Raw genomic sequence first — 57270 nt, forward strand, 5'->3', positions numbered from 1 at the left:
GCGCACACCGACGCCCACTCCGACCCCGGCGCGGTCCTTCACCTCGGCGCCGCGGCCGACCGTCACGGGGACTCTGCGGGTGGGCAGCACGGTGAGCGCCGCAGCCGGCACCTGGGCTCCGACGGCGACGCTCCGGCACCAGTGGCGACTCGACGGCGGCGCCGTGGCCGGTGCTACCTCCCGCACGTTCGCGCTCCCGTCCGCTTCGCTCGGCAAGCGTGTCACCGTCACGGTGACCGCGACGCGGAGCGGCTACCGGACGACGAGCACGACATCGGCCGCATCGGCGACCGTGGTACGAGGAACGCTCAAGCGGGGAAGCCTCACGGTCTCAGGCGCTCCCACGGTCGGCTCGACCCTGACGGCGTCGGCACCGGGTTTCGGGCCCGCGCCCGTGTCGTTCGCGTGGCAGTGGCTGCGGGACGGGAAAGCGATCGCGGGAGCGACGCGCCACACCTACGCCCCGACGACCGCGGATCTCGACAGGAAACTCACCGTCCGTGTCTCGCTCACGAAGGCGGGATACACCGGTGTCGCTCTCACCTCCGCGGGTGTCACGGTCGGTCGGGCCTTCACTTCGGCGCCGACCCCGTCGATCTCGGGGACCGTCTCCGTAGGATCGACCGTCAAGGTCGCCTCCGCGGCCTGGAAGCCGACTCCCGCGACCATCACTTACCAGTGGCTCCGCGCCGGCAAGGCGATCCCGGGAGCCACCGGCTCCTCGTACAAGATCGTCGCCGCGGACGCCGGGGGCGCACTGTCGGTCCGTGTCAGCGCTGCGAAGGGCGGGTACACCACCGTCTCTCGCACGAGTGCAGGCGTTGCGGTGCCTCGGGTGCTCACCGTGCCCAGCGCAGTGACGATCTCCGGTACCGGCACTGTGGGTGAGACGCTCACCGCCGTCCCCGGCACCTGGGGGCCGGGATCCGTGGCCTTCTCGTATCAGTGGCTCCGCGGCGGCACTCCTCTTGCCGGGGCGACGGCTCGGACCTACCGTCCCGTAGCCGCCGACGCCGGGAAGGTCGTCTCGGTTCGCATCACGGGCGCGCGATCCGGCTACACAACGGTGCAACGGACGTCGGCGGGGACGCCCGTCTTCGCGGCGTTCACCGCTGCCCCGACTCCGACGGTCAGCGGATCGCTGAAGGCCGGGAGTGTCCTGACCGTGCAGACGGGGCAATGGCAGCCGTCCTCTGCGACGCTTCGCGTGCAGTGGCGCGTCGACGGCGGTGCGGTCACCGGAGCGACGGGCGTCAGCTGGCGGGTGCCGACCTGGGCGGCGGGCCGCTCGGTCACCGTGTCGGTCACGGCGAGCAAGAAGGACTACCGGACCGTGACGAAGACCTCGGCCGCGAAGAAGATCTCCTGGTCGCTCGGAGACACCATCACGCCGGGAACGACGCTCCGTACCGGCGTGCAGGTCACCTCACCCGACGGGCGATACGCCTTCAAGATGCTGGGCGACGGCAACGTGGCCGTGACTCGCGGCTACGCCCTCGTCCGAACGGCCAAGACGACGGGCACCCTCGACGGGACGCTGGTGTTCACCGGCGACGGCGAGCTCATGCTCGTGGATGAGGACGACGTCGCGCTGTGGTCCTCGAAGTCCGCAGGCCTCGGAGCGACCGCTCTGCGGCTCGGGAACGACGGCATCGTCCGCTTGGTGGACGGCGAGGGCAAGGATGTCTGGACCAGTTTGCGGATGCCGGTGGTCTCCGATGCCACCGTCGCCGGATCGTCCGTGCCGGGACGCTACGGCTGGGCGTACCCGTTGCGCCCGAATGGCTCGTTCACGACGTACTCGGGTCACAGCGGCGACGACATCGCCGCCCCGACGGGGACGCCGGTCTACGCGATGCGCGGCGGGACCGTGTCTGTTCGCGAAGTCTGGATCACGTCGGGATGCCCGTCGTGGGCGCCGAACAAGTCGAAGCAGAAAGAGGTCGTCGTCACCTCGACGGTCGACGGCACCAAGATCGTCCAGGTGTACGCCCACCTCAGCGCGTTCTCGGTGAGAACCGGTCAGACCGTCTCCGCCGGTCAGCGCATCGGGTCGGTCGGTTCGACGGGCTGCTCCACGGGGCCCCACCTGCACACCGCCTTCACGGTGGACGGGGTGAGGTACGCGCTCTATCCGCGCGACGTCCTCGGGACCGCATCGTACTGACGCCTACGACGAAGCCCCGGTCCTCGCGGACCGGGGCTTCGTCGTAGGAGGACGTTAGACGCCGAGCGACTTGCCGGCCGATCCGAGCTGCTGCGTGGCAGCGACGACCCGCTGAGCCATCGCGGACTCCGCGACCTTGCCCCAGGCGCGCGGGTCGTACTGCTTCTTGTTGCCCACTTCGCCGTCGAGCTTCAGGACGCCCTCGTAGTTGGCGAGCATGAAGCCGGCCACGGAGCGAGTGAACGCGTACTGCGTGTCGGTGTCGATGTTCATCTTCACGACGCCGTTCGCGACTGCGGTGGCGATTTCCTCGTCGGACGAGCCGCTGCCGCCGTGGAAGACCAGGTCGAGGGGCTTGGGACCGGTGCCGAAGTGTGCGGCGATGCCCTCCTGGATCTCACCCAGGAGCTCGGGGCGGAGCTTGACGCCGCCCGGCTTGTAGACGCCGTGGACGTTGCCGAAGGTAAGGGCGGAGATGTACCGGCCGTTCTCGCCGAGGCCGAGAGCCTCAACGGCCTTCGTGACATCGGCCACGGTCGTGTAGAGGGCGTCGTTCGAGCCCTCGTGCTGGACGCCGTCCTCTTCGCCGCCGACCACGCCGACCTCGATCTCGAGGATGGCGTTGATGTTCTTCATGCGGGGGAGGAGATCCCGTGCGATCTCGATGTTCTCGTCCAGGGGAACGGCCGAGCCGTCCCACATGTGGGACTGGAAGATCGGGTTGCGGCCGGCCTTGACCTCGGCCTCGGAGGCCTCGATGAGCGGCAGCACGAAGCCGGGGAGCGCGTCCTTGGGGCAGTGATCGGTGTGGAGGGCGACCGTAATCGGGTAGTTCTTGGCGACCTCGGTGACGTACTTCGCGAACGCCAGGGCGCCGGTGGCGCGGCCCTTGACCGTGTGCCCTGCGAAGTAGTCGGCGCCGCCGGTGGTCACCTGCAGGATGCCGTCGGAGCCGGCCTCGGTCAGGCCCTGGAGGACGGCGTTGATGGTCTGCGAGCTCGAGACGTTGATCGCGGGGTAGGCGAAGCCGCCTGCCTTCGCGCGGTCCAGCATGTCGGCGTACTGGTCGGGTGTGGCGACGGGCATGTCAGCTCCTCGGAGAAGTCGGTGATTCGCTGCAACTCTATCGAAGGGATGCCGCGCTCTCCCGAGCGGGCTTCCGCCAGGAGAAGGTGCCCTCCCTTCCGGATTCGAAAGATTCCGCATTCCTTCGCCCGGACGAGGCGAGAAACACGTGGTCTACGGCGACGACGGTCCTAGGCTGAGCCCATGGTGAGCCTGACTGCCGACATGAGTCCTCTGCACCCCGACCGGAACCTCGCGCTGGAGCTCGTCCGCGCGACCGAGGCGGCGGCGATCCGCTCGGTGCCCTTCATCGGCCGGGGGAAGAAGGAGCTCGCCGACGGGGCAGCTGTCGACGCGATGCGCGCCTTCCTCACGACGGTGAACTTCGACGGCGTCATCGTCATCGGCGAGGGGGAGAAGGACAACGCGCCGATGCTGTTCAACGGCGAACGCGTCGGCACCGGCCGAGGACCGCAGTGCGACATCGCCGTCGACCCCATCGACGGCACGACGCTGACGGCTGAGGGGCGCAACAACGCGCTCTCGGTCATCGCCGTCGCCGACCGCGGCGCGATGCTGGACGCCTCGACCGTGTTCTACATGGACAAGATCGTGACGGGACCCGCCGGCGTCGGAGTCGTCGACATCCGGCTTCCGATCGCCGAGAACATCCACCGTCTCGCCAAGGCGCTCGACAAGCCCGTCGATGAGCTCGTCGTATCGGTGCTGAATCGCCCTCGGCATGCGCAGCTCATCGACGAGATCCGGGATGCCGGGGCCGGGACCCGGCTCATGAGCGACGGCGACGTCGCCGGCGGCATCAACGCGGCACGCCACAACGCTCGTACCGACATGTGCGTGGGCATCGGCGGCAGTCCCGAGGGCATCGTGACCGCGTGCGCCATCAAGGCGCTGGGTGGGCACATCCAGGGGCGACTCTGGGCCCGCGATGACGACGAGAAGCAGCGTGGGATCGACGCGGGGCTGAAGCTCGACGATCACGTGTACGAGGCGGACGATCTCGTGCGCGGGAACAACACGCTCTTCGTGGCGACGGGCGTCACCAACGGCGAACTCGTCGGGGGCGTGCGCCGGGTCGGCGACTTCGTCTACACCGAGAGCGTCGTTCTCCGCGGAGCCTCGGGAACGCTGCGCCGGATCTCGTCGGAACACCTCACTTCCAAGTGGCTCTGACGCCGGTGTGCAGCTGACGCGTCGCGCCGTCGGACACGCGCGCGGAGCGTCAACCCAGGATCACGGACGACCCCTCTGGCACAATGGGCCGTGGTGTCAGCGGTCCCCGGCACTTGTCACCGCCCCTCAGGAGTTCCCATGTCCACCGCATCCAGTGACCCGCGCACAGGTCAGCTCTCGCTCACCGGTCACCTGCCCGTCACGCCGACGGGGCAGATCCCGATCGTCGGCCAGGCGACGGGCGGCGTACGTCCGGTGACGGCTCAGGTTCCGGTCGTCGACGACCCCGCGCGGCGTCCCGACGTGCTGCTGCGCCGCCGGATGCCCCCCGGTCACGAGATCAACGCGTGGTGGATGATCGGCGCGTTCCTCGCCGTCTCGCTCGGCGTGATCGGGCTCATGACGTTCTTCCCCGCCTGACACCCGCGTCGGTCGCCAGCCTGTCGCGCAGCTCGCCCACGTCGGCCGTGTCGGCGAGGTCGTCGAGGAGCTCCGGCGCCGTCAGGCGACGCGTCGTGGATTCGATCGGCTGCGGAGAGGACAGCGCCTCGAGCTGAGTGTCGTCGATCCCCGGGAATCGCCTCGCGCTGACGAGGACGCGCGACTCGAGTGAGCCGGCGAATCGGTTGTAGCTGTCGACGGTGCGTTCGATGGCTCGACGCAGATCGTCCGCATGCCCGGCGAGCGATCCCAGCCGGTGGTACAGCTCGTTCCCCAGGTCGAAGAGCCTCCGCGCCTCGGAGGACACCTCCTGCTGCGTCCACGTATAGGCGACGGTCTTCAGGACGGCCCAGAGGTTCACCGGCGAAGCGAGCGCCACCCGCCGCCCGAAGGCGTACTCGAGCAGCGCAGGGTCCTCCTCCAACGCGGCCGCGAGCAGCGACTCGCTCGGGATGAAGCAGACGACGAATTCGGGGCTCGACGGCATCCCCGCCCAGTAACGCTTCTTCGCGAGCGCATCGATGTGAGCGCGCACGGCGGCGACGTGTTTCGCCAGCAGGCGCGATCGTCGAGCCGCTTCCTCGCCGACCGCGGTGACGGGGATCGCGCTCGCTTCCAGATAGGCGTGGAAGGGGGCCTTCGCGTCGACGGCGAGGGCCTTCTGCCCCGGGAGGCGGACGATCAGATCAGGTCGTCCGCTCCCGGCATCCGAGGAGACGGAGGCCTGCGTGTCGAAGTCGACGTACCGCGTGAGGCCTGCCGACTCGACGATCCGACGCAGTTGCGTCTCGCCCCAGACTCCCCGGGTGCCGTTGGATCTGAGCGCGCCGGCGAGGGACTCGGTCGTCGCGCGCAGCGCCTCGTCGGATTCCGCTGAGCGCCGCAGCTGCTCGGCAAGAGAGCCGAACTGCTCCTGTCGATCGCGCTCGAGGTGGTCCACCTTCTCCTGCATCGCGGAAAGGGTCTCTTGGACGGGCGCCAGGGCGCGGAGGATCGTCTGCTCGCGTCGTTCGCGCTCGTCGCGCGCAGCCTGCTCGGCGTGCACCCGGCTGGTCACGTCGCGGTGCAGCGCGCGCTGCTGGTCGAGCTGCGTCCGAAGGGCGTCTCTCGCCGCTTCTGCCGCCGATGCGCGCGCCTCCAGACTGACGCGGCGATTCGCCTCGCGCGCGGCGACGAGCGCCCCGGCCGCGAGTGCGCCCGCGATGAGGCAGACGAGGGCGAGGACGGTGACGAAGGCGGCATCCATGTCGTTCATCGTGCCGGAGGCCACAGACATCGCGGCTGTGCCGGGCGGTCCGGTTCCCCTCAGGCCGCCGACGCCGGCACCGGCTGCGGGATCTGCGGGATCCGGACGCCGAGGAGCATCGCCAGCTCCACGAGATCCTGTGCGCCGGCGCGCGCGGCGGCGTCGATGACGATGTGGGCGCAGGCGAGAGCGTCGGCGGTCGCATCGTGGTGCGCGAAGTCCAGGTGCCCGGCGGCCGCGGCGACGAACGGCAGCCGATACGACGGCAGATCGTACGTCTTCCGCGCGACGTGCAGGCTGCAGAGGTACCGCGCGGGCGGTGCGACATGGCCGGTGACCTCGCACGCGCTGCGAAGCACCCGCATGTCGAAGCCGGCGTTGTGAGCCACGAGGATGTCGTCGCCGACGAAGTCGAGCAGGCGGGGCATCTGATCGGCCCAGGTGTCCGCCGTCACGACGTCGTCCTCACGAATGCCGTGGATGCCGACGTTGATCTCGAAGAACCGGTCGTGTCCTGATGGCGGGCGGATGAGCCACCCTTCGGACGCGACGACCTGACCGTTCCGAACGCGGGCGAGCCCGACGGCGCAGGCGGAGGCGTTGGAGGAGTTCGCCGTCTCGAAATCGATCGCGGTGAAGTCCAGACCCATGCCTTCACCCTCGCCGCGGGTGCCGCCACGGCGACGGAGGCGCGCCGCCCGCGGTCTCACCCGGTTCCGTCGCGGGCTCATGCCACCTGCCGCGTAGAGTGGATGCCCGTGGCTCTCACCATCGGAATCGTCGGACTGCCCAACGTCGGCAAGTCCACCCTCTTCAACGCTCTCACCAAGAATGACGTGCTCGCGGCGAACTACCCGTTCGCGACGATCGAGCCGAACGTCGGCGTGGTGAACCTGCCGGATCCTCGCCTCGACACGCTGGCCGAGATCTTCTCCTCGGAGCGGATCCTTCCGGCGACCGTGTCGTTCGTCGACATCGCCGGCATCGTGCGCGGCGCCAGCGAGGGTGAGGGGCTCGGCAACAAGTTCCTCGCCAACATCCGCGAGGCCGACGCCATCGCGCAGGTCGTCCGCGGGTTCGCCGACGACGACGTCGTGCACGTCGACGGAGCGGTGAACCCGAAGAACGACATGGAGACGATCAACGCCGAACTCCAGCTCGCCGACCTCGAGACGCTCGAGAAGGCGATCACGCGCTACGAGAAGGAAGTCCGCGGCAAGAAGCTCGACCCGTCGGTCCTCGAGGCCGCGAAGGCCGCGCAGGAGGCGCTCCAGAGGGGTGAACTCCTCTCGGCATCCGGGATCGATCTGACGCCCATCCGCGAGCTGGGCCTGCTCAGCGCGAAGCCGTTCATCTTCGTCTTCAACGTGGATGAGGCGGTCTTGACGGATGCCGCGCGCAAGGCCGAACTCGCCGCGCTCGTCGCGCCCGCGCAGGCCGTCTTCCTCGACGCGAAGATCGAATCGGAGCTCGCCGAGCTCGACCCCGAGGACGCGGCCGAACTACTCGCCTCGACCGGCCAGGACGAGTCGGGCCTCGACCAGCTCGCGCGCGTCGGATTCGACACCCTGGGGCTGCAGACCTACCTGACGGCAGGCCCCAAGGAGGCTCGCGCCTGGACGATCGGCAAGGGCTGGAAGGCGCCGCAGTCAGCGGGCGTCATCCACACCGACTTCGAGAAGGGCTTCATCAAGGCCGAGGTCATCTCGTTCGAGGACCTGGTCGCGACGGGGTCGGTCCAAGAGGCGCGTGCCAAGGGCAAGGCACGCCTCGAGGGCAAGGACTACATCATGCAGGACGGCGACGTCGTGGAGTTCCGTATCGGAAACACATCTGGCGGGTCGAAGTAGCCTGTGGTGGCATCGGACTGGGAGTGCGCCGCGTGCGGTACGTCAGCCCCTGACGAGCGTGAGGGTCGGGCGCAATTCTGTTCTGATTGCCGAAACGCTCGAGGGATCTACAAGACCACACAGGGGAACCTACGTAGTGGATTCAATCGCACCAACAAGGGATCGCCGACGCTGGGATTCGCGATCGACGATTTTTGTCGGTGGCGAAAGTCGCAGGAACTGATCTGCGCCTACTGCGGTATCAGCGAGCGCGACCTCTCGGCAGTGGGGATGCGGAGTCAGATACAGCGAATCGTGAAGGTGCTCGGTGTGGACCGTGTCGATAGTGGGGCGGGGTACGAGCTCGACAATCTCGTGCCCTGCTGCTTCGTTTGTAATCAGATCAAAGGCGACCGGTTCACCGCTAACGAGATGGCACTGATTGGTCCCGCGGTCGGCGAGATCTGGTCGAGGCGGCTTGGTGGTTACTTGCCAGAGCGGGAGTTCGTGAACTCCGTCGAAGAGGGACAGGGTGGGTTCAACATTGACTGAGAGCCTGGTCGAGTTTCGCTTCAACAACTAGTCGCGGAGTCGACGGACGATCGGCCGGCGTGTCAGCGTCGCTGGTGCGCCGGACTCACGGCCGATCCGACGCGTGACGGGTGGGCGATGACCGTGGCTGTCAGAGCGGAAGGCGGGTCTCGTCGGTGATCGGGCTGAATCGCCGGACGTAGGCGCGCTGCAGGAGGCGGTCCAGTAACGAGTATCCCCGCAGCTCCCGCACCGGACCGCTGACCGGCATGCCCAACTCCCTGAGGAGCCATCGCGCTTCGGGTGTCCACCGGGCGGTTCCAGCCATCTGCACGGCTCGATCGGCGAGGACGTCCTCGTCGTGGGCTTTCGCAAGCTTCCACGCGTGCGCGATCTGGTACGGCCTCGCGAGGGAGGTGGTGGATGCCGCGATCTCGCCCGCGAGCCACATGGTGATCACGGATCCGATCGTCGGCAGGCGTGTGATCAGCGGGATCAGCAGCGCTTCGACGTCCAGGATCATCGGATCCTTCGTCGCTTCGTCGATGTCGCGGTACACGCGTCGCGACGCGCCGGGGAGGTCCGACAGCGAAAGGCTGGCGGCGTTCATCGCGTCGGACAGCGGGCGACCGTCTCTCAGAACGACCGCGCCGACGGAGAGCTGATGCTCGTGCGCGTCGAACTTCGCCGTCCCCAGGTACACCCACCAGCGAAGCTCGGGCGTCTCGAGGATCCATTCGTCGCCGCGCCGCTCGAATCCCGCCCGTGTGAACACCCGAGTCAGCTCCCGGGTCCGCGCGCCGCGCGACCACTTCTTCGCCATCTCACCCGTCACACTGCGAGGCTAACGCGCGCGGCTCCTTTCGCCCGACGGGCGTCCATCCTCTCTCGGGTAGGGTTTCCTGTTGGCCGGACAGCACTCCGTGCGAGCGGCCCGCCCCTCGACCTCTTCGTCGGGGGCCGCGTCACCAACTGAGGATCCCCATGACACAGATTCAGCGCCAGGTGTTCGACGCCGAGGCTCGTGCCATCCCGTTCATCGACGAGGGGGATGGCCCCGCCCTCGTCCTCGTCCCCGCGCAGGGCCTCGACGTCGCCTACCTCGGCGGGCTCGCGAGCATCCTCGAGGAGGAGGGCTTCCGGATCGTCCGGATCGGCTCGCGCCGTCCCGGGGAGTCGGCCGCCTCCATGCACGACCTGGCCCAGGACGTTGTGGACGTGCTCGACCACCTCGACATCGGTTCCGCGTGGATCGGCGGTCACGCCTTCGGCGGTGCGGTCGCCCGCACCGTGGCGCTCGACCACCCGGGCCGTGCGAACGGTGTGCTCCTGCTCGGCGTCGAGGCGGCCCGCGCGCTCGCTGACGACGCCGCCCGCGCGTTGCAGAGCGCCTTCTCGGCACCCGTGGACGCTCCCGACGCCGACGCCGTTCGTACCCTCGTCGGGCCTGGGATCTCCATCCCGGTGGCGTGGGACGTCTTCGCGCGGTCGCGCGACCCCCAGGTGGAGGAGCTGCAGAGTGCTGCGCTCGCCTCGACTCCGGTCGCGGAGTGGGCGAGTCTCGCCCCGTCACTGCCCATCCTCATCATCCAGGGCGCCGAGGACCCGATCACTCCGCCGGTCAACGGCGATGACCTGCAGGCGACGGCGGCGGACCGGACGAGCGTCGTCCGGCTCCCGGACACCGGACACCTGTTCCCGATGACACACCCCGGTGAGACGGCGTTCCAGATCGAGGACTACCTCGGCTGGGACTGACCCGGAGGCGGTGCGCCGGCGTCGACGCGTCAGCGGCGGAGCGTCTCGTGGGGCTGCTCGCCGAACTCGGCGCGGTAGTGCTGAGCGAACCGGGGAAGATGGGCGAACCCCCAGCGCCGGGCGATCTCGGCGACCGTCGTGGCGTCGGCATCCGATGTCATGAGGTCCCGTCGTACGGCCTGAAGCCGCTCTGCACGGACGTACGCCGCGGGCGTCATGCCGAGGGTGCGCTGGAAGGCGCTCTGCAGACCTCGGACGCTGAGCCCCGCAGCCGCGGCGATGTCCGCGACGCTGAGCGGCTCACCGAGGTTGTCGTCGATGAACGCGGTGGCCCGGCGTACTCCGCGTGAGCCGCCGGACGCCTCTTCCGTGTCCGCGTCGATGCCGAACGTGCTGACCGTGGCGGCGAACACGGCGTCGACCGCAGCCTGTCGGATCAGGTCGTTGTGAAGCAATACCTCGTCGTCGAAGATCTGCCCGACGTGCGTGATCGTCGATTCCCAGTGTCGCTGCAGCTCCGGCGTCAATGCGCCGGAGTGGGGGAAACGACCGTGTGCGCCCAGGTCGAGTCCGGTGAACGCCCCGAGCGCGGGGAGCCCGATTCCGACCACCTCTGCGTTGACCGAGGACGACCAGGTCTCGGCCGTGCCCGGGCTGAGCAGGAACGGTGCGTCCACGTCCACGCGGGACCCGTTCGACTCGGCGCGGAGGCCCCCGTCATCGAGGCGCGCAACGCCGACGTAGCCGCGGACGTCGATGTGCGAATGGAGGAAGCCGGTCGTCTGGAACCTCGTGACCTGCAGTCGCTCGTCGCCCAGGATCCGCTGGCGCAGGGAGAAGGTGCCATCCGTCTCTCGGATCGATGCCCCCGCCGCGACCTGCTGCAGCAGTGCGGCAGCGGCCTCGGCGTCGAGGGCCTCTCGCGTCACGTCGACGACGCGGGGGCCGTGGTCAGGAGACATGGATCATCTCTACGGTCTCATTCCATGGCTTCGCTGGGTGCGCGGGTGGCGGAACCCTGCGGTTCGGGAATCACGTAGAGACCCGATGGGGAGTTCGCGACGTGGCTGAGGGCATCGAGCCACGCCGGGTTCAACGACGGCTGCCGGCTGCCGAAGTACTGCCAGTTCAGGTCGGCACCGGGGTGCAGCCACACCACCTGACGACCGTCGCCGAGGCTCTGGTCGTTGCGCCACATGAAGGTGAAGGCCTCCCCGCGGCGAAGCTTGGTGGTGATCACGAGCTGCAGATGCGCGAGGAGTCGATCCTCGAATTCGGCGCGGATGCGGTCGTTGTAGATGAACTTGCCCACTGGGTCCTCTCACGGGGTCGTGATATCCATTATGCGCACATGATCCGTAATGCGCAGTATCCGGGCGGTCCTCCCCGTCATGGACGGACGTAGGCTCGGATCGGATCCCGTCGAACCGCAGGCGATGGGAGGGAAAGGACAGCGTGCCCGCGCTTCGTGAGCATTTCCGCTCCGCCGACCTCGGCGAGGCGGAGGCGTACATCAACCGCAGTTACGGGAGCGTCGATCTCGACGCGCAGGATCTCGTCTTCGAGGAATCGAGTGCCGGCGACGAGCGGTTCGGGCTCCGACGACTCAACATCCGCGGCGGCTACAGCGCCGAGTGCGACCTCGATGCCGTCATCGTCGTGCACAGCGACGCGCGTTATGAGTGGGAGATCGACGGCGAGCGGGGGGACGCGGCGCACCCGGTCCTGTTCCAGCCGGGTTCGACCCTCGCGTGCCGGCTCCAGGACACCCGCGTTCAGGTCGTCGCCCTGCCGATGGACGCGCTCACGGACCTTGCGCGAACTGTCTACAACGACGACACCGTGACGGTGCGTTTCGACGGGACGCGGGCTGCGGATCCGGCCCTTCTGCGCGCATGGCAGTCGGCGTCCGCCATGGCGTTCGCCGCCGACGAGGCGCTCGACAACGACCTCGCGCGAGCATCGCTGTTCCGTTCCATCGCGGTCTCGACCCTCGAAGCGTTCCCTCTCATCGGCGACCGCGCCGAACGCGTCGAGACCGTCGCCCAGCAGCAACGGGCTTACCGCGCGGCGGTCGCCTTCTTCGAGGAGAATGCGTCACTGCCGATCACGGTGGACGACGCCGCAGCAGCCGCCGGAGTCGGAAGCGCTGCCCTTCGCCGCGCCTTCCGAGCACACTCCGTCGCCGGGCGCACGCCCATGGAGCACCTCACCGCCGTGAGACTCGATGCCGCCCGAGCCGAGATGGTCGGAACGGCGCTCGGCTCGGTCGACGACCTGAGCGAGATCGCCTCCCGCTGGGGGTTCACCGTGGCCGGTCTCAGGCGGCATCACCTCGCGGCCTACGGCACCCGGCCCGAGGATCTCCTCGGCCTCTGACGGGTCGTCCCGGGCGGGCTCGCGTCACTCGGCGTCGGCCTCGGGCTGACCGGGCCCGGGCCCAGGTCGGAACGTCGCATCAGCGGCGATGTCGACCCGCGTGACGCCGTCGTGCTCGCTCACCAGGTAATGCGATTCGGCGGAGGGCGCACCGCGGTCCTCCGGGCGCTCGAGGTCGGGGGAGAGGTCCTCCGGCTCGTTCTGTGCCTCGCTGCGGTCGATGTCCATGTCGGCGTCCTTCCCAGGCTGGTGTGAGGGCCACGGTAGATGCAGGGGCGGCGTGCTGTCCGGGGGTTGCTCGTCGCCGGAGCGGGCGGTAAGCCGACGCAGGCGGTGCATAGCGTCCGATGGCAGGCTGGAGTCATGTCCGCCGCGCCGTCCCGCCCCGCCTCCATCCGCTCCGCGCTGTCCCGTATCATGGCAGCCTCCGTCGGCATCGCGGCCCTTCTGACTCTGGGATTCGCCAGCCCGGCGTTCGCGCACGACGAGCTCATCGGCAGCACGCCGTCGCCGGACGAGCAGTTGAGCACGGCGCCCGCGTCGGTGGTGCTCACCTACTCGGCCGCGATCATGCACGAAGGCGCCGAGGTCATCGTCGTGGATGCCGCAGGCAAGGACTGGACGGACGGTGCACCGGCCATCGACACCAACACCCTCACCGTCCCCCTGGCCGCCGGCATGCCCGACGCGGGCTACCTCGTCGAGTGGCGCGTGGTGTCGAGCGACGGGCACCCGATCAGCGGCACGATCCCCTTCGCGGTCGGTCAGGCGACGCCCCTGCGGTCGTCGCAGGCGACGCCGGATGCCGCCGGTGATGGCGTGTCAGTGGTCCCGCTCGTCGTGGGCGGCATCGTCGTCCTCGTCGTCGTGGTCGTGGTCGTCGCGGTCGTGACGGCCCGTCGACGCACGACGCCCCCGACACGCGACTGAGTCGCGGACGGGGGCGGCCGGTGCGTGGGGGTCAGACGGTCTGCGCCGCGTGCGGTCCCTCGGCGATCTCCTCGACCAGCTTCGCGTTGAACGCCGGCAGGTCGTCGGGCGTCCGGCTCGAGACGAGCCCGGAGTCCACGACGACTTCCTCGTCCTGCCACGTGGCACCCGCGTTCACCAGATCGGTGTGGAGGCTGGGGTAGCTCGTGAGGGTGCGTCCGCCGAGGACGTCCGCTTCGACGAGGAGCCAAGCGGCGTGGCAGATCGCGCCGACCGGCTTGTGCTGCGCGAAGAAGTCGCGCGCCAACCGCACGGCTGCGGCGTCCAGCCGCAGGTCGTCGGCGTTCACGACGCCGCCGGGGAGGACCAGGGCGTCGTAGTCGGCCGCGTTCGCCTCGCCGGAGGTGGCATCTACGGTCTGTTCGTGGCCGTTCTTGCCGGTGATGGTGCCCGCTTCGGGGGCGATCATGACCGCGGCGGCCCCGGCATCCGTCACTGCCTCCCAGGGGGAGGTCAGCTCGCTGTCTTCGAATCCGTCGGTCGCGAGGAACGCGACGCGCTTTCCGCTGAGGGTGCTCATGGTCTCGACGCTAGGCGGTGGACCGCGCGCTCTTCAGGCCCTTGACCCTCGCGCCGGTGCCGGTTACGCGGGCGTAGCATGGAGCGCATGGCCACCTCGAACCTGCCTACCCCCACGCTGCAGCCGGTTTCTACGCTCCCGAACGCGACCGAGGAGACGGACGCCGTCGACCTTCTCGACGAGGGCGCCTCGTGCTGCGGCGGAGGGTGCTGCAGCACGAACTGATCAGTGGGCGAGGGCGGGGCCCTGGTCTGCGCTTCCCTCCGCCGGCTTCCGCACGAAGAGCGCGAGCACGACTGCCGCGCTGGCCACGATCGCACCGATCAGGAAGGCGGCGTGGACGCCGTCGGCTTTGGCGAGCACCTCGTCGGTCCCGTCGGCGAGTTTCGCGGCCGTCGTGACGGTCATGATCGCGACGAACAGAGCCGTTCCCGCAGCGCCGGCGACTTGCTGAAGGGTACCCACCGTCGCCGACCCGTACGGGTAGTACCGCCGAGGGAGGGAGCCGAGCGCCGACGTCAGGAGCGGCGTGAAGGTCAGTCCCAGTCCGAGGTTGAGCATGAGGTGGACGCCGATCACGAACGGCACCGCGGTGTTCACGTCGAACAGGGTCATGCCCCAGAGCGCCGCAGCCGCGATGATCATGCCGGGGATGACGAGCGGCGTGGGTCCGACGCGGTCGAAGGCATTGCCGACGAACGGCGCCATGACTCCCATGAGGATGCCGCCGGGAAGCAGCATCAGCCCGATGCCCAGGACGTCGAGTCCCAGAACCTGCTGCAGATAGATCGGCAGGAGGACGATCGATCCGAACAGCGCGGCGAAGACGACGACGACGAGCACGACCGCGAGCGAGAACGTCCGGGTCTGGAACGTGCGGAGGTCGAGGAGGGCGCTGTCGGTCTTCTGCAGGTGCAGCTGCCGGAGGACGAACAGGACGAGGGATGCCGCGCCGATCGCCAGCGGGATCCATGGGTCGATGGGCGCATGCCCCGACGCCGACTCGCCGATCGCGCTGAAGCCGTAGATCAGGCCGCCGAATCCGAGCGCGGACAGCGGTACGGAGAGCACGTCGAACCGGGCGTCGGGACGCGTCTCGGTGACGTTCTTGACCCAGACCGCACCGAGGACGATGGCGATGAGGGAGATCGGGAGCATCACCCAGAAGATCGCGTGCCACGTGAGGGTCGAGAGGATCAGGCCCGACACCGTCGGCCCGATGGCCGGAGCGACGGCGATCACGACGCTGATGGTGCCCATCATGCGGCCGCGATGAGACGGCGGGACGATGTTGAGGACCGTCGTGAACAGCAGCGGCATCATGATCGCGGTGCCGCTGGCCTGCACGATGCGACCCGCGAGCAGGAATCCGAAGCCGGGCGCGAGCGCGGCGATGAGAGTGCCCGCGGCGAACAGGCTCATCGCGGTGAAGAAGACGGTCCGCAGCGGGAAGCGCTCCAGCAGGAAGCCGGTCAGCGGGATGACGACGGCCATCGTCAGAAGGAAGCCTGTCGTGAGCCACTGACCGGTCGCGACGGTGATCCCGAGGTCCGCGACGATGTCGGTCAGCGCGACGCTCATGGTCGTCTCGTTCAAGATGACGACGAAGGCGGCGACGACGAGCAGGGCGATGACCGGGCCGGTCTTGGTCGGCGCCGAGACGGGCGGAACGGTGGGCGTGGATGCGGTGTCCGAGAGGGGCACGAGAGTCCTTCGAGTGGGAGGGGCGGTCGGCGCGGCCAACACGGGCGACACGCATGTCGCGAGTCGTTCAGCCTAACGGATGCCGGTGCCGCGCCATTCCCGCGGATCCCACGCGCCTGGGCGGGGTTATGGTGACGGGATGAGCATGGGCGGGCCCGGAGGCTTCCGGGGAGGGTTCCGCGGCATCGATGAAGACACGCAGCGGCAGAGGAACGCCTCGGCTCCCCGCATCCCTGATCTCGGTCGTCGCGTCGCCGCCCTGTTCCGTCCGTACCGGCGCCGACTCGTCGCGACGGCGATCCTCGTCGTCGTGGGCGCGGCGGTCGGCGTGATCCCGCCGCTTCTGGTCCAGCGCATCTTCGACGACGCTCTCTTCCCCGTCGACGGCTCGTCCCCGCAGCTCGGGCTCCTGGGCGTCCTCGTGCTGTCGATGATCGGGCTGTTCGTCCTCGGCGCGGCGCTCGGGATCGCGCAGACCTGGCTGACGTCGACGGTCGGCAACCGGGTGACCGGGGATCTCCGCGTACGGATGTTCGCGCACCTTCAGGCGATGGACCTCGGCTTCTTCACCCGGACCAAGACCGGAGTCATCCAGTCGCGGCTGCAGAACGACGTGGGCGGGGTGTCGGGTGTCCTCACCAACACGGTCACGAGCATCCTCGGCAACACCGTCACGGTGATCTCGGCTCTGGTTGCGATGCTCCTGATCGACGTGCGACTCACCCTCATCGCGGTCGTCATGATGCCCGTGCTGATCCTCGTGCAGCGCAGGGTCGGACAGGTGCGCGCCCGCATCGCCGGGCAGACGCAGGAGTCGCTGTCGGAACTCAGCGCCATCACGCAGGAGACGCTCAGCGTCTCCGGCATCCTGCTGTCGAAGTCCTTCAACCGCCAGAGGGCCGAGTCCGACCGCTATGCCGCCGAGAACCGCACGCAGATCGGTCTGCAGGTGCGGCAGGCGATGAGCGGTCAGGGCTTCTTCGCCGTCGTCCAGATCATCATGTCGTCGGTCCCCGCGGTCATCTACCTCGTCGCGGGCTTCTTCATCACGGGGGATGCCGTCCCCATCACCGCGGGGGCGGTCGTCGCCTTCACGACGGTGCAGGCGCGACTGCTCATGCCGCTCATGGGGCTGATGCGGGTGGCGCTCGACGTGCAGACCTCGCGCGCGCTGTTCGCCCGTATCTTCGAGTACCTCGACCTGCGCCCCGCCATCGCCGACGTCGCCGACGCGCTCGACGTGGCCGACGCCCCCGGCCCTCTCGGACGGATCGAATTCCGCGACGTCTCGTTCCGCTATCCGGATGCCGGCCCCGACAGCCCCGCGACTCTCGACGGCGTCTCGTTCGTGGCCGAGCCCGGGCAGCACGTCGCCTTCGTGGGGCCCTCCGGCGCGGGGAAGACGACGATCCTCTACCTCGCGCCCCGCCTGTACGAACCCACGGAAGGATCCGTGCTGTTCGCGGGAGCGGATGTGCGCTCGCTCTCGCAGGCCTCGATCATCGACCGGATCGGCATCGTGTCGCAGGAGACCTACCTGTTCCACGCGTCGATCCGCGACAACCTCCGTTACGCGAGACCGGGGGCGACGGATGCCGACATCGAGGCCGCCTGCGTCGCGGCGAACATCCACCACGTCATCGCCGGCTTCGAGGACGGCTACGACACGATCGTCGGCGAGCGCGGGTATCGGCTCTCCGGCGGTGAGAAGCAGCGCATCGCGATCGCGCGCGTGCTGCTCAAGGATCCGCCGGTGCTGCTCCTCGACGAGGCGACTTCGGCCCTCGACACCGTGTCGGAACGGGTCGTCCAGGAGGCCATCGACGAGGCGGCGCGGGGCCGAACGACACTGTCGATCGCGCACCGGCTCTCGACGGTGATCGCCGCCGACGTCATCCACGTCGTCGATGCGGGTCGCATCGTCGAGTCCGGGACGCACACCGAGCTCCTGGCGGCGGGCGGTCTCTACGCCGAGCTCGCGGCTCAGCAGGTCGCCGCGGCGCGCATCGACGGCGCCGGCTGATCCCTCACCACGCCCGTGCGGCGGCCAGGAGGGGAGCGGATGCCGCGTCGAGGACGACACCCTCGTCCGCGGCGCGGTCGGCGACGTCGCGTGTGAACGCACCGAGGAGCTGCCGGTAGGCGTCGTCGGGGTGGTGCTCGGCGACCCGGACGAGGGCGGGGACGTCCATGTCGAGGATGAGGCGGACGCGGGAGCGCGCCGCACCCTCGAACCCGGCGGTGTCCAGGACGGCGAGGCCGCCGCGCAGGCCGTCCAGGTAGTCGCGCAGGACGGGAACGGCGTGCCGCCGCTGCGTGATCGAGGTTCCGTCGGCCCGCTCACGCCAGTGCACGACGACGTCGGGGACGACGTCGATGGCTGCTGCAGCGGCGTAGAGCTGCTGAGCGACGACCTGGTCCTCGTAGGCGCGCTCCTCGGTGAAACGCAGGCCCGCGCGACGCCACAGGTCGACGCGGCTGACCTTGGACCACGCGACGATGTTGCCCGACACGTCCGGATGCGCGGCGAGCGTCGTGCGGCGCCGAGCGGGCGAGGTGGATGCCGCGACCCAGGGTTGGACGATGCCGGGGGCGTAGTGACCCGAGGCATCCGCTCGCAATCGCACGTACGCTCCGACGGCGACATCGCTGCCGGAGTCCTGGAGGGAGCCCACCAGGGTCTCGAGAGCGCCGGGCAGCATGATGTCGTCGGCGTCGAAGAATCCGACGTACGGGGTGTCGACGAGGTCGAGCGCCTCGTTCCGTGACGCGCCGAGTCCGCGCGCGACCTCGTGACGCACGAGCGTGAAGCGGGGGTCCGCTGCGGCGGTGGCGGCGAAGACCTCGGCCGTCCGATCGCGCGAGGCGTCGTCGACGAGGATCGCGCGGAAGCCCTGGTGCGTCTGCGCGCGGAGCGAGGCGAGGGCGTCGTCGGCGAACGCTCCGACGTCGCGTCCGGGAACGATGACGGTGACGGTCGGGGTGCTCATCACCGTGATCGTACCGCCGCGACCGAGGCGGCGACGGCCTCGGCGAGGGGTGCCGGGTCGGTCGCCGCGCGGTGGCCGAAGCTGAACCGCACCGAGGTCTGCGCGACCGCGGGCGCGATGCCGAGCGCGAGGAGCACGTGAGACGGCTCATCGCTGCCTGCCGCACACGCGGATCCGCTCGAGGAGACGACGCCGCGCCGTTCGAGCTCCAGCAGGACGGCTTCTCCGCTGACACCCGAGAACGTGAAACTCGCCGTTCCCGGAAGCCGACGGGTCGCGTGTCCCGTGAGGCGCGCCTCGGGGATCAGTGCGAGCACCCCGGCGACGAACGCGTCGCGCAACGCTGAGACCCGCTCCGCCGCAACGCACCGCTCCGCCTCGGCCAGCTCGAGCGCGAGAGCGAGGCCGACGGCACCGGCGACGTTCTCCGTGCCGCTGCGACGTCCCCGTTCCTGGCCGCCGCCGTGGAGGAGTGGTTCGAGGGGGATGCGGCCGCGGATCGCGAGGGCTCCGATCCCTTGAGGGGCGCCGACCTTATGGCCGGCGATCGACAGGGCGTCGGCGCCGGTCCCGGCCAGCGGCAGCCAGCCCGCGGCCTGAACGGCGTCGAAGTGGAGGTGAACGCGCGCCGGTGTCGAGGCGGCGGCGAGGGCCGCGGCATCCTGCACCGTCCCGATCTCGTTGTTGGCGTACCCGAGCGAGACGAGCACGGTGTCCTGCCGGAGCGAGGCCGCGAGGTCGTCGGGGGAGACGAGACCGTCCCGGTCGACCGGAAGTCGCGTGACCGCCACCCCGTGGGCGCGCTCCAGGAACTCCGCCGACGCGAGCACCGACTCGTGTTCGATCGCACTCGTGATGAGGTGTCCGGGGCGTCCGGTGCGCAGGAGCGCGGCGACGGCGACCCCCTTCAGTGCGAGGTTGTTCGCTTCGGTCGCGCCCGAGGTGAAGATCACGTCTCCCGGCCGCATCCCTACGACGGCGGCGACCCGGCGGCGCGCGTCGGCGAGGACGGCCGCGGCATCCTCTCCGATCGTGTGGTGGCTCGACGGGTTGCCGTAGCGCTCGGCGAGGAAGGGGAGCATCGCCTCCCGCACCTCGGGACGCACGGGGCCCGTCGCCGCGTGGTCGAGGTAGAGCACCTCAGGCCTCGTCGATGCGGACGTCGAGTCCGAGGTCGAGCGCCCGCGCCGAGTGGGTGAGGGCCCCGACCGAGATGACGTCGACCCCGGTTTCGGCGATCGCGCGCACGGTGTCGAGGGAGACCCCGCCGGACGCTTCGACGGTGGCCCGTCCCGCCACCTGCGCGACACCCGTCCGGAGGTCGGCGAGCGTGAAGTTGTCGAGCATGATCGTGCCGATGCCCGCGGCGAGCACCGCCTCGATCTGATCGAGACGGTCGACCTCGACCTCGATGTGGGCGGTGTGGGGCAGTCGGCCCTTGGCGTCGATGAGCGCCTCGGTGACCGACAGCCCCGAGCGCGTCAGGACGGCGAGATGGTTGTCCTTGGCCATGACGGCATCGGACAGCGAATGGCGGTGGTTGGCACCGCCGCCGCTGCGGACGGCGTGGCGTTCGAACGCGCGCAGGCCCGGCGTCGTCTTGCGGGTGTCGGCGATCCGGACACCGGTTCCCGCCACCTCATCCACGTACGCGGCGGTGACCGTTGCGATGCCCGACATGCGCTGGACGAAGTTCAGCCCGATCCGCTCCGCGGTCAGCACGGCGCGGGCCGGCCCCGTCACGACGGCGAGGACGTCGCCCGGCGCGAATCGGCTCCCCTCCGCCACGCGCAGGTCCGTCTTGACGCTGTCGTCGGTGAGGGCGAACGCGGCCGCGAACACCGACCCGCCGCTGAACACGCCCGCTTCGCGCGCGATGAGGTCGGCCGTGGCGGTGGCGGATGCCGGGATCAGCGCGTCGCTCGTGATGTCGCCCCACGGGGCGTCCTCGAGGAGCGCTGCGCGCACGATGGATTCGATGGTGGCGGGTGAGAGCATCACGCGGCCCCCTCCAGGTCGGGGTGGATGAGAGCGGCAGCAGGGTCGTCGGCTCGCAGGTGCGAGCCCACCGAGCCGGTCCGCGCCAGCGCGGCGGCGACCATGAGCTCGGCGACGAGCAGGAGGTTCGCATCCTCGTGTTCGGCCAGGGTCACAGGCGGGACGCTCGAGGCGCGCCAGCCGGCGAGGACGCGGGCCGCACGGCGGAGACCCTCGCCGTCACGCGTCACACCGGCATCCGCCCACATGAGATCCTGCAGCGCGCGGCGGCTGAAGCGCGGGTGCGGGATGCCGTCGGTCGCCGCCTGGACGACGGCGGGGGTGCCGGCGGGCACCGGCCACCCCGGGTCGTCCGTGGCTGCGGCGTCCCCGGCACGGGCGCCGAAGACGGCGCCTTCGAGGAGAGAGTTCGATGCCAGGCGATTCGCCCCGTGGACGCCGGTCCGCGCGACCTCACCGACGGCGTACAGGCCCGGGACGTCGGTGCGGCCGTCGAGGTCGGTGACCACGCCGCCCATCAGGTAGTGCGCGGCCGGCGTGACGGGGATCAGCTCGCGGGCCCAGTCGAGCCCGCGGGAGCGGACGGCGGCGTCGATGGTCGGGAACCGGGCGGCGAGGAACCGTGACCGCTCGTCCGGGTCCGCGCTGTGCACCGCGGTCGCGTCGAGGAGGACGGGGCGCCCGCCCTGACGGGCCATCGCGGCGGTGATCGCGCGGGCGACGACGTCGCGGGGTGCCAGCTCACCGTCGGGGTGGACGTCGAGGGTGAACCGGCGTCCGCTTTCGTCGCGGAGGACCGCGCCTTCACCGCGCACGGCTTCCGATACGAGGAAGGCGTCGCCTGTGGCGAGCACCGTGGGGTGGAACTGCACGAACTCGAGGTCTCGGACGTCAGCACCCGCCCGGGCGGCGAGCGCGATGCCGTCCCCGGTCGCCACAGCCGGGTTGGTGGAGTGCGCGAACAGCCGACCCGCGCCGCCGGTCGCGAGGATCACGGCGTCCGCCTCGACGCGCTCGCCGCAGAGGATGTCCACACCGACGACACGTCCGCCCCGGAGGACCAGGTCCGTCACGAGAGCATGCTCGAGTATCCGGATGTCGCTCCGGCGGATCTGCTCGACGAGCGCGCGCTCGATCTCGGCACCGGTGGCATCGCCCCCGGCGTGCAGGATGCGGGGGAACGAGTGCGCACCCTCGAGTCCCGCACGGAGCGTCCCGTCGGCGTCCCGGTCGAACCGGACGCCGGCGGCGATGAGGTCTCGGATGCGATCGGGACCCTCCGTGACCAGGACGTCGACGGCTGCCGGGTCCGCCAGTCCCGCCCCGGCGACGAGGGTGTCGTGCGCGTGATCGGCCGTCCGATCGTCGGGGGAGAGCGCGCCCGCGATGCCGCCCTGCGCGTACCGCGTGTTCGCCTCGGCCAGCTCGCTCTTGGTGACGATCGTGACCGTCGAGCCACCGGCATCCGCGTGGAGGGCGGCGGTCAGCCCGGCGATGCCCGAGCCGACCACGACGATCGTGCTCACGGCTTCGCCGCCAGCATCCGCTCGAGGGCGATGCGTGCCGGCTGGGCGACATCCGCCGGCACGGTGATGCGGTTGCGCACCTCGCCCGCGACGAGTCCCTCGAGGATCCAGGCGAGGTAGCCCGGGTGGATCCGGTACATCGTCGAGCACGGGCACACGACCGGGTCGAGGCAGAAGATCTCGTGCTGGGGGAACTGCGCCGCCAGTCGCTGGACGAGGTTGATCTCGGTGCCGATGGCGAACGTCGTGGGCTCGGTGGCCGCGGCGATGGCCTTCCGGATGTAGTCGGTCGACCCCGCCTCGTCCGCCGCGTCGACGACGTCCATCGGGCATTCGGGGTGCACGATCACCCGGACGCCGGGGTGCTCCGCCCGCGCGGCGGCGATCTGGTCGACGGTGAACCGGCGGTGCACCGAGCAGAAGCCGTGCCAGAGGATGACGCGGGCGTCGGCGAGCTCCGCCTCGCTCGATCCGCCCAGGGGCTTTCGCGGATTCCACACCGGCATCTGTTCGAGGGGGACGCCCATGGCCTTCGCCGTGTTGCGCCCGAGGTGCTGGTCGGGGAAGAAGAGCACACGACGTCCGCGGGCGAACGCCCACTCGAGGACGGTCCGCGCGTTCGACGAGGTGCAGACGATCCCGCCGTGGCGGCCCACGAAACCCTTGATCGCCGCGGACGAGTTCATGTAGGTCACGGGGATGACGGGGCGCTGCCCCTCGGCATCCGGAGCGTCCATGTCTCCGTAGACGTCGGCGAGCTGCTCCCAGCACTCCTCGACCTGGTCGATGTCGGCCATGTCGGCCATGGAGCATCCGGCGGCGAGGTTGGGGAGGATGACGGCCTGTTCGGGGCGCGAGAGGAGGTCGGCTGTCTCGGCCATGAAGTGCACGCCGCAGAAGACGATGGCCTCGGCGTGGGGGTGCTCGAGGGCGGCGTTCGCGAGCTGGAAACTGTCCCCGACGTAGTCCGCGTGAGTGACGACCTCCTCCCGCTGGTAGAAGTGCCCGAGCACGACGACGCGCTCGCCGAGGGTCTGCTTCGCCGTGACGATGCGCGCGGCGAGCTCGGCCTCGTCCGCCTCGCGGTACTCGGCCGGCAGTTGTCCCTGCCGGGGCGCTCCCGTGGGGATGACGTCGCCCATCGACGAGCCGGGTCCGTATCCCGGGCGGGTGTCGAAGGTCCAGGGTCCCGCAGCGAGGTCCGTGTTGCACGTCTCGGCCGTGGTCTCACCGGCGACGATGGCCTGGATCTCGTGGTCGACGCTGGGGTCGATCGGGCGGGCGCTGATCGGTCGGGGCTGCAGGGTGACGGGGGTGGCGCTCATGTCGGTTCGGGTCCTTCACTGCGGGAGCGGGCCGCGATCGGCCAGCTCGACGTCCTGGTTGTAGCGGTAGAGGCGGGCCGGCCGGTGGCTCCCGGTGCGGAAGTCGTCGGTGGGGATGAGGGTGCCGGAGCCGTCGACCTGCCGCCGGAAGTTCGCGGGGTCGAGGCGCCGACCGAGGATCGCCTCGTAGACCTCGCGGAGCTCGGCGAGGGTGAAGCGGTCCGGCAGGAAGCCGTGGGCGATGCGGCTGTAGCCGACCTTGTTCCGCAGCCGCCACAGGGCGTAGTCGACGATGTGGTTGTGATCGAAGGCGAGCTCCGGCAGGGCCGTCGCATCGAACCAGGCGACGTTGTGCCGCTCGGTGGCCTCGGCGATGTCCTCGCGCACGAGCGCCCAGTACACGATCGAGACGACGCGACCGGGGGAGCGTCCCACCTCGCCGAACGCGTAGAGCTGCTCGAGGTAGCTCGGGGCGAGTCCCGTCGTCTCCGCAAGGGTGCGGGAAGCCGTCGCCTCGATGTGCTCGGCGGCGTCGACCCATCCGCCGGGAAGGGCCCACTGCCCTTCGTGAGGGTCGCGCGTGCGACGCACGAGGGGCAGCTCGATGCGCGCATCGTCGGCGTCGCGACGGAGGCGGAAGATGACCGTCGACACGGCGACGCCGATCGGAAGGGAAGCAGATGTTCTTGTCATTGTGACCTTAAGCTCTGTAGCGATCTTAGGGTCGGGATGACAAGAACCGCAACACGAACCAGTTTCACAGCGGCCGCGTCCTACGCTGATCCCCGAGGAACCGCCGGCTCTCCCGGGGCGGACTCGTCTAGGGAAGGCCTGCCGTGCTCGTCGTCGACATCATCGTGGTGCTCGTGCTCATCGCGGCGCTGTTCGGCGGCCTTCTCCGCGGTCTCGTCGCGACGGCGGGAACTCTCATCGGGATCATCCTCGGTGCGGTGATCGCCGTCTGGCTGACGCCCGTCATCGCGCCCACCTTCGCCGGCTGGGAGTACCGGAGCCTGGTCCTCGCGATCATCGCGCTCGGCATCGTCGTCCTCCTCGCGTCCCTCGGCACGGCTGTCGGGAGGCGCCTGCGTCGCGGCGTGGACCGAGCCAGACTCGCCCCCCTCGACCGGATCCTCGGCGGGCTCGTGAACACGGTCGCAGCGGCCATCGTCCTCCTGCTCGCGAGCGGTGCCATCGTCGGCTCCGGGATGCCGGTGGTCGCCCCCGCGGTGGCCTCGTCCCGCGTGCTGGGAGCGATCGACGCGATCACCCCACCGCCGGTGGACTCGGCGCTCGCCGAGCTCCGCGGGTTCATCGTCGACGAGGGCATCCCGCGGGTGGGCGATCTGCTGGCACCCGAGGTCGAGCCGACGGCGCCCCCCGTCTCGCTCGACGACCCGCAACTCGAGCGGGCCGCGGCATCCGTCGCCCGCATCAGCGGCAACGCGTACGCGTGCGGCGCCTCGCTGACCGGATCGGGTTTCGTCGTGGCGGAAGACCTGGTCGTCACCAATGCGCACGTCGTCGCGGGCGTCGACACCCCGCTCGTCGAGCTCCCGGGACGGGATGCCGAAGAGGGTCGAGTCGTCTACTTCGACCCGATCGACGACCTCGCCGTCATCAGCGTCTCGGGTCTCGACGCCCAGCCGCTCCCGATCGTCGGCGACGTCGCCCCCGGAACGCCGGTCGCCGTTCAGGGGTATCCTCTCGGCGGCCCGTTCACGAGCACCGCGGCGTACGTCCTCTCGGTGGGGAACGCGATCGTCTCGGACATCTACGAGGACAGCTCGCAGCCTCGCGAGATCTACGCGCTCGAGGCGGACGTCCGCCCGGGCAATTCCGGTGGTCCGCTCCTGACCGCGAAGGGTGAAGTGACCGGTCTGGTCTTCGCCCGGGGGCAGGACGACGCGTCGCGCGGATACGCGATGACGACGGAGGAACTCCGACCCGCGCTGGACGTCTCGCCCGACGCAGCGACCGTCTCCTCGGGGAAGTGCGCGCGCTGACGCCGTATCGGCGCGGCGTGCCCCGGTGATAGGCTCGCGCTCACAATCGCACACCGGACCATCGCGTCTGCTCGGGAGAAGCCCTCGTGGCTGCCGAAGGAGCAATCCCTCCCCGGAATCTCTCAGGCCCCCGTACCGAGCCGACATGGTCACTCTGAAAAGCGGCATCTCCGGATGCCCGCCGACGGGGCAAGCGGGCGACGCCCGTGAAATCTCTCAGGCCGATGACAGAGGGGGAGGAACTCACCCGCATCCCGCTGCGCCGTCAGGAGTTCCGTTGTTCCCACCGTCTCATCCACCCGCTCGATCATCGCGATGACTCCGAGCATCGGCGTCTTCGACCTGTTCACCGTCGGGATCGGGCCCTCGAGCTCTCACACGGTGGGGCCGATGCGGGCCGCCGCGGACTACGTGTCGCGAATCGACGCCCGACGCGCCGCCCGGGTGCAGGTCGACCTCTACGGGTCCCTCGCGGCCACGGGTCGCGGGCACGGCACGCTGACCGCGGTGCTCCTCGGGCTCGAGGGGCTCGAGCCCGAGCAGGTTCTTCCCGCGCAGGTCGAGGAGCGCACGGCGGCGATCGCGGACGAGCGCCGGGTCCGACTGGGCGGAACCGGTGATGTGCCCCTCTGCGAGGACGACATCGTGCTGCACCCGCTCACGATCCTCCCCGGTCACACGAACGGCCTGCGTCTCCAGGCGTGGGATGCCGATGATGCGCTGCTCGATGAGGCCGTCTACTACTCGACCGGCGGCGGGTTCATCGTCCGCGACGGAGAGCAGACTCCCTCCGCGACGGTGACCGCCGTGCCGTTCCCCTTCGAGACGGCGGCCGAGCTGCTCGCCCATTGCGACAGCGAATCCGTCTCGATGGCCGAGATCCAGCGCCGCAACGAGCTCGCCTCGCGCAGCGAGGACGAGATCGACAGCGGCATCCTGCATCTCGCCGACGTCATGAGCGAGAGTGTCCGCTCCGGAGCCTCACGCGAGGGGCTGCTGCCCGGCGGCCTTCGCGTTCCGCGACGCGCGCCCGCTTGGCGGGACCGACTGCGGGTCGACGACCCGACGGGCGAGGACCCCGCCCTGTGGCAGGAGTGGGTGAATTTCGTCGCCCTCGCCGTCAACGAGGAGAACGCCTCGGGCGGGCGGATCGTCACAGCCCCCACCAACGGCGCCGCTGGGATCATCCCCGCCGTCCTGCACTACGCGACCCATTACGTCGCCAAGAGTCGCCCGCGCGCCGAGGTCGTCGTGCCCTTCCTGCTGACGGCCGCCGCGATCGGTGTGCTCTACAAGGCGCGCGCCTCGATCTCGGGCGCAGAGGTCGGTTGTCAGGGCGAGGTCGGCTCGGCGTCGTCGATGGCGGCGGCGGGACTCGCCGAGGTGCTCGGCGGAACGCCCCGGCAGGTCGAGAACGCCGCCGAGATCGCGATGGAGCACAACCTCGGTCTCACGTGCGATCCGATCGGCGGCCTCGTGCAGATCCCGTGCATCGAGCGCAACGCGATCGCTGCGGCGAAGGCGATCAACGCCGCCAAGATGGCGCTCTGGGGCGACGGCACCCACCGCGTCTCGCTCGACGAGGTCATCGTGACCATGCGCGAGACGGGGCGGGACATGAGCAGCAAGTACAAGGAGACGGCGCTCGGCGGCCTCGCGGTCAGCGTCGTGGAATGTTGAGCGGAGACGGCATGACCGAGACCACGACCGAGCCGCGGCGATCGCCGCTGCACGAGCTGCACGAGCAGCTCGGCGCCTCCTTCACCGACTTCGGCGGCTGGCTGATGCCCGTCCGCTACACGTCGGACCTCGCCGAGCACCACGCGGTGAGGGGGAGCGCGGGACTGTTCGACATCTCGCACATGGCCGAGTTCCGCATCGAGGGCGCCGGAGCCGCCGCCTTCCTCGACCGTGCCCTCGCCGGCCGGATCTCGTCGATGAAGGTCGGGAAGGCCAAGTACTCCCTCGTCCTCGCCGATGACGGCGGGATCGTCGACGATGTCATCGTCTACCGCATCGCCGAGGACGAGTTCCTCGTCATCTCCAACGCGGGTAACCGCGCCGAGGTCGCAGCCGCCTTCGCCGCCGTCGACTCGCGTGACGCGCGCATCGAGGACATCACCGACCGGATGTCGCTCATCGCCGTACAGGGCCCCGCGGCCCGCGGCATCCTCGAAGCCACCGAGGGGATCGACGACGTCGACCCCGCCCTCGCGGACATGACCTACTACTCGTGGGCGCTCGGATCGTTCCAGGGTCGGAGCCTGTTCGTCGCCCGCACCGGGTACACCGGCGAGGACGGCTTCGAGCTCATGATCCCGAACGAGGTCGCCGAGGCCCTCTGGCGCGCCGTCTCCGAGGCGGGCGCCGCGCACGGGCTCGTGCCCGCCGGGCTCGCGGCCCGCGACACGTTGCGGCTGGAGGCGGGGATGCCGCTCTACGGCCACGAGCTCTCGCGCGACATCGCACCCGCCCAGGCCGGACTCGGCCGCGTCGTCGCCGCCGACAAGGAGGACTTCGTCGGCAAGGACGGTCTCGCCGCCCGCGACCTCGACGGCGCCCCCGTCCTCGTGGGCCTCGTGGCCGGGGGCCGCCGCGCCGGCCGCGCCGGCTACGCCGTGCTCTCCGGCGACCAGATCGTCGGCGAGATCACCTCGGGAGCCCTCAGCCCGACCCTCGGCCATCCCGTCGCGATGGCCCTCGTCCACCCCTCGGCATCCGCTGAGGGCACCGCCCTGACCATCGACGTCCGGGGGACCCGCATCCCCGCGACCGTCACCGCCCTGCCCTTCTACCGGAGACAGAAATGACCGACCTCACCGCCCTGTCCTACACCGCCGAGCACGAGTGGATCGCCTTCGACGGCGACGTCGCGACCGTCGGCATCACCGACTACGCCGCCGAGAAGCTCGGTGACGTCGTCTTCGTCGAGCTCCCCGCCGTCGGCACCGCCGTCACCGCCGGCGACACCTGCGGCGAGATCGAGTCCACCAAGTCCGTCGGCGAGCTCTACGCCCCGCTGACCGGAGAGGTCGTCGAGATCAACGACGCCGTCGTGGACGACCCCTCGTCGGTCAACGCCGGCGCGTTCGACGCGTGGCTCGTGAAGATCCGCGTCGACGGCTCGCCCGCGGGCGACCTCCTCGACCGCGACGCCTACGTCGCGCTGACGGGTGGCGAGGCGTGAGCTCCGCCTTCCGCGATCGCCACATCGGCACCGACTCGGCCGCGCAGGCCGAGATGCTCCGCGTCCTCGGCCGCGATTCGGTCGACGGACTCGTCAACACGGCCGTGCCCGACGCCATCCACGTCGCTGAGCGTGACAGCATCATCCCGCCCGCGGCAACCGAGGCCGAGGCCCTCGCGGAGCTCCGCGAGCTCGCGTCGCAGAACCGCGCGGCGCGGGCGATGATCGGCCTCGGCTACTACGACACGCTGACGCCGTCCGTCATCCAGCGGAACGTCCTCGAGAACCCGTCCTGGTACACGGCCTACACGCCGTACCAGCCCGAGATCTCGCAGGGCCGGCTCGAGGCGCTCATCAACTTCCAGACGATGGTGACCGACCTCACGGGCCTGGCGACGGCCAACGCGTCGATGCTCGACGAGTCCACGGCCGTCGTCGAGGGGATGCTGGTAACCCGCCGCGCCTCGAAGTCGGCGTCGAACGTGTTCCTCGTCGATGCGGACGCACTGCCGCAGACCAAGGCGCTCCTGCACCACCGCGCCGCCGCGGTCGGCGTCGAGATCCTCGAGACCGACTTCGCCGAGGTTCCCGAGGCGTTCGGCGCGTTCGTGCAGTACCCCGGCGCGACCGGGCGGGTCTGGGACCCGTCCGAGGTAATCGCCGCCGTGCAGGCGCAGAAGGGCCTCGTCGTCGTCGCGGCCGACCTCCTCGCGCTCACGCTCCTGCGCTCGCCCGGGTCGATGGGCGTCGACGTCGCCGTCGGGACGACGCAGCGCTTCGGCGTGCCGATGGGCTTCGGCGGACCGCACGCCGGCTACATGGCCGTCCGCGCCGGTCTCGAGCGTCAGCTTCCGGGACGCCTCGTCGGAGTGTCGTTGGATGCCGCGGGTCAGCCTGCGTACCGGCTGTCGCTGCAGACGCGGGAACAGCACATCCGCCGCGAGAAGGCGACGTCGAACATCTGCACCGCCCAGGTGCTGCTGGCCGTCATGGCCGCGATGTACGCCGTCTACCACGGGCCCGACGGTCTGAAGCGGATCGCCGAGGAGACCACCGCCAAGGCGTCGCTCCTGCGCGACTGGCTGATCGGATCGGGCGCGGACGTCCTCCACGACGCGTACTTCGACACGCTCGTGGTCCGCACGCCGGGCCGCGCGGAGGACGTCATCGCCGATGCGCGTCGCCGTGGCTACCAGCTGTGGTTCCGCGACAGCGACTCGGTCGGGGTCTCGGTCGACGAGACGACGACCGTCGCGGACCTCCAGGCCGTGGCATCCGTCTTCGGCGTCGACTCGTCGAAGGTGTTCGTGCCGCTGCGGGACCGGAACTCCCACCTGCCCGAGACGCTCCGGCGCACGGACGAGTACCTGACGCACCCGGTCTTCAACACGCACCGCTCCGAGACCGCCATGATGCGGTACCTGAAGCAGCTCGCCGACCGGGACTACGCGCTCGACCGCGGCATGATCCCGCTCGGGTCGTGCACGATGAAGCTCAACGCGGCGACCGAGATGGCGGCCGTGTCGTGGCCCGAGTTCGCGCGGGTCCACCCGTTCGCGCCGGCCGATGACGTCGCAGGCTACCTCGTGATGATCGAGCAGCTCGAGGCGTGGCTCGCCGAGGTGACCGGGTACGACGCGGTGTCGCTGCAGCCGAACGCCGGCTCGCAGGGCGAGCTCGCGGGCCTGCTGGCCATCCGCGGCTACCACCACTCGCGAGGCGACCTGCACCGCGACGTCTGCCTCATCCCGTCGTCCGCGCACGGCACCAATGCGGCATCCGCCGTGCTCGCCGGCATGCGGGTCGTCGTCGTCGCGTGCGACGAGGCCGGCAACGTCGACCTGTCGGATCTGCGCGCCAAGGTCGAGACGCACGCCGACAACCTGGCGGCGCTCATGATCACGTACCCGTCGACGCACGGCGTCTACGAGCACGACGTCATGGACATCACGGGTGCCGTCCACGCGGCCGGCGGCCAGGTGTACGTCGACGGTGCGAACCTCAACGCCCTGCTCGGGTTCGCCCGCTTCGGGGACCTCGGCGGCGACGTGTCGCACCTGAACCTGCACAAGACGTTCGCGATCCCGCACGGCGGCGGCGGACCCGGTGTGGGCCCCGTCGCGGCGAAGGCGCACCTCGCGCCGTTCCTGCCCTCGCACCCCATGGCGCAGCGCGCCGAACACGCCGGCGGTCACGTGTTCGACGGTGGGCCGGTCTCGGCCGCGCCCTACGGCTCGGCATCCATCCTGCCGATCTCGTGGGCGTACGTCCGGATGATGGGCGCCGACGGCCTCCGGCAGGCGACGGCGGCGGCCGTGCTCGCGGCGAACTACGTCGCTCGTCGCCTCAAGGGGCACTACCCGGTGCTGTACGCGGGGGAGGGCGGGCTCGTCGCGCACGAGTGCATCCTCGACCTGCGTCCGCTGAAGGAGACGACGGGCATCACGGTCGACGACGTCGCCAAGCGACTCATCGACTACGGCTTCCACGCGCCGACGATGTCGTTCCCGGTTGCGGGGACGCTCATGGTGGAGCCGACGGAGTCCGAGGACCTCGCCGAGCTCGACCGTTTCGTCGAGGCGATGATCGCGATCCGCGGCGAGGCAGACGCGGTCGCGGCGGGGGAGTGGCCGGCGAACGACAACCCGCTGGTGAACGCGCCGCACTCCGCGGCATCCGTCATCACCAGCGAGTGGGCGCACCCGTACCCGCGCGAGATCGCCGTGTACCCCGTGCCCGGGATCGTGCGGACGAAGTACTGGCCGCCCGTGCGTCGCATCGACAACGCCTACGGCGACCGCAACCTCGTCTGCGCCTGCCCTCCCATCGAGGCCTTCGCCTGACGCTGGGCTCGGCCGGGCGGGGCGGGCGTTGCGGGCGCGTCCGGGCCCGGGCGGGCTCGGTCCGCGAGACTGCACGCGGTCGCCGGGACTGGGGCTTAGGACACCGGTCTCGGCGCGTGCGTGCAGTCTCGCGGCGGGGGCGGCATGCGCCGTGGGCACTCGGACCACGCGCCATGACCGAATGCCGCCGCGCTCGCCCGGTCTTCCGCGAGACTGCACGCGACGCATGAGACCGCGGGCTCAAACCTCGTTTTCGGCGCGGGCGTGCAGTCTCGGGACGGAGTGGCGCGGGGCGAGCGCGATTCGAGCGGTCGCGAGGCGATACGGGTCGGGAAGTGCGACGCGCGGGAGGCCTGCGCCACGGAGGATGCCGTTCAGCGCGTCGGGGTCGACGAGATCCGACCAGCCCCAGTGCGCGACCGAGCGGATGCCTCGCGACCGGAGACGATGATCCCGCTCGCGGCGCGCGCGCAGTAGAGACACGGGATCACCGAACCGGCCGTCGTATTTGAGGTCGCCGTCCGCCTCACCGGCAATCCCCGATCCTGGCCACCAGAAGTCGGTGCGATCGGTTACAGCCGGCCCGCTCCGCTCGGTCTGCAGCTCCGGCTCCTCGTAGCCGAGCAACTCGATGATCGCCCGACTCGCGGACTCGAGAGTGGACTCCGCCTCAGCCCTGGCGCGATGCAGGGGCCACCGGGCGATGCGGCGCCCCCGCGAACTCGGTCGTTGCTCGTTCTGTTCGACGAGCGATTCCACGGATGCCGCCGGATCCAGACGGAGCGCGGCATCGGCTGCGATGAGCCCCACCACCACATGGCGAGCCCTCGCGAGGTCGACGGCGCAGTCTGACGGCGCGACGGCGGCGAATCCGCCGAGGTCGACGACGTCCCGCGCGCCCGTCGTCGTGTGCAGGCGGAGCCCGGCGTGCAGGCGCGAAGTGCGGGTCGGGTCGCCCAGGGCGTGGACGACGCCGGGGTCGCCGAGCACCGGCATCCCCCAGATCGCCGCGGCCGATTCGTGGCTCAGGACGAGTCCGGGGTGCACGAGGATCGTGGCGTGGATGCGGGCCAGATATCGGTCCCCCGGGAGGAGTGGTCGCCACGACGCCGTCGGCGAGTAGACCCCGCGCACGACCGACACGAGCTCGCCTCGTGACGCGAGGCGGGCGGCGTGGGGCACGTCCCGCGCGCGCAGGAGGGGTACCGGGCAGGCGAAAGGAGCGGGGCGGGCGACGGGCAGGACATCGGCGTTCGAGGGCATGGCCCCGAGGTTCGCGGCGCGCCGCCAGCCCGTGCACCATCTCACCCCGCCTGGTGGACTCCGCGCTCGGCGCGCACGCGGTGGAGGAACCGTCGCCCGCACCGCTCCCACCGCGAGACAGCACGCGGCACACGAGACCGCGGCGCCGCGCCGCAGCCTCGGCGCGCACGTGCAGTCTCGCGGAATCGGAGCCCGCAACCCGCTCGGCGCCCCGGGTTACGACGGTGGGCCGAAGATTCCGGGCCACCAGGCCGCGGCGAGCGGGTATCCCACGAACGCGACGATGTCGATGAGGACGTGGGCGACGACGAGGGGCATCACTCGACCCCAGCGGGAGTACACCCAACCGAAGACGACGCCCATGGCCATGTTCCCCACGAGCGGTCCGAAGCCCTGATACGCGTGGTACGCGCCGCGAAGGGCCGCCGTCGACAGGATGATCGTCCAGGTACTCCACCCGAGGCGGCGCAGTCGATCGAAGAGGTAGCCGATCATGACGACCTCCTCGAGCAGGCCGGCACGGAGCGCGGCGAGCAGGAGCAGGGGAACCGTCCACCACGACGAGTCGAGCGGCGAGGCATCCACTTGCACGGTGATGCCCAGGACCCGGCCGAGCGCATAGAGTCCCAGGCCGGGAACGCCGATGATCAGCACGAGCAGAGCGCCACCGCCGAGGTTCCGGCCGAACCGCTCGAATGTCAGCCCGATCTTCGCGAACCCCGATCGAGCGGGCTCCCACAGCAGATAGATCGCCAGTGCGACGGGTGCGAACGCGAAGAACGCATCGAGGAATCGCCCGATCACGTCCCACACAGCGGATGGCGCCGCACCCGGGTTCAGGGACGTCTGCTGGCTTCCCAGCGGAGCTCGCGTCAGCGCTTCGATGAGCGCGAGAACCGAATAAACCGCCGAGCGTCCGAGGGAGAGCGCGAGGACGATCCCGATCTCCCACCACAACCGTGCGCGCGAGCGGGGGATCGTAGCGGCGAAGTCGTCGTGCACCCTCACACCCTGTCAGGCGCGAATGCGGAGAGCGTGGATCCCGCGGGTGTTCATCGCGAATTCCTCACTCGCGCGTCAGCTTCGACGCCGCTTGAGCGGAGTCTCGGTCGGGAGGACGTGCCGCAGCGGCGCGGGATCGGCGAGACGTCCGATCGAGAGCATCGTCTCCACGTGCTCGATCCCCGGAATCGGCCAGATCCGCTCGATGAGCAGCTGCTGCAGGTCGGCGTGATCCCTCACACGGAAACGGGCCATCAGGTCGTAGCCCGCCGCCAGCACGAGTACCTCGGTCAACGCGGGGATCTCGCGCAGTCGATCGAGGACCTGCGCCGCGTCCGTGGTGGACGAGAGACGGATCGGGACGACGACGAGCATCGGGTAGCCGAGCGCCGCCCAATCGAGTTCCACCGTGTGCCGTCGGATGACGTGACCGCGCTCCAGTCGGGCGATGCGCTCCGCGACCGCAGGCGCCGACATACCGACGTCGGAGGCGATGCTCCGCAGGGAGGCCCGTGCATCCTCATGGAGTCGGTGCAGGATGCGGCGGTCCACGTCGTCGAGGTCGAGAGTCTCTCGTTCCGGCTCGAGGAGCGATCGGAGCGATGTCTCCCGGGCGCTCATGCGTTCGCCTCCGCGAAGCCGCCCCGGTCGAGCTCGCGGAGAACCTCTAGGGTGAACGCGACGTGGTCGAGGAAGTCCTCCACGAACCCGTGCTCGTCGTCGCCGTGCATGTTGCCCGCCGGGCGAAGAGTGCCCGTGGGGGAGATGATGGGCGCGCCGAGGTGCTCCAGGAAGACCGCGCCCGGCCCGGCCCCGGTCATCACGTCGTAGACGACGGGCTCCGCGGCGAAGGCGGAACGAGCGGCTCGCACGACGGCGTCACCGAAGGTGGAGTCGACGGGCGAATAGGCCGGTGCCATCGCCCGGACGAGGGAGACCGCGATGTCCGGATCGACCTCGCGCAGGTGCGCCGTGACGGCGTCGAACGCTGTCTCCGGGTCGATCCCCGGGACCAGCCCGAAGCGGACGCGCGCCGTGCAGGAGGCGGGGATGCTCTGTCGTACTCCCGGGTCGAGATCGAACCCGGACAGGCTCATCGACGGCTCGTAGATGAAGCGGGTGGACAGATCGCGGGCGGGGATCGGCAGGTGCGGATCGACGCCGGGGAGTGCGATGGATGCCGCAGGGACCGTCACCTGGGATGTGCGGGTCCGCGCGGCCTCGTCCGGTCGGATGGCACGGTCGGCGAACCCCGCGACCGCGACGCGCCCGTCAGTCGTCCGCATCGAGGTGATCGCCGTCATCATCTCGAGGGGCGCCGACCGGAGGATCGAGGAATACGACGGATGCTGGGCCGCGGCCAGCACCGACAGCGAGAGCTCGATCTCGAGCGATCCGCGGCAACCGAAGCCGACCGCAGGACGACCGTCCTCCTCTCGCAGATAGCTCTCCCACAGGCACGCATCCGACGCGAGCCGATCCGCATGCTGACGCAGGACGTCGTCGAGTCCGGGACTGCCGATCTCCTCGCACGGATCGGCGAGGTAGATGATCGAGAAGGGCAGGTCACCGCCGTGCTCGTCGATCCACAGCCGCAACGAGGTCAACCGGCCTGCGGCATCCGCTTTGTCATCGCACGCTCCCCGGGCGAACATGGCGCCGTCCCGGATCTCCGCCGCGAATGGCGGCGAGCTCCAGCGTTCCTCGTTCCCAGCCGGCTGTACGTCGTAGTGGTTGTACAGCATCAGGGTGCGGGCGCTCCGACCGGCGCGGAAGCCGGCCAGGACGGGACCGTAACCGGGAATGTCGTACCGCTCGACGCTGTCCATGAGGGGACGCAGTCGCTGCTCGATCCAGTCGGCCGCGCGGAGGATGGCGTCGAGGTCCCCTGCGACGGTGGGGATGCGGCAGAGCTCCTGCCACTCCGAGACGATCAGGTCGGCATCCCGGTCGATGCGAGGGTCGCGAACCGCAGTCACGCGATGCTCACTTGCCGCGGGGGAGGGAAACGGGCGCGAGCTCGTACGGGTAGTCCGAGATCAGCTCGTAGCCGTCCTCCGTCACCAGGACGATGTCCTCGAGACGCACGCCGCCGAAGCCCTGGCGGTAACAGCCCGGTTCGATCGCGATGACGTCGCCGGCGATCAGCACCGCGTCGTTCTGGTTCAGGCTGGGCGGCTCGTGGACCTCCAGCCCGATGCCGTGGCCGAGACTGTGGAAGTAGCCCTCGTCCAACACCTCGCCCGGCTTCTTCGTGAGCTGGGTGGGCTGACCGGCCGCCTCGATGGGCTCGCACGAGATCCGGTGCAGCTCGGCGACGGGCAGGCCCGGGCGGATTGCGGCGAGGGTCTTGTCGAACGACTCCTTGACGATCCGGTAGTAGAACGCGAGTTCCTCATCGGGTTCGCCCTTGACGAAGGTCCGCGTCATGTCCGAGTTCCCCCCGGACGAGAGGTCGCGGGGGCAGATGTCGACGGTGACCGGCTCACCCGCGAAGATCTGCCCCGATCCGGCGTGATGCCCGATACAGGTCTGCGGGCCGTGCGCGACGATCATTCCGGCGTCCTCGCAGCCGTTGCGCAGGAACGCGGACCGGATGCCGTCCTTCAGGTCCTCGCACGTCAACGGAACACCGTCGAGCATGAGGCCGCCATCCTCGGCGACGTCCGCGCGCGCGATCGCGTCAGCGACCAGGGAGACACCCGCTTCCGCGGCGACTTGGGCGCGGCGGATCCCCGCGAGCTCGTGCGGTGTCTTCACCCGACGCCGCTGAACGAACAGCGGCCGATCGACGATGATGTCCACCCCGGCAGTGCGCAGGTGATCGGCGACCTCGAGCGGGAAGGTGGGCGGGACGAGTGCGCGCTCCACTCCGAGACGACGACACAGCTCGACGAGGGTGTTCAACTCCGCGGTGTCGGGGTCCTGTCCCGCGGCGCGCAGATCATCGAAACCGAGCTCGTCGAGAGGGTAAACGGTCATGCCCTCGACCTCGCGCATCCGGGCCGCCTCGAGCGATTTGATGGCTGTGTAGGACCGACCGTCGAGTTCCAGGTAGAGGAACGGATCGTGCACATCGTGGGGGATCACGTGCCGCATGTCGGCGGCTTCTGTGCTGGCGAAAATCATGACGGCGTCGCTCATGGTGGCCTTTCGAGTGCGAGTTGTGGCGTCAGCGTATCACCGTGCCTTACAAACGAAGGATGAGTGCGGTGCTAACCGATGATCAGCAGGCCTATGTTGCTCGAACACCCCTGATCGAAGGTGACACCATGACCAGGCGTCGAGCGCCATTGCGGTGCAGGGGGAGAGTTGCTCAGTCGTCTCGCGGGGCGCTGAGCAGTCGGCTCACCCGCTGAGGCCGAATGTTGCCGACGTGTAACGTTTTCGCCATCGTCGAGGTGCCGGCGCTCCCCGCGCCGTAGCCTCGCAGAGCCAACCCGTGTGCTCCCTGCCTCGCATCGCTGCGTCATGCCGTGGGCCACGTACCCGTAATCCAGGAGGAACAATGTCGAGACGACGTTGGGGACTCGGCGCATTCGCGCTCGCGTCCGTAGTCACACTCACGCTGGCCGGCTGCAGCCAGTCGAGCGAGGGCCCCGCGACCGGCAACGGTGGTGACACCGCAGCCATCATCAGCACCAACGGCAACGAGCCGCAGAGCCCGCTCATCACCTTCGGCACCACTGAGGTCGGCGGCGGGAAGATCCTCACGTCGATCTACGCCGGACTCGTCAGCTACGAGGCCGACGGAGCCATCAAGAACGAGGTCGCGAAGTCCATCGAGAGCGACGACAACGTCACCTGGACCATCACGGTCGCCGATGGTTGGAAGTTCACGAACGGTGAGGCGATCACCGCGAAGACCTTCGTCGACACGTGGACGGCTGCGGCCAAGGACGACAACGGCGCTTACTGGTTCAGCTCGTTCGCGGGTATGCCCGACGACCAGACCGCCGGTACGCCCTCGGGTCTCGAAGCCACCGGCGACATGACCTTCACGGTCACGCTCAAGGCCGCTGACGCCGACTTCCCGTTGCGTCTCGGATACACCGCCTACATGCCCCTGCCCTCGGTCGCCTTCGAGGACATGGAAGCCTTCGGCGAGAACCCCATCGGCAACGGGCCCTACATGCTCGACGGCAAGGGCGCATGGCGCCACGACGAGGGCATCAACCTCGTCAAGAACCCCGACTACAAGGGCGTTCGCGAGGTCGCCAACGGTGGCCTGAACATCGTGTTCTACACCTCCCTCGAGTCGGCCTACGCCGATGCGCAGGGTGGCAACCTCGATGTCCTGGACACTGTGCCCGACACAGCGTTCGCCACGTACGCGACAGACTTCCCGGACCGTTCGGTCAACCAGCCGGCGGCGATCTACCAGGGCTTCAACGTTCCCTTCTACCTGGATCACTTCGGCCAGGATGAGGAAGGCCAGCTCCGCCGCGCCGCGATCTCCATGGCGATCAACCGCAAGGAGATCACCGACACGATCTTCCAGGGCACGCGCACCCCGGCGACGGACTTCACTTCCCCCGTCGTCGAGGGCTGGTCGGATTCTCTCCCGGGCTCCGAGGTCCTCGACTACGACCCCGAGGCAGCGAAGGCCAAGTGGGCCGAGGCCGAGGCGATCTCCCCGTACACGGGAACCTTCAAGATCGCGTACAACTCCGATGGTGGACACCAGGCATGGGTCGACGCGGTCGTGAACTCGATCTCGAACACGCTCGGCATCAAGGCGGAGGGCGAGCCCTTCCCGACGTTCGCCGCGGCGCTGGACAAGCGCACCACGGGCACGCTCGACGGTGCGACCCGCGCCGGATGGCAGGCGGACTACCCGTCGCAGGGTAACTTCCTGTCGGCGCAGTACTCGACCGGCGCGAGCTCGAACTACGAGGGCTACAGCAACCCCGACTTCGACGCGAAGCTCAAGGAAGCCGCGGCGGCCAGCTCGCCCGAGGAAGCTGCGAAGCAGTACGAAGAGGCACAGGTGCTTCTCATGAAGGATCTGCCGAGCATCCCGCTCTGGTACGCGAACGCTGTCGGCGTCTGGGGTGAGGGTGTCGACAACGTGAAGTTCGGTTGGGACTCCGTCCCGCTCTACAACGCGGTGACCAAGGGCTGAGTTCGGCCCAGGGTTAACCTGGAGTACGGTGTCCGGGGCGCCTTCGCGCCCCGGACACTGTGCTGAACAGCACATGTCATTACCCGATTCGCTCATTTAGGACTCTCGTCGATGCTCTGGTTCATCGGTCGACGGCTACTCCAGCTGATCCCCGTCTTCTTCGGGGCGACCTTCCTCATTTACGCTCTGGTGTTCCTCCTCCCCGGCGATCCGATCGCTGCGCTGTACGGAGACCGCCAGCCCTCAGCTGCAGCCATCGAAGCGGTGCGCGCGCAGTACAACCTCGACAAGCCGTTCATCGTTCAATACCTGCTGTACATCGGTGATCTGTTCCAGGGGAACTGGGGCACGACCTTCTCCGGCCGCCCCGTCGCGGACGTCATGGCCTCCGCCTTCCCCATCACTGCTCGCCTGGCGCTTCTCGCCCTCGCGATCGAGGCGTTCTTCGGCATCGTGATCGGTCTGGTCGCGGGGCTCCGCAAGGGCAAGATCTTCGATGCGAGCGCTCTCGTCGTGAGTCTCCTGCTCATCTCCGTGCCGACCTTCGTCATCGGCTTCGTGCTGCAGTACGTCTTCGGCATCCAGCTCGGCCTGGCGCGCGTCACGGTGAGCGCCGGGGCACCCTGGAACGAGCTCATCCTCCCGGCTATCGTGCTCGCGAGTGTCTCGTTCGCCTACATCGTGCGCCTCACGCGGTCCTCCGTAGCCGAGAACCTCTCCGCTGACTACGTGCGCACCGCGACGGCGAAGGGCCTCTCTCGACCGCGCGTGGTGACGGTCCACGTCCTCCGCAACTCGCTCGTTCCCGTCGTCACCTACCTCGGAGTCGATCTGGGGTCGCTCATGGTCGGGGCGATCGTGACCGAGAGCATCTTCAACATCAACGGCGTGGGCGGCACGATCTACCGCGCCATCACGATCGGCGAAGGCCCGACGGTGGTCTCCTTCGTCGCCATCATGGTGATCATCATCATGATGGCGAACCTGCTCGTCGACCTCCTGTACGCCCTGCTCGACCCGAGGATCCGCTATGCCAAGTAATGCCCGTCTGAATCAGCGGCATTTCGTCGCCTCCGAAGAGGAGGCGCCCCTCCAGGCCATCGACGCCGTGTCCGTCAGCGACAAGCCGCGTACCGTGTGGAGCGACGCCTGGGAGTCGATGCGCAAGCGTCCGCTCTTCTGGGTGTCGGCTGTCCTGATCCTCCTCATCCTGGTCGTCGCGATCGCGCCGGGCTTCTTCGCGCCGGTGTCGCCGACCGCCAACTGCCTGCTCGCCAACTCGAACGGCGGCCCCGCCCCGGGCCATCCCTTCGGGTTCACGCGCCAGGGCTGCGATGTGTACTCGCGCGTCATCCACGGCGCGCAGGCATCGGTCCTGGTGGGCGTCGTCGCCACGGTGATGGTTGCCGTGTTCGGCTCGATCGTCGGCGCCATCGCCGGCTTCTACGGCGGCATCCTCGACGCCGTCCTGTCCCGCGTGGCGGACATCTTCTTCGCGATCCCCACCGTCCTCGGTGCGATCGTGTTCATGTCCGTCCTCCCGGAGCGGACTCCGATCGTCGTCGCTCTCGTCATCGCGATGTTCGCGTGGCCCCAGATCGCCCGCATCATGCGCGGCGCCGTCCTCACCGCGAAGCAGGCGGACTACGTCGTCGCATCCACCGCCCTGGGTGTCTCGCGCGGGCGCGTCCTTCTGCGGCACGTCATCCCGAACGCCATCGCTCCGGTGATCGCGGTCGCGACGGTTTCGCTCGGCACGTTCATCGTGGCCGAGGCGACGCTGTCCTTCCTCGGTATCGGCCTGCCGACCAGCGTCATGAGCTGGGGCAACGACATCAACCAGGCACGCGCGTCGCTCACGACGAGCCCCATGGTCCTCATCTACCCCGCGGCCGCCCTCTCGGTCACCGTGCTGTCCTTCCTGATGCTCGGCGATGTTGTGCGCGACGCCCTCGACCCCAAGGAGCGTGCCCGCCGATGAGCGATCACACATCCGAGGCCACGCCTCTCCTGGACATCCGGGACCTCCACGTCGGATTCCAGACCAAGTCGGGGCTCGTCCCCGCAGTCCGCGGTGTCGATCTGACGATCTACCCGCGACAGTCGGTGGCGATCGTCGGCGAGTCGGGGTCCGGGAAGTCGACGACAGCTCAGGCGATCATCCGTCTGCTGCCGGGAACGGGCCGCATCACCCAAGGCTCGATCATGTTCGAGGGCCAGGACCTGGCATCGCTCGACGCCCGCCAGCTGCGGGAGGTCCGGGGGTCTCAGATCGGCTACGTGCCGCAGGACCCGATGTCGAACCTGAACCCGGTGCTGACCGTCGGCTACCAGGTGCGCGAGGCCGTGCGCGAGAACAAGACCGCGGTCGGCCGGGCAGCGGTGCGCGCCCGTGCCATCGACGTCCTGTCCGAGGCCGGGTTGCCGGACCCGGCCGATCGCATGCGGCAGTACCCTCACCAGTTCTCCGGGGGCATGCGCCAGCGGGCTCTCATCGGTATCGGTCTGTCGGCGCGGCCCAAGCTGCTGATCGCGGACGAGCCCACGTCTGCGCTCGACGTGACGGTCCAACGACAGATCCTCGATCACCTCGGGACGCTGACCGACGATTTCGGCACGTCGGTCCTCTTCATCACGCACGACCTCGGACTCGCGGCGGAGCGCGCCGAGCACCTGGTCGTGATGTATCGGGGCCGTGTCGTCGAATCGGGGCCGTCGCAGGAGATCCTCGCCGATCCGAAGCACCCGTACACGCGGCGCCTGGTCTCGGCGGCGCCCAGTCTCGCGTCCCGGCGGATGCAGGCAGTCCGCCACCATGAATCGACGGAGGTGTTCGGCGACGCCGAGGGGCAGTTCCTGGCCCGCGCCGAGGAACGTGAGGCGGAGGCGGTCGAGGAGAAGCCCGACTTCATCGACATCCGCAACGCCCGTCGGGTCTACAAGATCCGCACCGGGGGCCTGTCGTCCCGCGAGATCGTCGCGGTCGACGATGTCAGCCTGTCGGTCGCCAAGGGTACGACGACGGCGATCGTGGGGGAGTCGGGGTCCGGCAAATCGACTCTTGCGAAGCTGTTCCTGCAACTCGAGTCGCTCACCTCGGGGGAGATCCGATTCGACGGGAAGAAGCTCGGGGCGCTCAACCGCGCCGAGGAGCTCGCGTTCCGTCGCCGGGTGCAGCCCGTGTTCCAAGACCCGTACGGCACGCTGGATCCGCAGTACAGCGTCGGCGACACGATCGCCGAGCCGATGCGGGTCCACCGATTCGGGACCGCGAAGGAGCAATCGGCCCGTGTGACCGAGCTGCTCGAGCAGGTCTCCCTGCCGAATGCGGTGCGTGAGCGTTACCCGTCGGAGCTCTCGGGAGGTCAGCGTCAGCGAGTCGCCATCGCCCGGGCGCTCGCGCTCAAGCCCGAGGTGCTCGTGCTCGACGAGGCTGTCTCGGCCCTCGACGTGCTCGTGCAGGGCCAGATCCTCAACCTGTTGACGGAGCTGCAGACCGAGCTGGACCTCACGTACCTGTTCATCACCCACGACCTCGCGGTCGTTCGTCTGGTGGCCGACAACGTCTGCGTGATGCGCAAGGGTCAGCTCGTCGAATCCGCCTCGACGGATGAGGTGTTCGACAATTCTCGTGAGGACTACACGCGGGAGCTGCTCGCCGCGATCCCCGGGGCGAACTTCGCGTTCGGAGCCTGAGAGCTCGTGTCCTCCCCTCACTCGGATCGGGGCCGCTCCGGCGGCCCCGATTCCGCTTCGCCGCGGGTCTTCCGCGCGCCCTCGGGAACGGTCGCATTGATCCTGGCGTCGATCGTGACGCTCCTGCTCCTCGTCGATGCGGTCGTCCGCGCCGGGTGGGTCGAGATGCTCCTGCTGGCACCATGGATGCTCTTGGTTCTGTGGTTCATCTACGTCACCACGTTCCTCTCGCACGTGGCGATCGACGCCGAGGGCGCGACGGTGCAGAACCTTCTCCGCGTGGCCCGGATCCCCTGGGGCCGGGTGGATGACATCGGCATCCGCTATCAGGTGCAGTTCACGCTGGATGACGGTCGCACCGTCAGCGCGTTCGGTGGGCCGGTCGCCGGGCGTCCGCCCCGGCCGGGCCTGCGGCCGGATCCGAGTCCGCGTTCGCGGATCCCTCCTGCGCTGCGAGATCTGGATCTCATCCGCGAGCAGTGGCACGCTGCGAACGAAACCGGTTCCGGCGCTGGGCCGGTCGTCCGTCGGTGGGATGTGCGGACGCTCGGCGTGTTGGCGGTCATCGCTGCATGGGTACTGTGCGCGGTGATCATCAGCGGCGTCGTCGGCTGAGCGTACTGGCTAATTGCGCGGCGTGTTCACAGTCATTTTGCGAGCAAGTCACGCAATGTTACGTTCATACAAAGAGTTCTCCACACGGTCTTGTCAGCGTTGATGAGCGAGTTAGGGTCGTTGAGTCCGGATCCGGTTCCGGTAATCGAACGCAAACGCAAGAGCGCGTAAGCCCGAGAAAGAGCACCACCATGTCTGTGCCAGCGACCCGAATCGCCGGGATCTCCCGGTGACGCTGTACGTCCTCCGCCGGTTCGTCAATTACGCGATCCTGAGCCTGATCGCCACGTGCATGGCCTACGTCCTGGCCAGCTCGATCTTCCGGCCCGGCGACGCGTTCTACGGCAGGAACCCCCGCCCGCCGCAGGCGTCGATCGACGCCTCCCTCGCCCAGCTGGGCCAGAGCCCGGACGTCCCGGTCATCGCCCGTCTGTGGCACTGGCTCGTGGGCCTGTTCACGCAGGGATCACTCGGCATCACGATCGGCAAGCAGCCCGTCGTCGAAGAGATCATCGCGCGTTCGGGGGCCAGCCTCCGGCTCCTGCTCATCGGATCGATCATCGGAGCCGTCGTCGGCGTCCTCCTCGGTGTCTGGGGCGCCGTCCGTCAGTACCGCGCGAGCGACCAGATCGTCACCTACGGCTCGTTCCTGATCTTCGCGACGCCGACGTTCGTCGTCGGTGTCCTCCTGATGATCGGTGCGACCGCCCTCAACAACTCGATCGGCGTGCAGCTGATCACCTTCACGGGTGAATACAGCGCGGGCATCAGCGGAAGCTGGTGGGACCTGACTCTCGACAGAGCGGTCCACCTTCTTCTGCCGACGCTTGCGCTCGTCCTCATGAGCGCGGCGAGCTACTCCCGCTACCAGCGGAGCGTCATGCTGGACGTCCTCGGCGCCGACTACATCCGGACGGCCCGGTCCAAGGGACTCGAGCGCGGACCCGCCCTCTTCCGTCACGGCGTCCGCATCGCACTCATCCCGATGTCGACCTTCTTCGCCTACAGCTTCGGCACCCTGGTCGCAGGATCAGCCATGCTCGAGATCGTCTTCAGCTGGCGCGGCATGGGGCAGTTCCTGCTGCAGGCCGTCAACACGAACGACGTCAACGCGGCAGCGGGGAGCACCCTCTTCGTCGCCATCCTCGTGCTGCTCTCCTCGACGTTCTCGGAGATCATCTACGCCGCCCTCGACCCCCGTGTGAGGAGCTGACATGGTCATCGCTCAGCAAGAAGCCGTCGAGGTGAGCCTCGACGACGAACAGACCATCACCAAGCAGCGCCGCCCGCTCTCCAGGAACGGTCTCGTCTGGCGTCGGCTGCGCGGGATGCCGCGGTTCTGGGTCGGTGCGATCGCCTTCGGTCTGATCGTCATCCTGTCGATCGTCGGACCCTTCGTGACGCCGTGGTCGATCACCGACCGCGACATCTACAACATGGGCATGGGTCCGACGCTCCGCCACTGGTTCGGCACGAACAGCATCGGGCAAGACATCTTCGCTCAGACCATGGCAGGGCTGCAGAAGTCCCTCATCATCGGTCTCGTGGCCGGCATCCTCGGAACGCTCCTCGCTGCCGTGATCGGCTCCGTGGCCGGGTACGTCGGAGGCACGACGGACAAGGTCATCAGCTGGTTCACCCACCTGCTGCTCGTCGTGCCCTCGTTCTTCATCCTGATCCTGCTCAGCCCGCTGTTCAAGAGCCTGTCGTGGGTCGCACTGACGTTCTTCCTGGCGATCTTCAGCTGGATGATCATGGCGCAGGTCGTCCGCAACCAGACGCGATCGCTCCGGAACCGGGACTTCGTGCGGGCCGCCCGCTACATGGGGTTGCCGACGCGCAAGATCCTGAGCCGCCACATCCTCCCGAACATCGCGTCGCTGCTCATCATCGACGTGACCCTCGGAATCGTGTCGATGATCATGTCGGAGACATCGCTCAGCTACTTCGGATTCGGCGTGCAGAAGCCCGACGTCTCGCTCGGCACCCTGCTCGCTGACGGCACGTCGGCCGCGCTGACGCGCCCGTGGCTCTTCGTCTTCCCGGCGGGTGTCCTCATCGTCCTTCTTTTCGCCATCAGTCTCATCGGCGACGCCCTGCGCGATGCGATCGACCCGACCTCGGGGGCCAACCGTGCCTGAATCCCTCCTCACGCCCACACCCCGGACGGGCACACCGCTCCTCTCGGTCCGCGACCTCAGCGTCACCTTCCCGCAGCGCGGGTCCGGCGACGTCCAGGCCGTCCGCGGCATCTCGTACGACGTCCACCCGGGGGAGTTCCTCGGGATCGTCGGTGAGTCCGGGTCGGGCAAGTCGGTGTCCTCGCTCGCTGTCATGGGCCTCCTGCCCAGCAACGCGCACGTCACGGGGTCCATCGAGTTCGAGGGCAAGTCGCTCCTCGGCATGGACGACAAGCAGCTGTCCCGGATCCGCGGCAAGCACCTCGCCATGGTGTTCCAGGACCCGCTGTCGGCGTTGACCCCCGTGTACACGGTCGGGGACCAGATCGCCGAGGCGCTCCGTCTCCACGATTCGAAGCTCTCGTCCCAGGCTGCCGCCGCGCGGGCCGTCGAGTTGCTGAAGACCGTCGGCATCCCCGACCCCGACCGGCGCGCCAAGGCCTTCCCGCACGAGTTCTCCGGCGGCATGCGGCAGCGCGCGATGATCGCCATGGCGATCGCGAACGACCCGAAGGTGATCATCGCGGACGAGCCCACGACGGCTCTCGACGTCACCATCCAGGCGCAGATCCTCGAAGTCCTCGAGAAGGCCAAGGAGATCACCGGCGCCGCGGTCGTCCTGATCACCCACGACCTCGGTGTCGTGGCCGGTCACGCCGATCGCGTGGGCGTCATGTACGCCGGCAAGCTGGTCGAACTCGGCACGACGGACCAGGTCTTCCACGAGCCGCAGATGCCGTACTCGATCGGTCTGCTCCGCTCGGTCCCGAACATGCTCACGGCCGGTACCCAGCGGCTCGTGCCTCTCGAGGGGCGTCCGCCGTCCCTCGCGTCGCTCCCCAAGGGTTGCCCGTTCGCGGCGCGTTGCCCGATCGCGGTCGACGCGTGCCGCGACGTCGAGCCCGACCTGATCGCCCACGACCCGGCGTCCGGTCCCGATCACGTCGCCGCCTGCATCCGCGGCGGCGAGATCGCCCGCGGTGAGATCGCGCGAGGCGAGGTCTTCACGGTCGCGGATCCGATCATCGACGGCGAGCTCGTCGATTCCGGTGCTGCGCCGGTCGTCGAGGTGACGGACCTGCGCCGTCACTTCCCTCTCATGAAGGGTGCGGTCTTCCCGCGCCGTGTGGGCACGGTCCGCGCCGTCGACGGCGTCTCCTTCTCGCTCAAGCCGGGCCGCACGATGGGTCTCGTGGGGGAGTCGGGTTGCGGTAAGACGACGACGATCCTCGAGATCATGGAGATGACCGCGCCGCAGTCCGGGTCGATCAAGATCAACGGCAAGGACGTCGGCTCGCTCAGCCCGCGCGAGCGCCACGCGCTCCGTCGCGACGTGCAGATCGTGTTCCAGGATCCGATGGGCGCCATCGACCCCCGCCTTCCGATCAGCGAGGTCATCACCGAGCCGCTCTGGGCGATCGGAGCGAAGAAAGCCGACCGCGACAAGCGCGCGCTCGAACTGCTCGACCTCGTCGGGCTCGACCCGTCGATGGCGGACCGCTACCCGCACGAGTTCTCGGGCGGCCAGCGTCAGCGCGTCGGCATCGCTCGCGCTCTCGCGACGAATCCGTCCGTCATCGTGCTCGACGAGCCGGTGTCCGCGCTCGACGTATCGATCCAGGCCGGCGTCATCAACCTGCTCGAGGACCTCAAGGCCCAGCTGGGACTGTCGTACCTCTTCGTCGCGCACGACCTCGCCGTCGTGCGTCAGATCGCCGACGACGTGGCCGTGATGTACCTGGGTTCCGTCGTGGAGCAGGGACCGGTGTCGGCGGTGTTCGACAACCCGCAGCATCCCTACACCAAGGCCCTCATCTCGGCCGCTCCCATCCCCGACCCGCGGATCGAGCGCGGGCGTGCCCGGGTGCTGCTGCAGGGAGATCTGCCGAGCCCGACGCAGGAGATCAGCGGATGCCGGTTCCGCACCCGCTGCCCCCTGTACAAGCTCCTCGACGAGTCGCGCCAGGAGATGTGCCGCTCCGTCGAGCCGGAACTGGCGCCTCACGGCCGTGCGCGCGTCGCCTGCCACCACGTCGAGGACTCGACGCTGGTCGACGAGGTCGCACTGTCGGCCGCATCCTGAACCCCCTCCGGCGGGCGCACCATTCCGCCGGTGGTCACCAAAAGGTAAACGAGAGGAACAATCACATGAAGATTCGAGGTGCAAAGCCGTTCGGGTCTTTGGCGCTGCTCGGCGTCGCCGCACTCGTGATCTCTGGTTGTGCTGCCGGCAACACCGGTGCGCCCACCCAGAGCGAGTCGGCAGCCCCGCAGCTCCCCGCTACGGCGTGGACCCGAGCTGACGCGGCCAAGGTCAAGGACGGCGGCACGCTGACCCTCGCGGTCGGGTCGCTGCCCGTGCAGTTCAACATCAACCAGGTCGACGGCAACGAGTCCGACACGGTGAACATCGTCTCGGGAACCACCGGTGGCCCGTTCAAGATCAAGGAAGACGGCACGCCCGTCGTCGACGAGAACTACGCGTCGTCGGCCGAGCTCACCAGCGACGACCCGCAGGTCGTCGAGATCAAGCTGAACCCCGACGCCAAGTGGGAGGACGGCACGCCGATCACGGCCGCCGACTACATCGCGTACTGGAAGGCCCAGAACGGCTCCAACAAGGAGTACACCCCCGCCTCCATCGCCGGCTGGGAGGACATCTCCTCCGTCGAGCAGGGCGCCGACGAGTACGACGTCAAGATCACGTTCTCGAAGATCTACGCCGACTGGCAGGCACTGTTCACGGGCGGGCTGCTCCCGGCATCCATCTCGAGCGACCCCAAGGCGTACAACGACGGCTACCGTACCAAGGCCGTTCCGTCCGCGGGTCCGTTCAAGATCTCCAAGATCGACACCACGGGCCAGGTCATCACCCTCGAGCGCAACCCGCAGTGGTGGGGCGCGACCCCGAAGCTGGAGACCGTCCTCTACCGTGCGGTCAGCCAGGACCAGCAGGGTGCGTCCTTCGCGAACTCGGAGCTCGACGCGCTGTACATCTCGGCCAACGCCGACCTGTACCAGACCGCGAAGACCCGCTCCGACGCGAAGATCGAGACGTCCGGTGGCACCACCTGGACCCACGTCACGATGAACGCGAAGAAGGGGCCGCTCTCCGACGTCAACGTCCGAAAGGCCGTCGCGTCGATCGTCAACCGCGAGCAGATCGCCGCCTCGGCGAACACGCCCGTCGACGCACCTCCGATCACCCAGGGCGACTACATCTTCATGCCCGGGCAGAACGGCTACCAGGACAAGGCGCTCCCGCAGGACAACAAGAAGGCTGCGGAGTACCTCGAGGAGGCCGGCTACGAGGGCAGCGAGGGCAAGCCCTGGACGAAGGACGGCACCGAGCTGAAGCTCACCGTCACCGTTCCCGCCGACACGGCGACGAACATCCAGCGCTCGGAGCAGGTCCAGGCCGACCTCAACGCGTTCGGCATCCCCGTCGAGCTCGTCACGGTTCCGGCCGCGACGTACTTCAGCGACTACGTCATCCCGGGCAACTTCGAGATGGTGTCGTTCTCATGGGTCGGCACGCCGTTCCCGATCTCCTCGTCGGAGGCGCTGTACTACCCCGTCGACTCCGAGTCGAACTTCACGGGCACGACGGACGACAAGCTGGGTGACCTGTACGACCAGGCCAACGCAGAGCTCGACCCCGCCAAGCGCATCGAGATCGCGAACGAGATCAACGAGACCATCTGGAACTACGTCCCGATGTTCCCGATCGCGCCGCTGCCGAACGTCTACGCCGTCAAGGACGGCCTCGTCAACTGGGGTGCGACCCAGTTCGAGACCATCGACTGGACGATCGTCGGCTGGGCTGCCGAGTAAGCAGCCGAACTCACAGCACCGGCGGGGCGGGGACCGAATGGTCCTCGCCCCGTCGGCGTGTCGCCGGCTGCGGTAAAGTGGACTGCCGGCATCCCGGCATCACCCTCTCTGCAAGGAATCCCCTTCATGGCGCACGCCCTTCGTCCTGACCTCCGTAACGTCGCGATCGTCGCGCACGTCGACCACGGCAAGACGACGCTCGTCGATGCCATGCTCCGCCAGACCGGCTCGTTCGGTTCGCACGAGCACATGGAAGAACGTGCCATGGACTCGAACGACCTCGAGCGTGAAAAGGGCATCACGATCCTCGCGAAGAACACGACGATCACGTACTCCGGTGCGCACTCGTCCGAGCCCGTCACGATCAACGTGATCGACACCCCCGGCCACGCCGACTTCGGTGGCGAAGTCGAGCGCGGTCTGTCGATGGTCGACGGTGTCGTCCTGCTGGTGGATGCCTCCGAGGGCCCGCTCCCGCAGACCCGCTTCGTCCTGCGCAAGGCGCTCGAGGCCAAGCTTCCCGTCATTCTCCTCGTCAACAAGACCGACCGCCCCGACGCGCGCATCGCCGAGGTCGAGGAGGAAGCCCACGACCTGCTCCTGGGTCTCGCCTCGGACCTCCAGGACGATGTGCCCGACCTCGATGTCGACGCGCTGCTCGACGTCCCCGTGGTCTACGCCTCCGGCCGTGCCGGCGCCGCCTCGCGGAACCGCCCCGAGAACGGCTCGCTCCCCGACAACGACGACCTCGAGCCGCTCTTCGGTGCGATCCTCGAGCACGTCCCGGCTCCCTCCTACGACGACGAGGCGCCGCTCCAGGCGTGGGTCACGAACCTCGACTCGTCGCCGTTCCTCGGCCGTCTCGCGCTCCTGCGCGTCTTCAACGGCACGCTGAAGAAGGGCCAGACGGTCGCCTGGGTCCGCGCCGACGGCACGACCAGCAACGCCCGCATCACCGAGCTTCTCAAGACCCGCGCCCTCGAGCGCTACCCGGCGGAGTCCGCCGGCCCCGGCGACATCGTCGCCATCGCGGGCTTCGAGAACATCACGATCGGTGAGACGATCGCCGACCCCGAGGACATCCGTCCGCTCCCGGCCATCACGGTCGACGACCCGGCGATCTCGATGACCATCGGCACGAACACCTCGCCCCTCATGGGCAAGGTCAAGGGCCACAAGCTGACCGCGCGCATGGTCAAGGACCGCCTCGACCGCGAGCTCATCGGCAACGTGTCGCTCAAGGTCGTCGACATCGGCCAGCCCGATGCGTGGGAGGTCCAGGGACGCGGCGAGCTCGCCCTGGCGATCCTCGTCGAGAACATGCGTCGTGAGGGCTTCGAGCTCACCGTCGGCAAGCCGCAGGTGGTCACCCGCCGTGACGAGAACGGCAAGCTGACCGAGCCGTTCGAGCACCTCACCATCGACGCCCCCGAGGAGCACCTCGGTGCGATCACGCAGCTGATGGCGAGCCGCAAGGGACGCATGGAGACGATGACGAATCACGGCACCGGCTGGGTGCGCATGGAGTTCATCGTGCCCTCGCGCGGTCTCATCGGCTTCCGGAGCGAGTTCCTCACGATCACGCGCGGCACGGGCATCGCGAACGCGATCTCGCACGGCTACGACGAGTGGGCCGGTGCGATCTCGACGCGTCAGAACGGCTCCATCGTCGCCGACCGCTCGGGTGTCGTCACGCCGTTCGCGATGATCGCCCTGCAGGAGCGCATGAGCTTCTTCGTCCAGCCGACCGAAGAGGTCTACGAGGGCATGGTCATCGGCGAGAACTCTCGTGCCGACGACATGGACGTCAACATCACGAAGGAGAAGAAGCTCACGAACATGCGTTCGTCGACCTCCGACTCCTTCGAGTCGATGACACCGCCGCGTGTGCTGACTCTGGAGGAGAGCCTCGAGTTCGCCCGAGACGACGAATGCGTCGAGGTCACGCCCGAGAAGGTGCGCATCCGCAAGGTCGTCCTCGACGCGACCGAGCGCGGCCGCGCGGCGTCGCGGCTGAAGCGCCAGGACGCCGGCTCCTGACGGTGACGGGGGAGCAGCCGCCGACTCGTCGGGCCTGGCGTGACTCCCTCGGAGTCGTGCTGGCAACGAGCGCTTACGGCGTCTCGTTCGGCGCACTCGCGGTGACGTCGGGACTCGACGTCTGGCAGACGTGCGTGCTCAGCCTTCTGATGTTCACCGGCGGATCGCAGTTCGCGTTCGTCGGTGTCATCGGCGGCGGTGGGCTCCCCGGAGCGGCCATCGCGTCGGCGGGGCTCCTCGGCATCCGCAACGTCGCGTACGGTCTGCGGATGTCGCCGGTGGTCGGCGACGGCTTCTGGCGTCGGACCGCGGCATCCCACTTCACGATCGACGAATCGACGGCGGTCGCTCTCGCTCAGACGGACGCCCGCGCCCGCCGCATCGGGTTCTGGGTGACCGGCGTCGGGATCTACCTCGGCTGGAACGTGACGACGCTCGCGGGCGCCCTGCTGGGTGACGTGCTCGGCGATGTGAAGGCCTACGGACTGGATGCCGCGGCCGCGGCGGCCTTCCTCGCGCTGCTCTGGCCGCGCCTGCGCCGACGCCAGGCGATCGCGGTGGGTGCCGCCGCCGCCGTGGTGGCCGCGGTCCTCACGCCTGCGCTGATGCCGGGTGTGCCGGTGCTCGTCGCGGCGCTGGTGGCGATCGTGGTCGGCTGGACCAACTGGTTCGGCTCCCGGACGACGACGACGCCGGGGGAGGCCGCATGACGCTCTGGCACTCCGTTCTTCTCGCCTCCATCGTCTGCGTCGCGCTCAAGACAGCGGGCTATCTCGTTCCGCCCGCCTGGTTCGAGGCGCCTCGGCCGTCGCGGACGATCGATCTGCTCACCGTCGCCCTCCTCGCCGCTCTCGTCGTCGTCCAGACACTGGGCGTCGGGCAGGCGATCGTCGTCGACGCTCGGGTGCCTGCCGTGCTCGTCGCGGGAGGCCTCCTGGCTCTTCGAGCACCGTTCCTCCTCGTGGTGGTGGCCGCGGCTGTCGTCGCTGCGCTCCTGCGGTGGGGCGGCCTCGCAGCCTGAGGACACACAGGCCGCGCGCCTAGACTGGGCGGGTGAACGCCCTTATCGCCCGCATCGCCACCTGGGTGCTCGCCGCCGTCATCGGCGTCGTCTACGGCGTGGCCGGGACGATCGGGCAGGCCGCCGTCTGGGGCGTCGTCCCGGTGGGCCTCCTGGTCGCCTCCGTCGGATTCGTCGCCCTGCTGATCGCTGTCCGCACCCTCACCGGCGAGCGCACGTCGGCCCTCGCCTGCGGCGTAGGCGCGATGCTCGCGACGCTCGTCTTCGCCAACGAGGGCCCCGGCGGCTCGGTCGTGGTCCCCGCACCGCCGGAGGGTGCGGTCATCACGCCCGGTCTCATCTGGACGTTCCTGGTCCCGTTGGCTGCAGCGCTCATCGTTGCCTGGCCGACGGCGTCCCGCCTCCGATCCACGAACTAGACTCGTCCTGTGACGTATGTGATCGCTCTCCCGTGCGTGGATGTGAAGGACCGAGCCTGCATCGACGAATGTCCCGTCGACTGCATCTACGAAGGCGAACGCTCGCTGTACATCCACCCCGACGAGTGCGTCGACTGCGGCGCCTGCGAGCCGGTGTGCCCCGTCGAGGCCATCTACTACGAGGACGACCTCCCCGCCGAGTGGCAGGACTACTACACGGCGAACGTGGAGTTCTTCGAGGACCTCGGTTCGCCCGGTGGCGCGGCCAAGGTCGGTGTCATCGCGAAGGATCACCCCGTCATCGCGGGACTTCCGCCGCAGGCGCACTGATCCACCGATGAGCGTCCACGATCTCGCCGACTACCCGTGGGACGCCGTCGCCCCGTACGCGGAGCGCGCTCGGCAGCACCCCGACGGCATCGTCGACCTCTCGATCGGTTCGCCGGTCGATCCGACTCCCTCGGTCGTCGCCGACGCTCTGCGGACGGCGACCGACGCGCACTCGTACCCGCAGACGGTCGGAACGCGTGCTCTGCGTGAGGCGATCGCCGGCTGGTACGCGCGGCGTCGGGGCGTCCTGGGACTGACGCCGTCGCACGTCATCCCGACGGTCGGTTCGAAGGAGCTCGTCGCGCTCCTGCCGTTGCTGCTGGGCCTCGGAGAGGGCGACACGGTGGTGCATCCGCGCGCGGCGTACCCGTCCTACGAGGTGGGTGCCCGTCTGGTCGGAGCCGAGGCGCTCGCCTCGGACGACCCGGATGAGTGGCCCGAGGAAACACGTCTGGTGTGGCTGAACACACCGGGGAACCCCGATGGACGCGTTCTGGGCGTCGACGAACTCCGCCGTGCGGTCGCCCGGGCGCGAGAGCTGGGTGCCGTGCTGGCCTCGGACGAGTGCTACGCCGAGCTCGGGTGGGACGGCCCGTGGGCGGATGCCGCGGTGCCGAGCGTCCTCGACCCCCGTGTGACCGGCGGTGACGCGACGAGCCTCCTGTCCGTGTACTCGCTGAGCAAGCAGTCGAACCTCGCGGGCTACCGAGCGGCTTTCCTCGCGGGTGACCCCGACATCGTCGCGGGCCTCGTCACCGCGCGGAAGCACCTGGGACTCATGGTCCCCGCTCCCGTGCAGGCCGCGATGATCGCCGCCCTGCAGGACGACGCGCACGTGGACCACCAGAAGGCCCTGTACCGCGCTCGTCGTGACGTCTTGAAGCCCGCCGTCCAGGCTGCGGGATTCCGGATCGACCGCAGCGAGGGTGGCCTGTACCTGTGGGCGACGGCGGGGGAGGACGCGTGGACCTCGCTCGGCCGGCTCGCGGAGCTCGGCATCCTCGCGGGGCCCGGGCACTTCTACGGCACGCACTTCCCCGAGCACGTCCGCTTCTCCCTGACGGCCACCGACGATCGGATCGCGCAGGCCGCGTCGCGCCTGACGGCATCCGCTTCGTAGGTTCTCTCCTACGGATGCCGCGATTCGTTGGCGGCGTTCGGAGACGCGCTCACACCCCGTTAGGCTGTAAAAACCGCCCCGACGACCGCAAGGAGGCTTCGTGACCAACGCGGACACCCCCCAGATGGCCACCGTGACCATTGGTGACACGACCGCAGAGCTTCCGCTCGTCGCCGGTACCGAAGGCGTCCCGAGCGTCGACTTCTCGTCTTTCACGAAGCAGACCGGGCACACCTCGCTCGACTACGGGTTCGTGAACACGGCGTCGACGAAATCGTCGATCACCTACATCGACGGCGATCAGGGCATCCTGCGCTATCGCGGATACCCCATCGAGCAGCTCGCGCAGCACAGCACCTACCTCGAGGTCGCCTGGCTCCTCCTCTACGGTGAACTGCCGACGGCGGACGAGCTCGCGGGCTGGGACGAGAAGATCCGCCGGCACACGCTCCTGCACGAAGACCTGAAGCACTTCTTCTCGGCGCTCCCGCACACCGCCCACCCGATGTCGGTGCTGTCGGCGGCGACGGCGGCGCTCTCGACGTACTACGAAGGGCAGAGCGACCCGCACAACCCGGAGCACGTCGAGCTCAACACGATCCGCATGCTCGCCAAGCTCCCGGTCATCGCGGCCTACGCGCACAAGAAGAGCATCGGGCACGCGTTCCTCTACCCGGACAACTCGCTGAGCTTCGTCGACAACTTCCTCAAGTTGAACTTCGGGAACAACGCCGAGCCGTACGAGATCAACCCGGTGATGTCGCGTGCCCTCGAGCGGCTGCTCATCCTGCACGCCGACCACGAGCAGAACGCGTCGACCTCGACGGTGCGCCTGGTCGGTTCGACCGGCGCCAACCAGTTCTCCTCGATCTCCGCCGGCATCAACGCCCTCTACGGCCCGCTCCACGGCGGTGCGAACGAGGCCGTCCTGGACATGCTGGGCCGCATCCGCGACTCGGGGGAGAGCGTGCAGCGCTTCGTCGAGCGCGTCAAGAACAAGGAAGACGGCGTGAAGCTCATGGGCTTCGGTCACCGCGTCTACAAGAACTACGACCCGCGCGCCAAGCTCGTGAAGGAGTCCGCCGACGAGGTGCTCCGCGAACTCGGTGTCGAGGATCCGCTCCTGGCCCTTGCGAACGAACTGGAGGAGATCGCGCTCAGCGACGACTACTTCAAGGAGCGTCGTCTCTACCCGAACGTCGATTTCTACACCGGCGTCATCTACAAGGCGATGGGCTTCCCGACGAGGATGTTCACGCCGCTGTTCGCGATCGGGCGTCTGCCCGGCTGGCTCGCGCACTGGCGCGAGATGCAGAACGATCCGCAGACGAAGATCGGACGCCCGCAGCAGCTGTACACGGGCGCTTCCGAGCGGGATTACCCCACTTCGCACTGACGCGCTCGTCGCCCGCTAGGGTGAGCCCATGCGGGAGACGCGTTCGGCGTCCTCTTCGGCCTCGTCACCCTCGTGATCATCGCTGTCGCCGTCTTCGGGATCGTCGTCGCGGTGCGCAAGCATCGGATTCTGAAGGATGCCGGTGTCGACCCTTTCACGGTGGATGCGGCGATCGCCGCTAAAGTGCTTCGGAGCGATGCCTTCTCGTCCTCGACGCGCACGCCGTCACCGGAGCCGGCGGCGGAGCCGGCGCCGACGATCGAGATGCGTCTCGCTGAGCTCGACGACCTACGCTCGCGCGGGGTCATCACCGAGGACGACCATCGTGAGGCCCGCGCGGCGGTGTTGCGGGGCTGAGCGCCTCAGGCGTGCAGGTCGGCGTTCAGCGTGACGCCGACACCTTCGCGGCGCACGGCCTCGACCGCTCCGGTGAGCGAGTTGCGACGGAACAGGATGCCGTCCTGTCCCGACAGTTCCGCGCCTTTCGCCGTCGGACGCGTACCGTCGTGACGCGGGGCTTCGCCGGCGAGGACGATCTTCGTGCCCGCGGTCACGTACAGGCCCGCCTCGACGATGCAGTCGTCGCCGAGCGAGACGCCGATGCCGGCGTTGGCGCCGAGGAGGGTCCGCTGACCGATCGATACGCGGTGTTCGCCGCCGCCGGACAGCGTGCCCATGATCGAGGCACCGCCGCCGATGTCGCTGCCGTCGCCGACGATGACGCCCTGCGAGATGCGGCCCTCCACCATGGAGGCGCCGAGCGTGCCCGCGTTGAAGTTCACGAATCCCTCGTGCATCACCGTGGTGCCGGGTGCGAGGTGAGCGCCGAGACGGACGCGCGATGCGTCGGCGATCCGAACGCCTGCGGGGACGACGTAGTCGGTGAGGCGGGGGAACTTGTCGAGACCGCTCACCTGGATCCCCGCGCGCTGCAGCCCGGGGCGCAGACGAGTGAGATCGTCGGGGTGGACCGGCCCAGCGCTCGTCCACGCGACGGTGGGCAGGTGCGCGAAGATCCCGGTGAGGTTCAGGTCGTTCGGGGCCACCAGCAGGTGGGAGAGCGCGTGCAGGCGCAGGTACGCATCGGATGTGCCGGTAGGAGCGGCATCCAGGTCGATCTCGACGACGACCACCTCGACGGTGACGCCGCGTCGCTCATCGCGCCCGGCGTAGGCGGCGAGGTCACTCGAGTCGACGTCTGCGGGGGCGCGACCGGCGGCAGGAGAGGGGTACCAGGTGTCGAGCACCGTACCGTCCCCGCTCGTCGTGGCCAGACCGATACCCCATACCCACCGCGCGTCGCTCATGATTCCAGGCTAACGGCCCGTCGTTAGACTCGACGTCATGCCCCGGCTCGACCTCCGCTCCAGCGCCGTCGATCTGACGCGCGCCATTTGCGACATCCCCAGCGTGTCCGACGACGAGACCGTCCTCGCCGATGCGATCTTCGAGGCCGTCTCGGCGTTGCCCCACCTCGACGTGTACCGCGACGGCGACACGATCATCGCCCGCACCTCCCTCGGACGCGCG

General features: G+C 69.1%; 54 protein-coding genes and 2 riboswitches (2 of these 56 cut by a window edge). Of the genes, 33 read left to right on the forward strand and 21 right to left on the reverse strand.

Features of this window, described 5'->3' with window-relative positions; translation table 11 throughout:
- A protein-coding gene (locus BBA86_RS14750) for a peptidoglycan DD-metalloendopeptidase family protein (protein ID WP_317614746.1) crosses the window boundary here: on the forward strand, window positions 1-2167 show its 3' portion. Its footprint begins 146 nt before the window's first position; only the last 2167 of its 2313 coding nucleotides appear in the window; the start codon falls outside the window, past its left edge; the stop codon is at window positions 2165-2167.
- 54 nt (window positions 2168-2221) lie between these two features.
- On the opposite strand, the gene fbaA is transcribed toward BBA86_RS14750, so the two are convergent.
- A complete protein-coding gene (gene fbaA, locus BBA86_RS03250; RefSeq protein WP_065570265.1) occupies window positions 2222-3253 on the reverse strand; it encodes a class II fructose-bisphosphate aldolase in 1032 nt (343 codons plus the stop codon).
- Window positions 3254-3436: 183 nt separating this feature from the next.
- Between fbaA and glpX the strand changes: the two genes are divergently transcribed.
- Together glpX and BBA86_RS03260 are read left to right on the forward strand one after the other, a co-directional pair.
- A complete protein-coding gene (glpX, locus tag BBA86_RS03255) occupies window positions 3437-4426 on the forward strand; it encodes a class II fructose-bisphosphatase (RefSeq protein ID WP_065570266.1) in 990 nt (329 codons plus the stop codon).
- Window positions 4427-4564: 138 nt separating this feature from the next.
- Window positions 4565-4846, forward strand: a complete 282-nt coding sequence (locus BBA86_RS03260; RefSeq protein ID WP_065570267.1) for a hypothetical protein — start codon at window positions 4565-4567, stop codon at window positions 4844-4846.
- Here BBA86_RS03260 and BBA86_RS03265 read toward each other — a convergent pair.
- Together BBA86_RS03265 and BBA86_RS03270 are read right to left on the reverse strand one after the other, a co-directional pair.
- A complete protein-coding gene (locus BBA86_RS03265; protein ID WP_065570268.1) occupies window positions 4824-6143 on the reverse strand; it encodes a DNA recombination protein RmuC in 1320 nt (439 codons plus the stop codon). The genes BBA86_RS03260 and BBA86_RS03265 overlap by 23 nt on opposite strands.
- Before the next feature lie 29 nt (window positions 6144-6172).
- Entirely contained in the window at window positions 6173-6763 is a 591-nt protein-coding gene (locus tag BBA86_RS03270; RefSeq protein ID WP_065570269.1) for a 3'-5' exonuclease, read from the reverse strand.
- 108 nt (window positions 6764-6871) lie between these two features.
- On the opposite strand from BBA86_RS03270, the gene ychF reads away from it, so the two are divergent.
- Window positions 6872-7963, forward strand: a complete 1092-nt coding sequence (ychF, locus tag BBA86_RS03275; protein WP_065572161.1) for a redox-regulated ATPase YchF — start codon at window positions 6872-6874, stop codon at window positions 7961-7963.
- A gap of 6 nt (window positions 7964-7969) precedes the next feature.
- Window positions 7970-8494, forward strand: coding sequence for an HNH endonuclease (locus BBA86_RS14385; RefSeq protein ID WP_141677831.1), 525 nt, complete (start codon window positions 7970-7972; stop codon window positions 8492-8494).
- A 130-nt stretch (window positions 8495-8624) separates the two neighbouring features.
- Here BBA86_RS14385 and BBA86_RS03285 read toward each other — a convergent pair whose 3' ends face one another.
- On the reverse strand, window positions 8625-9308 hold the full coding sequence (locus BBA86_RS03285) for a hypothetical protein (protein WP_065570271.1): 684 nt from the start codon (window positions 9306-9308) through the stop codon (window positions 8625-8627).
- A gap of 149 nt (window positions 9309-9457) precedes the next feature.
- Between BBA86_RS03285 and BBA86_RS03290 the strand changes: the two genes are divergently transcribed.
- Complete coding sequence (locus BBA86_RS03290) at window positions 9458-10231, forward strand: alpha/beta fold hydrolase (protein ID WP_065570272.1); 774 nt, start codon at window positions 9458-9460, stop codon at window positions 10229-10231.
- Between the two features lie 29 nt (window positions 10232-10260).
- Here BBA86_RS03290 and BBA86_RS03295 read toward each other — a convergent pair whose 3' ends face one another.
- Both BBA86_RS03295 and BBA86_RS03300 read right to left on the reverse strand, forming a co-directional pair.
- Window positions 10261-11193 carry a helix-turn-helix transcriptional regulator gene (locus BBA86_RS03295; RefSeq protein ID WP_065570273.1) on the reverse strand — a complete coding sequence of 311 codons (933 nt, stop codon included), beginning with the start codon at window positions 11191-11193 and terminating at the stop codon, window positions 10261-10263.
- A 17-nt stretch (window positions 11194-11210) separates the two neighbouring features.
- The gene (locus tag BBA86_RS03300; RefSeq protein WP_065570274.1) at window positions 11211-11543 is read right to left on the reverse strand and encodes an ATP-dependent DNA ligase; all 333 of its coding nucleotides are present in this window, start codon (window positions 11541-11543) and stop codon (window positions 11211-11213) included.
- Window positions 11544-11686: 143 nt separating this feature from the next.
- Here BBA86_RS03300 and BBA86_RS03305 point away from each other — a divergent pair, with 143 nt between their 5' ends.
- Window positions 11687-12610 carry a helix-turn-helix domain-containing protein gene (locus tag BBA86_RS03305; protein ID WP_065570275.1) on the forward strand — a complete coding sequence of 308 codons (924 nt, stop codon included), beginning with the start codon at window positions 11687-11689 and terminating at the stop codon, window positions 12608-12610.
- 24 nt (window positions 12611-12634) lie between these two features.
- Here BBA86_RS03305 and BBA86_RS03310 read toward each other — a convergent pair whose 3' ends face one another.
- Complete coding sequence (locus BBA86_RS03310; RefSeq protein ID WP_065570276.1) at window positions 12635-12838, reverse strand: hypothetical protein; 204 nt, start codon at window positions 12836-12838, stop codon at window positions 12635-12637.
- A 135-nt stretch (window positions 12839-12973) separates the two neighbouring features.
- Here BBA86_RS03310 and BBA86_RS03315 point away from each other — a divergent pair, with 135 nt between their 5' ends.
- A complete protein-coding gene (locus BBA86_RS03315) occupies window positions 12974-13540 on the forward strand; it encodes a copper resistance protein CopC (protein WP_065570277.1) in 567 nt (188 codons plus the stop codon).
- Window positions 13541-13571: 31 nt separating this feature from the next.
- Here the strand turns inward: BBA86_RS03315 and BBA86_RS03320 are convergent, their stop codons facing one another.
- Entirely contained in the window at window positions 13572-14120 is a 549-nt protein-coding gene (locus tag BBA86_RS03320) for a type 1 glutamine amidotransferase domain-containing protein (protein ID WP_065570278.1), read from the reverse strand.
- Window positions 14121-14207: 87 nt separating this feature from the next.
- Here BBA86_RS03320 and BBA86_RS14525 point away from each other — a divergent pair, with 87 nt between their 5' ends.
- Window positions 14208-14345: a hypothetical protein gene (locus BBA86_RS14525; RefSeq protein WP_189318489.1), complete on the forward strand. Its 138-nt coding sequence runs from the start codon at window positions 14208-14210 to the stop codon at window positions 14343-14345.
- On the opposite strand, the gene BBA86_RS03325 is transcribed toward BBA86_RS14525, so the two are convergent.
- A complete protein-coding gene (locus BBA86_RS03325; protein ID WP_083199450.1) occupies window positions 14346-15824 on the reverse strand; it encodes an MDR family MFS transporter in 1479 nt (492 codons plus the stop codon).
- A 145-nt stretch (window positions 15825-15969) separates the two neighbouring features.
- On the opposite strand from BBA86_RS03325, the gene BBA86_RS03330 reads away from it, so the two are divergent.
- Complete coding sequence (locus BBA86_RS03330; RefSeq protein ID WP_065570279.1) at window positions 15970-17847, forward strand: ABC transporter ATP-binding protein; 1878 nt, start codon at window positions 15970-15972, stop codon at window positions 17845-17847.
- A gap of 4 nt (window positions 17848-17851) precedes the next feature.
- On the opposite strand, the gene BBA86_RS03335 is transcribed toward BBA86_RS03330, so the two are convergent.
- From BBA86_RS03335 to BBA86_RS03360, 6 genes are read right to left on the reverse strand one after another with little or no spacing between them, the layout of a single operon-like run.
- On the reverse strand, window positions 17852-18814 hold the full coding sequence (locus BBA86_RS03335; RefSeq protein WP_065570280.1) for a glycosyltransferase family 2 protein: 963 nt from the start codon (window positions 18812-18814) through the stop codon (window positions 17852-17854).
- On the reverse strand, window positions 18814-19953 hold the full coding sequence (locus BBA86_RS03340) for a cysteine desulfurase family protein (protein ID WP_065570281.1): 1140 nt from the start codon (window positions 19951-19953) through the stop codon (window positions 18814-18816). The genes BBA86_RS03335 and BBA86_RS03340 overlap by 1 nt, the downstream gene beginning before the upstream one ends.
- Before the next feature lies 1 nt (window position 19954).
- Window positions 19955-20812 carry a carboxylating nicotinate-nucleotide diphosphorylase gene (nadC, locus tag BBA86_RS03345; protein ID WP_065570282.1) on the reverse strand — a complete coding sequence of 286 codons (858 nt, stop codon included), beginning with the start codon at window positions 20810-20812 and terminating at the stop codon, window positions 19955-19957.
- The gene (nadB, locus tag BBA86_RS03350) at window positions 20812-22338 is read right to left on the reverse strand and encodes an L-aspartate oxidase (RefSeq protein ID WP_065570283.1); all 1527 of its coding nucleotides are present in this window, start codon (window positions 22336-22338) and stop codon (window positions 20812-20814) included. Before nadB ends, nadC begins: the two co-directional genes overlap by 1 nt.
- Window positions 22335-23663 (reverse strand): quinolinate synthase NadA, encoded by a 1329-nt coding sequence (nadA, locus tag BBA86_RS03355; protein ID WP_065570284.1) that lies wholly within the window; start codon window positions 23661-23663, stop codon window positions 22335-22337. The genes nadB and nadA overlap by 4 nt, the downstream gene beginning before the upstream one ends.
- 15 nt (window positions 23664-23678) lie before the next feature.
- A complete protein-coding gene (locus BBA86_RS03360) occupies window positions 23679-24356 on the reverse strand; it encodes an NUDIX hydrolase (protein WP_065570285.1) in 678 nt (225 codons plus the stop codon).
- 143 nt (window positions 24357-24499) lie between these two features.
- On the opposite strand from BBA86_RS03360, the gene BBA86_RS03365 reads away from it, so the two are divergent.
- The 5 genes from BBA86_RS03365 (at window position 24500) to gcvP (ending at window position 31699) form a co-directional block, all read left to right on the forward strand.
- A complete protein-coding gene (locus BBA86_RS03365) occupies window positions 24500-25669 on the forward strand; it encodes a MarP family serine protease (RefSeq protein WP_065570286.1) in 1170 nt (389 codons plus the stop codon).
- Window positions 25670-25731: 62 nt separating this feature from the next.
- Window positions 25732-25817, forward strand: a riboswitch (glycine riboswitch).
- A riboswitch (glycine riboswitch) is annotated at window positions 25818-25910 on the forward strand. It begins immediately after the preceding riboswitch.
- A gap of 74 nt (window positions 25911-25984) precedes the next feature.
- Window positions 25985-27349: an L-serine ammonia-lyase gene (locus BBA86_RS03370; protein ID WP_065570287.1), complete on the forward strand. Its 1365-nt coding sequence runs from the start codon at window positions 25985-25987 to the stop codon at window positions 27347-27349.
- A gap of 11 nt (window positions 27350-27360) precedes the next feature.
- Window positions 27361-28479: a glycine cleavage system aminomethyltransferase GcvT gene (gene gcvT / locus BBA86_RS03375; protein ID WP_065570288.1), complete on the forward strand. Its 1119-nt coding sequence runs from the start codon at window positions 27361-27363 to the stop codon at window positions 28477-28479.
- Window positions 28476-28856 (forward strand): glycine cleavage system protein GcvH, encoded by a 381-nt coding sequence (gene gcvH, locus BBA86_RS03380; protein ID WP_065570289.1) that lies wholly within the window; start codon window positions 28476-28478, stop codon window positions 28854-28856. The genes gcvT and gcvH overlap by 4 nt, the downstream gene beginning before the upstream one ends.
- Before the next feature lie 53 nt (window positions 28857-28909).
- Window positions 28910-31699, forward strand: coding sequence for an aminomethyl-transferring glycine dehydrogenase (gcvP, locus tag BBA86_RS03385; protein WP_411267695.1), 2790 nt, complete (start codon window positions 28910-28912; stop codon window positions 31697-31699).
- Window positions 31700-31939: 240 nt separating this feature from the next.
- Here gcvP and BBA86_RS03390 read toward each other — a convergent pair whose 3' ends face one another.
- The 5 genes from BBA86_RS03390 to BBA86_RS03410 all read right to left on the reverse strand — a co-directional run bounded on the left by BBA86_RS03390 (window position 31940) and on the right by BBA86_RS03410 (window position 37108).
- Complete coding sequence (locus tag BBA86_RS03390) at window positions 31940-32962, reverse strand: hypothetical protein (protein WP_065570291.1); 1023 nt, start codon at window positions 32960-32962, stop codon at window positions 31940-31942.
- Window positions 32963-33178: 216 nt separating this feature from the next.
- Window positions 33179-33964, reverse strand: coding sequence for a CPBP family intramembrane glutamic endopeptidase (locus tag BBA86_RS03395; protein WP_189318413.1), 786 nt, complete (start codon window positions 33962-33964; stop codon window positions 33179-33181).
- Between the two features lie 75 nt (window positions 33965-34039).
- Window positions 34040-34585 (reverse strand): Lrp/AsnC family transcriptional regulator, encoded by a 546-nt coding sequence (locus BBA86_RS03400; protein ID WP_065570293.1) that lies wholly within the window; start codon window positions 34583-34585, stop codon window positions 34040-34042.
- Window positions 34582-35943: a M20/M25/M40 family metallo-hydrolase gene (locus BBA86_RS03405; protein WP_065570294.1), complete on the reverse strand. Its 1362-nt coding sequence runs from the start codon at window positions 35941-35943 to the stop codon at window positions 34582-34584. The genes BBA86_RS03400 and BBA86_RS03405 overlap by 4 nt, the downstream gene beginning before the upstream one ends.
- Before the next feature lie 7 nt (window positions 35944-35950).
- The gene (locus BBA86_RS03410) at window positions 35951-37108 is read right to left on the reverse strand and encodes a M24 family metallopeptidase (RefSeq protein ID WP_065570295.1); all 1158 of its coding nucleotides are present in this window, start codon (window positions 37106-37108) and stop codon (window positions 35951-35953) included.
- Between the two features lie 364 nt (window positions 37109-37472).
- On the opposite strand from BBA86_RS03410, the gene BBA86_RS03415 reads away from it, so the two are divergent.
- The 17 genes from BBA86_RS03415 (at window position 37473) to BBA86_RS03495 (ending at window position 56097) form a co-directional block, all read left to right on the forward strand.
- Window positions 37473-39089 carry an ABC transporter substrate-binding protein gene (locus tag BBA86_RS03415; protein ID WP_065570296.1) on the forward strand — a complete coding sequence of 539 codons (1617 nt, stop codon included), beginning with the start codon at window positions 37473-37475 and terminating at the stop codon, window positions 39087-39089.
- A 111-nt stretch (window positions 39090-39200) separates the two neighbouring features.
- Window positions 39201-40130, forward strand: coding sequence for an ABC transporter permease (locus BBA86_RS03420; RefSeq protein WP_065570297.1), 930 nt, complete (start codon window positions 39201-39203; stop codon window positions 40128-40130).
- On the forward strand, window positions 40120-41070 hold the full coding sequence (locus BBA86_RS03425; protein ID WP_065570298.1) for an ABC transporter permease: 951 nt from the start codon (window positions 40120-40122) through the stop codon (window positions 41068-41070). Before BBA86_RS03420 ends, BBA86_RS03425 begins: the two co-directional genes overlap by 11 nt.
- Window positions 41067-42785, forward strand: coding sequence for a dipeptide ABC transporter ATP-binding protein (locus tag BBA86_RS03430; protein WP_065570299.1), 1719 nt, complete (start codon window positions 41067-41069; stop codon window positions 42783-42785). Before BBA86_RS03425 ends, BBA86_RS03430 begins: the two co-directional genes overlap by 4 nt.
- A gap of 114 nt (window positions 42786-42899) precedes the next feature.
- Window positions 42900-43400, forward strand: a complete 501-nt coding sequence (locus BBA86_RS03435) for a PH domain-containing protein (RefSeq protein WP_223247016.1) — start codon at window positions 42900-42902, stop codon at window positions 43398-43400.
- Window positions 43401-43629: 229 nt separating this feature from the next.
- Window positions 43630-44613, forward strand: a complete 984-nt coding sequence (locus tag BBA86_RS03440) for an ABC transporter permease (protein ID WP_065570301.1) — start codon at window positions 43630-43632, stop codon at window positions 44611-44613.
- Between the two features lies 1 nt (window position 44614).
- Window positions 44615-45541 carry an ABC transporter permease gene (locus tag BBA86_RS03445; protein ID WP_065570302.1) on the forward strand — a complete coding sequence of 309 codons (927 nt, stop codon included), beginning with the start codon at window positions 44615-44617 and terminating at the stop codon, window positions 45539-45541.
- On the forward strand, window positions 45534-47663 hold the full coding sequence (locus tag BBA86_RS03450) for an ABC transporter ATP-binding protein (protein WP_065570303.1): 2130 nt from the start codon (window positions 45534-45536) through the stop codon (window positions 47661-47663). The genes BBA86_RS03445 and BBA86_RS03450 overlap by 8 nt, the downstream gene beginning before the upstream one ends.
- Window positions 47664-47728: 65 nt before the next feature.
- Complete coding sequence (locus BBA86_RS03455) at window positions 47729-49414, forward strand: ABC transporter family substrate-binding protein (RefSeq protein ID WP_189318414.1); 1686 nt, start codon at window positions 47729-47731, stop codon at window positions 49412-49414.
- A gap of 126 nt (window positions 49415-49540) precedes the next feature.
- The gene (gene typA / locus BBA86_RS03460; RefSeq protein ID WP_065570305.1) at window positions 49541-51454 is read left to right on the forward strand and encodes a translational GTPase TypA; all 1914 of its coding nucleotides are present in this window, start codon (window positions 49541-49543) and stop codon (window positions 51452-51454) included.
- A 2-nt stretch (window positions 51455-51456) separates the two neighbouring features.
- Window positions 51457-52164: an AzlC family ABC transporter permease gene (locus tag BBA86_RS03465; RefSeq protein ID WP_065570306.1), complete on the forward strand. Its 708-nt coding sequence runs from the start codon at window positions 51457-51459 to the stop codon at window positions 52162-52164.
- Window positions 52161-52475 (forward strand): branched-chain amino acid transporter AzlD, encoded by a 315-nt coding sequence (locus BBA86_RS03470; protein WP_065570307.1) that lies wholly within the window; start codon window positions 52161-52163, stop codon window positions 52473-52475. The genes BBA86_RS03465 and BBA86_RS03470 overlap by 4 nt, the downstream gene beginning before the upstream one ends.
- Window positions 52476-52507: 32 nt before the next feature.
- On the forward strand, window positions 52508-52894 hold the full coding sequence (locus tag BBA86_RS03475; protein WP_065570308.1) for a DUF6113 family protein: 387 nt from the start codon (window positions 52508-52510) through the stop codon (window positions 52892-52894).
- 9 nt (window positions 52895-52903) lie between these two features.
- Window positions 52904-53224, forward strand: coding sequence for a ferredoxin (gene fdxA / locus BBA86_RS03480; RefSeq protein WP_018188277.1), 321 nt, complete (start codon window positions 52904-52906; stop codon window positions 53222-53224).
- A gap of 7 nt (window positions 53225-53231) precedes the next feature.
- Window positions 53232-54344, forward strand: a complete 1113-nt coding sequence (gene dapC / locus BBA86_RS03485; RefSeq protein WP_065570309.1) for a succinyldiaminopimelate transaminase — start codon at window positions 53232-53234, stop codon at window positions 54342-54344.
- Between the two features lie 124 nt (window positions 54345-54468).
- Complete coding sequence (locus tag BBA86_RS03490) at window positions 54469-55740, forward strand: citrate synthase (RefSeq protein WP_065572163.1); 1272 nt, start codon at window positions 54469-54471, stop codon at window positions 55738-55740.
- 72 nt (window positions 55741-55812) lie between these two features.
- A complete protein-coding gene (locus BBA86_RS03495; protein ID WP_065570310.1) occupies window positions 55813-56097 on the forward strand; it encodes an SHOCT domain-containing protein in 285 nt (94 codons plus the stop codon).
- A gap of 5 nt (window positions 56098-56102) precedes the next feature.
- Here the strand turns inward: BBA86_RS03495 and dapD are convergent, their stop codons facing one another.
- Window positions 56103-57047, reverse strand: a complete 945-nt coding sequence (gene dapD / locus BBA86_RS03500) for a 2,3,4,5-tetrahydropyridine-2,6-dicarboxylate N-succinyltransferase (protein ID WP_065570311.1) — start codon at window positions 57045-57047, stop codon at window positions 56103-56105.
- A gap of 37 nt (window positions 57048-57084) precedes the next feature.
- On the opposite strand from dapD, the gene dapE reads away from it, so the two are divergent.
- Window positions 57085-57270: the start of a succinyl-diaminopimelate desuccinylase gene (gene dapE / locus BBA86_RS03505; protein WP_065570312.1), read on the forward strand. Its footprint extends 891 nt past the window's final position; 186 of the gene's 1077 nt are visible here — the first part of the coding sequence; its start codon is at window positions 57085-57087; its stop codon lies off the right edge, out of view.

It is taken from the genome of Microbacterium oleivorans, assembly GCF_001691565.1.
In the GTDB taxonomy this organism is placed as follows: domain Bacteria; phylum Actinomycetota; class Actinomycetes; order Actinomycetales; family Microbacteriaceae; genus Microbacterium; species Microbacterium oleivorans_B.

Excerpts from the sequence above, each read along its gene's own strand:
- fbaA (WP_065570265.1), bottom strand. The coding sequence starts at position 3,253 with ATGCCCGTCGCCACACCCGACCAGTACGCCGACATGCTGGACCGCGCG.
- glpX (WP_065570266.1), top strand. The coding sequence starts at position 3,437 with ATGGTGAGCCTGACTGCCGACATGAGTCCTCTGCACCCCGACCGGAAC.
- BBA86_RS03260 (WP_065570267.1), top strand. The coding sequence starts at position 4,565 with ATGTCCACCGCATCCAGTGACCCGCGCACAGGTCAGCTCTCGCTCACC.
- BBA86_RS03265 (WP_065570268.1), bottom strand. The coding sequence starts at position 6,143 with ATGTCTGTGGCCTCCGGCACGATGAACGACATGGATGCCGCCTTCGTC.
- BBA86_RS03270 (WP_065570269.1), bottom strand. The coding sequence starts at position 6,763 with ATGGGTCTGGACTTCACCGCGATCGATTTCGAGACGGCGAACTCCTCC.
- BBA86_RS03290 (WP_065570272.1), top strand. The coding sequence starts at position 9,458 with ATGACACAGATTCAGCGCCAGGTGTTCGACGCCGAGGCTCGTGCCATC.
- BBA86_RS03295 (WP_065570273.1), bottom strand. The coding sequence starts at position 11,193 with ATGTCTCCTGACCACGGCCCCCGCGTCGTCGACGTGACGCGAGAGGCC.
- BBA86_RS03310 (WP_065570276.1), bottom strand. The coding sequence starts at position 12,838 with ATGGACATCGACCGCAGCGAGGCACAGAACGAGCCGGAGGACCTCTCC.
- BBA86_RS03315 (WP_065570277.1), top strand. The coding sequence starts at position 12,974 with ATGTCCGCCGCGCCGTCCCGCCCCGCCTCCATCCGCTCCGCGCTGTCC.
- BBA86_RS03320 (WP_065570278.1), bottom strand. The coding sequence starts at position 14,120 with ATGAGCACCCTCAGCGGAAAGCGCGTCGCGTTCCTCGCGACCGACGGA.
- BBA86_RS14525 (WP_189318489.1), top strand. The coding sequence starts at position 14,208 with ATGGCCACCTCGAACCTGCCTACCCCCACGCTGCAGCCGGTTTCTACG.
- BBA86_RS03330 (WP_065570279.1), top strand. The coding sequence starts at position 15,970 with ATGGGCGGGCCCGGAGGCTTCCGGGGAGGGTTCCGCGGCATCGATGAA.
- BBA86_RS03335 (WP_065570280.1), bottom strand. The coding sequence starts at position 18,814 with ATGAGCACCCCGACCGTCACCGTCATCGTTCCCGGACGCGACGTCGGA.
- nadC (WP_065570282.1), bottom strand. The coding sequence starts at position 20,812 with ATGCTCTCACCCGCCACCATCGAATCCATCGTGCGCGCAGCGCTCCTC.
- nadA (WP_065570284.1), bottom strand. The coding sequence starts at position 23,663 with ATGAGCGCCACCCCCGTCACCCTGCAGCCCCGACCGATCAGCGCCCGC.
- BBA86_RS03360 (WP_065570285.1), bottom strand. The coding sequence starts at position 24,356 with ATGACAAGAACATCTGCTTCCCTTCCGATCGGCGTCGCCGTGTCGACG.
- BBA86_RS03370 (WP_065570287.1), top strand. The coding sequence starts at position 25,985 with ATGACTCCGAGCATCGGCGTCTTCGACCTGTTCACCGTCGGGATCGGG.
- gcvT (WP_065570288.1), top strand. The coding sequence starts at position 27,361 with ATGACCGAGACCACGACCGAGCCGCGGCGATCGCCGCTGCACGAGCTG.
- gcvH (WP_065570289.1), top strand. The coding sequence starts at position 28,476 with ATGACCGACCTCACCGCCCTGTCCTACACCGCCGAGCACGAGTGGATC.
- gcvP (WP_411267695.1), top strand. The coding sequence starts at position 28,910 with ATGCTCCGCGTCCTCGGCCGCGATTCGGTCGACGGACTCGTCAACACG.
- BBA86_RS03390 (WP_065570291.1), bottom strand. The coding sequence starts at position 32,962 with ATGCCCTCGAACGCCGATGTCCTGCCCGTCGCCCGCCCCGCTCCTTTC.
- BBA86_RS03400 (WP_065570293.1), bottom strand. The coding sequence starts at position 34,585 with ATGAGCGCCCGGGAGACATCGCTCCGATCGCTCCTCGAGCCGGAACGA.
- BBA86_RS03410 (WP_065570295.1), bottom strand. The coding sequence starts at position 37,108 with ATGAGCGACGCCGTCATGATTTTCGCCAGCACAGAAGCCGCCGACATG.
- BBA86_RS03415 (WP_065570296.1), top strand. The coding sequence starts at position 37,473 with ATGTCGAGACGACGTTGGGGACTCGGCGCATTCGCGCTCGCGTCCGTA.
- BBA86_RS03420 (WP_065570297.1), top strand. The coding sequence starts at position 39,201 with ATGCTCTGGTTCATCGGTCGACGGCTACTCCAGCTGATCCCCGTCTTC.
- BBA86_RS03425 (WP_065570298.1), top strand. The coding sequence starts at position 40,120 with ATGCCAAGTAATGCCCGTCTGAATCAGCGGCATTTCGTCGCCTCCGAA.
- BBA86_RS03430 (WP_065570299.1), top strand. The coding sequence starts at position 41,067 with ATGAGCGATCACACATCCGAGGCCACGCCTCTCCTGGACATCCGGGAC.
- BBA86_RS03445 (WP_065570302.1), top strand. The coding sequence starts at position 44,615 with ATGGTCATCGCTCAGCAAGAAGCCGTCGAGGTGAGCCTCGACGACGAA.
- BBA86_RS03455 (WP_189318414.1), top strand. The coding sequence starts at position 47,729 with ATGAAGATTCGAGGTGCAAAGCCGTTCGGGTCTTTGGCGCTGCTCGGC.
- typA (WP_065570305.1), top strand. The coding sequence starts at position 49,541 with ATGGCGCACGCCCTTCGTCCTGACCTCCGTAACGTCGCGATCGTCGCG.
- BBA86_RS03470 (WP_065570307.1), top strand. The coding sequence starts at position 52,161 with ATGACGCTCTGGCACTCCGTTCTTCTCGCCTCCATCGTCTGCGTCGCG.
- dapC (WP_065570309.1), top strand. The coding sequence starts at position 53,232 with ATGAGCGTCCACGATCTCGCCGACTACCCGTGGGACGCCGTCGCCCCG.
- BBA86_RS03490 (WP_065572163.1), top strand. The coding sequence starts at position 54,469 with ATGGCCACCGTGACCATTGGTGACACGACCGCAGAGCTTCCGCTCGTC.
- dapD (WP_065570311.1), bottom strand. The coding sequence starts at position 57,047 with ATGAGCGACGCGCGGTGGGTATGGGGTATCGGTCTGGCCACGACGAGC.